40 protein-coding genes (2 of these 40 only partly in view) are annotated in these 57,671 nt (G+C 72.6%); 22 read left to right on the top strand and 18 right to left on the bottom strand.

Annotated elements, in window-relative coordinates:
- A protein-coding gene (locus ACWCQK_RS11615; RefSeq protein WP_451154467.1) for a hypothetical protein crosses the window boundary here: on the bottom strand, window positions 1–217 show its 5' end (the start). It extends 1,874 nt beyond the left edge of the window; 217 of the gene's 2,091 nt are visible here — the first part of the coding sequence; it begins with the start codon at window positions 215–217; its stop codon lies beyond the left edge, outside the window.
- 257 nt (window positions 218–474) lie between these two features.
- Window positions 475–942 carry a winged helix-turn-helix transcriptional regulator gene (locus tag ACWCQK_RS11610; protein ID WP_451154465.1) on the bottom strand — a complete coding sequence of 156 codons (468 nt, stop codon included), beginning with the start codon at window positions 940–942 and terminating at the stop codon, window positions 475–477.
- Window positions 943–1,035: 93 nt separating this feature from the next.
- Between ACWCQK_RS11610 and ACWCQK_RS11605 the strand changes: the two genes are divergently transcribed.
- On the top strand, window positions 1,036–1,536 hold the full coding sequence (locus ACWCQK_RS11605) for a PaaI family thioesterase (RefSeq protein WP_451154463.1): 501 nt from the start codon (window positions 1,036–1,038) through the stop codon (window positions 1,534–1,536).
- 154 nt (window positions 1,537–1,690) lie between these two features.
- The gene (locus ACWCQK_RS11600) at window positions 1,691–2,800 is read left to right on the top strand and encodes an NAD(+)/NADH kinase (RefSeq protein ID WP_451154461.1); all 1,110 of its coding nucleotides are present in this window, start codon (window positions 1,691–1,693) and stop codon (window positions 2,798–2,800) included.
- An 83-nt stretch (window positions 2,801–2,883) separates the two neighbouring features.
- On the opposite strand, the gene ACWCQK_RS11595 is transcribed toward ACWCQK_RS11600, so the two are convergent.
- Window positions 2,884–3,879 (bottom strand): pyridoxal-phosphate dependent enzyme, encoded by a 996-nt coding sequence (locus ACWCQK_RS11595; RefSeq protein ID WP_451154459.1) that lies wholly within the window; start codon window positions 3,877–3,879, stop codon window positions 2,884–2,886.
- Between the two features lie 263 nt (window positions 3,880–4,142).
- Between ACWCQK_RS11595 and ACWCQK_RS11590 the strand changes: the two genes are divergently transcribed.
- The 5 genes from ACWCQK_RS11590 to ACWCQK_RS11570 all read left to right on the top strand — a co-directional run bounded on the left by ACWCQK_RS11590 (window position 4,143) and on the right by ACWCQK_RS11570 (window position 7,125).
- A complete protein-coding gene (locus tag ACWCQK_RS11590) occupies window positions 4,143–4,595 on the top strand; it encodes a phospholipase (protein WP_451154457.1) in 453 nt (150 codons plus the stop codon).
- 335 nt (window positions 4,596–4,930) lie between these two features.
- A complete protein-coding gene (locus ACWCQK_RS11585) occupies window positions 4,931–5,284 on the top strand; it encodes a sortase-dependent protein (protein WP_451154455.1) in 354 nt (117 codons plus the stop codon).
- On the top strand, window positions 5,281–5,898 hold the full coding sequence (locus ACWCQK_RS11580; protein WP_451154453.1) for a class F sortase: 618 nt from the start codon (window positions 5,281–5,283) through the stop codon (window positions 5,896–5,898). Before ACWCQK_RS11585 ends, ACWCQK_RS11580 begins: the two co-directional genes overlap by 4 nt.
- A gap of 230 nt (window positions 5,899–6,128) precedes the next feature.
- Complete coding sequence (locus tag ACWCQK_RS11575; RefSeq protein WP_451154451.1) at window positions 6,129–6,620, top strand: RNA polymerase sigma factor; 492 nt, start codon at window positions 6,129–6,131, stop codon at window positions 6,618–6,620.
- Entirely contained in the window at window positions 6,604–7,125 is a 522-nt protein-coding gene (locus ACWCQK_RS11570; RefSeq protein ID WP_451154449.1) for a hypothetical protein, read from the top strand. The genes ACWCQK_RS11575 and ACWCQK_RS11570 overlap by 17 nt, the downstream gene beginning before the upstream one ends.
- Here ACWCQK_RS11570 and ACWCQK_RS11565 read toward each other — a convergent pair.
- On the bottom strand, window positions 7,118–9,193 hold the full coding sequence (locus ACWCQK_RS11565) for a SpoIIE family protein phosphatase (RefSeq protein ID WP_451154447.1): 2,076 nt from the start codon (window positions 9,191–9,193) through the stop codon (window positions 7,118–7,120). The two genes, ACWCQK_RS11570 and ACWCQK_RS11565, sit on opposite strands and share 8 nt — an antisense overlap.
- A 253-nt stretch (window positions 9,194–9,446) precedes the next feature.
- On the opposite strand from ACWCQK_RS11565, the gene ACWCQK_RS11560 reads away from it, so the two are divergent.
- Window positions 9,447–10,835: a diacylglycerol/lipid kinase family protein gene (locus ACWCQK_RS11560; RefSeq protein ID WP_451154445.1), complete on the top strand. Its 1,389-nt coding sequence runs from the start codon at window positions 9,447–9,449 to the stop codon at window positions 10,833–10,835.
- Window positions 10,836–10,875: 40 nt separating this feature from the next.
- On the opposite strand, the gene ACWCQK_RS11555 is transcribed toward ACWCQK_RS11560, so the two are convergent.
- Window positions 10,876–12,099 carry an acyltransferase family protein gene (locus tag ACWCQK_RS11555; RefSeq protein ID WP_451154443.1) on the bottom strand — a complete coding sequence of 408 codons (1,224 nt, stop codon included), beginning with the start codon at window positions 12,097–12,099 and terminating at the stop codon, window positions 10,876–10,878.
- Between the two features lie 456 nt (window positions 12,100–12,555).
- On the opposite strand from ACWCQK_RS11555, the gene ACWCQK_RS11550 reads away from it, so the two are divergent.
- Genes ACWCQK_RS11550 through sbnA form a run of 5 tightly spaced genes read left to right on the top strand, consistent with a single transcriptional unit; the run spans window position 12,556 to window position 21,638 of the window.
- On the top strand, window positions 12,556–15,162 hold the full coding sequence (locus ACWCQK_RS11550; RefSeq protein ID WP_451154441.1) for a Pls/PosA family non-ribosomal peptide synthetase: 2,607 nt from the start codon (window positions 12,556–12,558) through the stop codon (window positions 15,160–15,162).
- 13 nt (window positions 15,163–15,175) lie between these two features.
- Window positions 15,176–18,436, top strand: coding sequence for a non-ribosomal peptide synthetase (locus ACWCQK_RS11545; RefSeq protein ID WP_451154439.1), 3,261 nt, complete (start codon window positions 15,176–15,178; stop codon window positions 18,434–18,436).
- Between the two features lie 31 nt (window positions 18,437–18,467).
- Window positions 18,468–19,472: a TauD/TfdA family dioxygenase gene (locus ACWCQK_RS11540; RefSeq protein WP_451154437.1), complete on the top strand. Its 1,005-nt coding sequence runs from the start codon at window positions 18,468–18,470 to the stop codon at window positions 19,470–19,472.
- A complete protein-coding gene (gene sbnB, locus ACWCQK_RS11535) occupies window positions 19,469–20,548 on the top strand; it encodes a 2,3-diaminopropionate biosynthesis protein SbnB (RefSeq protein ID WP_451154435.1) in 1,080 nt (359 codons plus the stop codon). Before ACWCQK_RS11540 ends, sbnB begins: the two co-directional genes overlap by 4 nt.
- A gap of 37 nt (window positions 20,549–20,585) precedes the next feature.
- A complete protein-coding gene (gene sbnA / locus ACWCQK_RS11530; RefSeq protein WP_451154433.1) occupies window positions 20,586–21,638 on the top strand; it encodes a 2,3-diaminopropionate biosynthesis protein SbnA in 1,053 nt (350 codons plus the stop codon).
- 41 nt (window positions 21,639–21,679) lie between these two features.
- Here sbnA and ACWCQK_RS11525 read toward each other — a convergent pair whose 3' ends face one another.
- Together ACWCQK_RS11525 and ACWCQK_RS11520 are read right to left on the bottom strand one after the other, a co-directional pair.
- Entirely contained in the window at window positions 21,680–22,399 is a 720-nt protein-coding gene (locus ACWCQK_RS11525; protein ID WP_451154431.1) for an FAD binding domain-containing protein, read from the bottom strand.
- Between the two features lie 240 nt (window positions 22,400–22,639).
- Window positions 22,640–23,863 carry an aminotransferase class V-fold PLP-dependent enzyme gene (locus ACWCQK_RS11520; RefSeq protein WP_451154429.1) on the bottom strand — a complete coding sequence of 408 codons (1,224 nt, stop codon included), beginning with the start codon at window positions 23,861–23,863 and terminating at the stop codon, window positions 22,640–22,642.
- A gap of 299 nt (window positions 23,864–24,162) precedes the next feature.
- On the opposite strand from ACWCQK_RS11520, the gene ACWCQK_RS11515 reads away from it, so the two are divergent.
- Window positions 24,163–25,188 (top strand): alcohol dehydrogenase, encoded by a 1,026-nt coding sequence (locus ACWCQK_RS11515; RefSeq protein ID WP_451154427.1) that lies wholly within the window; start codon window positions 24,163–24,165, stop codon window positions 25,186–25,188.
- A gap of 191 nt (window positions 25,189–25,379) precedes the next feature.
- On the opposite strand, the gene ACWCQK_RS11510 is transcribed toward ACWCQK_RS11515, so the two are convergent.
- Together ACWCQK_RS11510 and ACWCQK_RS11505 are read right to left on the bottom strand one after the other, a co-directional pair.
- The gene (locus tag ACWCQK_RS11510) at window positions 25,380–26,498 is read right to left on the bottom strand and encodes a PP2C family protein-serine/threonine phosphatase (protein ID WP_451154425.1); all 1,119 of its coding nucleotides are present in this window, start codon (window positions 26,496–26,498) and stop codon (window positions 25,380–25,382) included.
- Window positions 26,499–26,582: 84 nt separating this feature from the next.
- The gene (locus ACWCQK_RS11505) at window positions 26,583–27,362 is read right to left on the bottom strand and encodes a histidine phosphatase family protein (protein WP_451154423.1); all 780 of its coding nucleotides are present in this window, start codon (window positions 27,360–27,362) and stop codon (window positions 26,583–26,585) included.
- A gap of 161 nt (window positions 27,363–27,523) precedes the next feature.
- Here ACWCQK_RS11505 and ACWCQK_RS11500 point away from each other — a divergent pair, with 161 nt between their 5' ends.
- The 4 genes from ACWCQK_RS11500 to ACWCQK_RS11485 all read left to right on the top strand — a co-directional run bounded on the left by ACWCQK_RS11500 (window position 27,524) and on the right by ACWCQK_RS11485 (window position 31,570).
- Window positions 27,524–28,186 carry a response regulator gene (locus ACWCQK_RS11500; RefSeq protein WP_451154421.1) on the top strand — a complete coding sequence of 221 codons (663 nt, stop codon included), beginning with the start codon at window positions 27,524–27,526 and terminating at the stop codon, window positions 28,184–28,186.
- A complete protein-coding gene (locus tag ACWCQK_RS11495; protein WP_451154419.1) occupies window positions 28,183–29,295 on the top strand; it encodes a sensor histidine kinase in 1,113 nt (370 codons plus the stop codon). Before ACWCQK_RS11500 ends, ACWCQK_RS11495 begins: the two co-directional genes overlap by 4 nt.
- A 49-nt stretch (window positions 29,296–29,344) precedes the next feature.
- Window positions 29,345–30,115, top strand: a complete 771-nt coding sequence (locus ACWCQK_RS11490) for a class I SAM-dependent DNA methyltransferase (protein ID WP_451154417.1) — start codon at window positions 29,345–29,347, stop codon at window positions 30,113–30,115.
- 357 nt (window positions 30,116–30,472) lie between these two features.
- On the top strand, window positions 30,473–31,570 hold the full coding sequence (locus tag ACWCQK_RS11485) for an acyltransferase family protein (RefSeq protein ID WP_451154415.1): 1,098 nt from the start codon (window positions 30,473–30,475) through the stop codon (window positions 31,568–31,570).
- A 49-nt stretch (window positions 31,571–31,619) separates the two neighbouring features.
- On the opposite strand, the gene ACWCQK_RS11480 is transcribed toward ACWCQK_RS11485, so the two are convergent.
- Complete coding sequence (locus ACWCQK_RS11480) at window positions 31,620–32,336, bottom strand: TetR family transcriptional regulator (RefSeq protein WP_451154413.1); 717 nt, start codon at window positions 32,334–32,336, stop codon at window positions 31,620–31,622.
- Window positions 32,337–32,438: 102 nt separating this feature from the next.
- On the opposite strand from ACWCQK_RS11480, the gene ACWCQK_RS11475 reads away from it, so the two are divergent.
- Complete coding sequence (locus tag ACWCQK_RS11475; RefSeq protein ID WP_451154411.1) at window positions 32,439–33,308, top strand: SDR family NAD(P)-dependent oxidoreductase; 870 nt, start codon at window positions 32,439–32,441, stop codon at window positions 33,306–33,308.
- Between the two features lie 72 nt (window positions 33,309–33,380).
- Here the strand turns inward: ACWCQK_RS11475 and ACWCQK_RS11470 are convergent, their stop codons facing one another.
- From ACWCQK_RS11470 to ACWCQK_RS11450, 5 genes are all read right to left on the bottom strand, one after another.
- Complete coding sequence (locus ACWCQK_RS11470) at window positions 33,381–35,798, bottom strand: SpoIIE family protein phosphatase (RefSeq protein ID WP_451154409.1); 2,418 nt, start codon at window positions 35,796–35,798, stop codon at window positions 33,381–33,383.
- Window positions 35,799–36,020: 222 nt separating this feature from the next.
- On the bottom strand, window positions 36,021–37,082 hold the full coding sequence (locus ACWCQK_RS11465) for an iron-siderophore ABC transporter substrate-binding protein (protein ID WP_451154407.1): 1,062 nt from the start codon (window positions 37,080–37,082) through the stop codon (window positions 36,021–36,023).
- Window positions 37,082–38,932: an ABC transporter ATP-binding protein gene (locus ACWCQK_RS11460; protein ID WP_451154405.1), complete on the bottom strand. Its 1,851-nt coding sequence runs from the start codon at window positions 38,930–38,932 to the stop codon at window positions 37,082–37,084. Before ACWCQK_RS11460 ends, ACWCQK_RS11465 begins: the two co-directional genes overlap by 1 nt.
- Window positions 38,929–40,623, bottom strand: coding sequence for an ABC transporter ATP-binding protein (locus tag ACWCQK_RS11455; RefSeq protein WP_451154403.1), 1,695 nt, complete (start codon window positions 40,621–40,623; stop codon window positions 38,929–38,931). The genes ACWCQK_RS11460 and ACWCQK_RS11455 overlap by 4 nt, the downstream gene beginning before the upstream one ends.
- A gap of 166 nt (window positions 40,624–40,789) precedes the next feature.
- Complete coding sequence (locus ACWCQK_RS11450) at window positions 40,790–42,139, bottom strand: lysine N(6)-hydroxylase/L-ornithine N(5)-oxygenase family protein (protein WP_451154401.1); 1,350 nt, start codon at window positions 42,137–42,139, stop codon at window positions 40,790–40,792.
- Between the two features lie 85 nt (window positions 42,140–42,224).
- Here ACWCQK_RS11450 and ACWCQK_RS11445 point away from each other — a divergent pair, with 85 nt between their 5' ends.
- A complete protein-coding gene (locus ACWCQK_RS11445) occupies window positions 42,225–43,172 on the top strand; it encodes a methionyl-tRNA formyltransferase (protein WP_451154636.1) in 948 nt (315 codons plus the stop codon).
- Complete coding sequence (argB, locus tag ACWCQK_RS11440; RefSeq protein ID WP_451154399.1) at window positions 43,169–44,038, top strand: acetylglutamate kinase; 870 nt, start codon at window positions 43,169–43,171, stop codon at window positions 44,036–44,038. The genes ACWCQK_RS11445 and argB overlap by 4 nt, the downstream gene beginning before the upstream one ends.
- 69 nt (window positions 44,039–44,107) lie before the next feature.
- Here argB and ACWCQK_RS11435 read toward each other — a convergent pair whose 3' ends face one another.
- From ACWCQK_RS11435 to ACWCQK_RS11425, 3 genes are all read right to left on the bottom strand, one after another.
- Window positions 44,108–45,058, bottom strand: a complete 951-nt coding sequence (locus ACWCQK_RS11435) for an ABC transporter ATP-binding protein (protein ID WP_451154397.1) — start codon at window positions 45,056–45,058, stop codon at window positions 44,108–44,110.
- A 4-nt stretch (window positions 45,059–45,062) separates the two neighbouring features.
- Window positions 45,063–46,109 carry a FecCD family ABC transporter permease gene (locus tag ACWCQK_RS11430; protein WP_451154634.1) on the bottom strand — a complete coding sequence of 349 codons (1,047 nt, stop codon included), beginning with the start codon at window positions 46,107–46,109 and terminating at the stop codon, window positions 45,063–45,065.
- A gap of 74 nt (window positions 46,110–46,183) precedes the next feature.
- Complete coding sequence (locus ACWCQK_RS11425; protein ID WP_451154632.1) at window positions 46,184–47,209, bottom strand: FecCD family ABC transporter permease; 1,026 nt, start codon at window positions 47,207–47,209, stop codon at window positions 46,184–46,186.
- A gap of 167 nt (window positions 47,210–47,376) precedes the next feature.
- Between ACWCQK_RS11425 and ACWCQK_RS11420 the strand changes: the two genes are divergently transcribed.
- On the top strand, window positions 47,377–57,671 hold the beginning of the coding sequence (locus ACWCQK_RS11420; RefSeq protein WP_451154395.1) for a non-ribosomal peptide synthase/polyketide synthase. It continues 11,755 nt past the right edge of the window; the window shows 10,295 of its 22,050 coding nt (coding positions 1–10,295); it begins with the start codon at window positions 47,377–47,379; its stop codon lies off the right edge, out of view.

Raw genomic sequence — 57,671 nt, 5'->3', positions numbered from 1 at the left:
CGAAGAGGGCGAACAGGTCGAGCTGGGCCCAGGTCTCCGGGCCGGCGTCCCACGCATCGGCGGCTGCGCCGGCCTTCGTCGGGGGTCCCGCGTGCGTGTGCCGGTCGAGGGCCGTGGCCAGTCCCAGCAGACCGGATCTGTGGATGGTGAGGGCGGGCAACCCGGCCGCGGCCCGCAGTTGCTCCCCGAGGCCTTCTGGCAGCCCGACGTGACGCACAGTGGTGTCCCCCCGTCAACGAGGCCGGTATGCGCCCTTTGACGCCTCGCTGAGTGACCAAGTGTGGAGGCTTGGTGGAGGATGTGGCAAGACATAGGCTGAAAAGCACGTTGAATGACCGCTGTTGGTCATTCGCCGGTTTCAACCTCGTACGTCTACCGCCCATTTGACGTCCGATCCCGACGACTCACGCGCGACGACTCACGCGCGACGACTCACGCGCGACGGCTGGCGCCGCGCGGCTCGCGCGTGGTGGCTCACGCCCGACGGCGGGCCGCCGGTCCCGGCTGGGCGGTGACCTCGGCGGGGGTCAGCGCGGCCCCCTCCGCGGAGCACTCGACGATCACCCGCACGGGAGCGCCGCAGTCGGTGTGGTGGATGTCCAGTACGGTGCCGTCCGGGTCAGCGGAGTGCGTCTCGCCCCACTGACGCAACGCGACCAGGACCGGCCACAGGTCCCAGCCCTTGCGGGTGAGGTGGTATTCGTTGCGGGAACGGCTGCCCGGTTCCTGGTAGGGGACGGGCTTCAGTACGCCTGCCGCGGTCAGCTTGCGCAGCCGATCGCTCAGCACCGCCTCCGACAGGCCCAGATGCCGGCGGAAGTCGTCGAAACGACGGACCCCGTTGGCGGCGTCCCGCAGGATCAGCAATGTCCACTTCTCCCCGACCACGTCGAGCGTGCGCTGGACGGGGCAGTTCTCCGTGCTCACCTCAAGCCACTCCATCCGTCCATGGTAAGCACCTGGCTTCACCATTGACAGTCAGATGACGACGGAGCTAGCTTTACCGTACGAAGCCAGATCGGGAGGCACCGCGCCGTGGGACGGACACGTACGTACGAATGGGAAGACCCCGCGGTCACGGCTGAGGCCGCGACGCGGAGTGCCGGTATCGACTTCCTGCGCGAGATGCAGGCGGGGCGTCTGCCGGGGCCGCCCATTCTCGCCACCCTGGACTTCTCGCTCGACGAGGTGGAGCCGGGCCGGGTGGTGTTCTCGTTCGCTCCGGGCGAGGAGCACTACAACCCGATCGGCAGCGTCCACGGCGGCGTCTACGCCACCCTGCTGGACTCCGCGGCGGGCTGCGCCGTCCAGTCCACGCTGCCGCTCGGCACGGCGTACACGTCCCTCGACCTGAGCGTGAAGTTCCTGCGGAAGATCACCGTGGACACCGGCAGGGTGCGCGCCGTCGGCACCGTCGTCCACGGCGGTCGCCGGACCGCGCTCGCCGAGGCCAAGCTGCTCGACGCGCGGGACCGCCTGCTCGCCCACGCCACCAGCAGCTGCATGATCTTCCCGGTGCCCGACGCCCGCACCTGAGCGGACCGGCGGCTCGGGGCATCGCACCGGCCCGTGGAGGGATGCCGAGCGGCGTGGCGTTGCGGGCGGGGCCCGTCGCACGATGAGGATGGCAGCCAGCAGGGTATGCGGATGCCTGCCATCCTCATCCGCGAGGCTCGGTCCGGAGGTAGCTGTGACGGTGCGTCGGGTCGGCCTGGTCGTGCACGGAGGACGTGAGGAAGCCCGTAACGCCGCTCAGTCCGTGCGTGACTGGTGCGCCGACAACGACGTGCAGTGCACCGACATCGACGTCTGGCGCGACGGCGGGCGCCACAGCGCCGAGGAGGAGGTCGAGTCCGCGGGGGACCCCGACCTCATCGTCACCCTCGGCGGTGACGGCACCTTCTTGCGGGGCGCCCGGCTGGCCGCCGAGCACGATGCGCTGGTGCTGGGCGTCGACCTGGGCAGGGTGGGTTTCCTGACCGAGGTGCCCGTCACCGTGGTGTGCGGGGCGCTGGACGCCGTGCGGGACGAACGGCTGACCGTCGAGAGCCGCATGCTGCTCACCCTGCGCGCCTCACGCACGCTGGAGGTTCCCTCCGACATGCGGGAACTGGTGCGGTACGGCCGCGGCCCGATGCTGCCACCACCGCGCGTCCGCGCCGAATGCGAGGCCGGCGACGACTGGGGCATCGCGCTGAACGTGGCGGCGCTCAACGACGTCGTCGTGGAGAAGCTGGCCCGGGACCGGCAGGTGTCGGTCGGCGTCTACATCGCGGGCCGCCTCCTGGCGTCCTACTCCGCCGACGCGCTGCTGGTCGCGACCCCGACGGGCTCGACGGCCTACAGCTTCGCGGCCGGCGGACCCGTCGTCTCCCCGCGTGCCGAGGGCCTCATCTTCACCCCCGTCGCCCCGCACATGGCGTTCAACCGCTCGGTGGTGGCCGCGCCCGACGAACCGATCGCGCTGCGCGTGCTCGAACGGTCGGGCCAGGCCGCCGTCAGCATCGACGGCCAGCTCCGGGGCGTACTCGACCCAGGGGACTGGATCGGTGTGTACGCGGCTCCGCGCCGGCTGCGAGCCGTCCGGCTGGGGCCGATGGACTTCTACGGCCGTCTGCGTGAGCGCATGAACCTGACCGACGCCCCCGCCGCGGTCGCCGACGGAACCCCCGCCCCGCTGTGGCCGGTCACGACCCCGCCGCCGGGGGACCTCGCGCACCTGGCGCTGCCACCGGGCCCCGGCGACGCGTCACTGGACCAACGCCTGGCCTGCCCCCCGACCGGCACCGAGGACCACTGATCACGAACTGCGGACCCGTGGTCATTGGCCAGTGATCACTGCTCACTGCTCACCGATCACTGCTCATGGTTCCGCTTCGAAGGTCAGAGACCGCTGATCACGCTGTTCTCCCCGTAGGCGACCGCGTCCGGATGCCCGAAAAGCCCCGGCAGCCCGCCCGTGTGGACGAACACGGTCGTCCGGCCGGGCCGGATGCCGCCGTCGCGTACGGCGGCCATCAGCCCCGCCATGGCACGGCCGGTGTACACGGGATCCAGGATGATCCCTTCCGTGCGGGCCGTGACGGTCAGCGCGGACTTGACCTCGTCCGTGAGGGTCCCGTACCCGGAGCCGACCTGGTTGCCGCGGATCCTCAGCCGCTCGGGCCGTACGGGTTCGGGCAGGAGGTCGGCGAGGAACGCGGCCACGGCGGGCGCGGGGTCGTCGAGGGCCCCCGTGTCGACCCCGATGACACGGTCCGGGCCGAGCGAGGCGACCAGCCCGGCCATGGTCGCCCCCGATCCCAGCGCCACGACCGCGGTGTCCAAGTCGGGTACCTGGTCGCTCAGTTCCTCTCCGCACCGCACGTACCCCAGTGCCCCCAGCGCGCTCGAACCGCCGAAGGGGATGAGGGCCGGGCGGGCACCCTCCTCCTCGAGGCGGGCGCACACCGCCGTGGCCGCCGCGTCCAGGGCCGCCCGGCCGGAGACACCGGACCACACGACGCGGGCGCCCAGCAGCCCGTCGAGCACCAGGTTGCCCGACCGCGACCCGCCGCCGGTCCCGGGGAAGACGAGGACGGAGCGCAGGCCCAGCCGGGCGGCCGCGGCGGCGGTGAGACGGGCGTGATTGCTCTGCGGAGCACCCGTGGTCACCAGTGTGTCCGCTCCGTCCGCGAGCGCGGCACCGACGGTCCACTCCAGTTTGCGTACCTTGTTGCCCCCTCCGCCCAGGCCGGTCAGGTCGTCCCGTTTGACCAGCAGATCGTGCTCGCCGAGCCCCAGCGCGGCCGCGAGCCGGGGCAGTGGCTCGACGGGCGTCGGCCAGGTGCCGAGCGGGACGGGGGAGGGGGAGCCGGGGGTGTCATCGGTGGTGTGCACAGGGGACAGCGTCGGCCATCGGCCGCCGGCGCGCGACAGCGGGCCGCTCTTCGGCCTCACTTCGGCGTGCGCCGGACGGGACCCGTTCACCATGAGGACCTGGCGTGTTTCCGCCGTCCTCGCGTCGCGTCGGCGCCCGCCCCGCATGTCTGACGCACCCTCAAAAGATAGGCGGAGCAGGGCTGTAGCCAAGGTCAGGCGGCATTCGTATTGTCATGAACCTGCGGTCCGACGGACGGGCCGCATTTTCGTGGAGGTGTGGGATGCGCCGAAGACTCGCCACTGGTCTCGCCGGCTCAACTCTGGCCCTGGTCGCCGTAGTCGCCACCGCAACGTCCGCCGACGCCGCTCCTGCCGACAAGCCCCAGGTCCTCGCGAGCTGGACGCAGACCAGCGCGTCGAGTTACAACCTGTGGGCCGCCGCCCGCTCGAACCAGGCGGCCTGGACCGCCTACGGATTCGACTGGTCCACCGACTACTGTTCCTCCTCGCCCGACAACCCGTTCGGCTTCCCCTTCTCCACGTCCTGCGCGCGCCACGACTTCGGGTACCGCAACTACAAGGCCGCGGGCAGCTTCAGCGCCAACAAGTCCCGCCTCGACAGCGCCCTCTACGAAGACCTCAAGCGGGTCTGCAACAACTACAGCGGTGCCACCAAGACCGCCTGCGACGGCACGGCATGGACCTACTACCAGGCCGTCAAGGCCTTCGGCTGAGCGAACGCCGGGTCTGACGGCCCGAGGCTGCGGGGCGCCGCCCGTTCGGCGCCCCGCGGCACGCCTGCCCGCACGGCGATCTCGGGCCGCCGGGCGGGGCGGCGGACGTATCCGCGCCTCTTTCGCGCCGACTTCGCGTCGACTCGGTGCCGTCTTCATGGCGTCCGACGGCCGACTGCGCGCCGGCGGGCTCCCGCGCGGGGCGCGGGGACCACCGCCGACGGCCTTTGCCAACCCTTTACAACCCGCCCTCTCGCTGTCTCGTCTCTCTGCGCGATCCGTAACCCGGCCCGCCGGTCTCCCCGGCCGGCGGGATCGACGAAAGAGAGCGATTCATGCGTCGAACTGTCCTCAGTTCCCTGGCACTCGCGGGCACCGCGGTGCTGGCGGCTGCGATGCCCGCGTTCGCCGACGGGACGAGCCCGAGCCCGGTCCCCGCGCGTACCGCGACCCCCTCCCCGTCCGTCGTCTCGGCCACGCCCAGCACGGCGCCGAGCGCCGCCCCCGCCCGTACGGCGGCCCCGAGCCAGGTCGGCCGGGTGCCCGCCGGAGCGCCGGACACCGGTGTGACGTCGCCGTCCGCGCGGTCCGGGAACGACGGTGCGCTGATCGGCGGCGGCGCGGCGGCAGTCGCCGTGGGTGGCGCGACGATCCTCGTCGTACGCCGCCGACGGGCGACCGGGGCATGACCTCGCTCTCCAGGCGCGCGTTCGTCACCGCGGCACTGGCCTTCGCGCTCGTGGGCTGCGACGCCCACGGAGCCGACCGGGTCACGACCGTGGGTCCGGGGGCCACGCCACCGCCTTCGCGGTCCGCCGCGCAGGCGGGCGCGGCGCGCCCCCTCGGACGTTCGGTCCCGGTCGGGCTGGAGATCCCGGCCATCGGGGTCGACACCCCGGTCATGCCGCTGGGGCTGGCCGCGGACGGCACCGTGCAGGTGCCCCCGATCACGGCGCACGACCGGGCGGGCTGGTACCGGTACTCACCGACGCCGGGCCAGGTCGGCCCCTCGGTGATCCTCGCCCACGTCACGGTCGGCGCCTACGGGGACGGGGTCTTCCGTCACCTGGCGGACCTGCACCGGGGCGACCGGATCGTGGCGCGCCTGGAGAACGGGAAGGCGGCGGTGTTCACCGTCGAGTCCGTACGGACGGTCGCCAAGGCGGACTTCCCGACGGACCAGGTCTACGGGGACGTGGACCGGCCGGAGTTGCGGCTCATCACGTGCGGCGGTGCCCGTACCGGTGACGGCTACCTCGACAACGTGATCGTCTTCGCCGCGCTGAGCTCCACGAGCCCCTGACCGACCCCGCAGCACGCGGACCGTACCGTCCGGATCCCGGACCGGTGGAACGTACGCCACCGGTTCGGGCTCCTCCTTCACGAGCGGAGCGGGACGACCGGAGCCGGACGACCGGAGCCGGACGGCCGGAGCCGGACGAACAGCTCCGCATGAGAAGGCGCCGCACGAGAAGCGCCGCACGAGCGGCCGCACCGGCGGAGCCGCACGAACAGTCACGACCATGGAGAGCGTTGAAACGGTCCCGCGAGAAGGCAGCGTCCGAGCTGTTCGCCGCCCTCTACCCACGCCTGGCCGGCTGGTGCCGCCGCCTGGTGGACGACGACGAGACGGCCCACGAGATCGCCTCGGAGGCCTTCACCCGCCTCTGGGCCCGCTGGACCTCCGTGGAGGAGCCCCGCGGCTTCCTCTACGTCACCGCGGCCAACCTGGTCCGGGACCACTGGCGCAAGGTGGAGCGCGAGCGCAGAGCCGTGCGCCGGGCCACCTCCGAAGCGGCCGTCCGCCCGTACACCGAGCAGGCCGACCCTTCCGTACGTCTGCTCGTGCAGTCGCTGCCGGAACGACTGCGCGTCCCGATCCTGCTGCACTACTACGCTGACATGCCGGTCCGGGAGGTGTCCGTGCTGACCGGGCGCAAGGAAGGGACCGTCAAGGCCGACCTGCACGCGGCCCGAGAACTGCTCCGCGCCCACCTGAGGAGAAGCCTTGATCACAGCCTCTGACGACGGTCCGGACTTCGACCCCGACGACCCGCTCGCCGTCATCCTGCGCCCCACCGCCGAACACCTCGGCCCGCCCCCCGGCCGGTACGAGGAGATCCGCCGCGGCGCCGCCCGCCGACGGCTGCTGCGCGCCGCGGCCGGAGCCGGTCTGACGGGTGCCGTCGCCGTGCTCGTCGTGCTCCCGTTCCAGCTGACGACCTCACCGACGCCCAGGTCCCCGACGGTCCCGCTGGCGCCGCCGCCGCCCGCGAGCAGCCCCGCGGTCGTGCCCGGCCCGTCGGTCGTGCCCGGCCCGTCGCGGTCCGCCGATCCCGTCAGGCCGCGGCCCTCGGCGAGCCCCTCGAACCCCCGGCCCGGGGTCTCCCGCACCACCCCCTCCACCGCCGACACCCGGACCGTGCCGACCCGCGCACGTCCGGCGACACAGCGGACGTCCCGCGCCGCGCCCCGGCAGGGCGCCGCCCCCATCGGTGACATCGCCGCGGGCGGTGCCACCGTCAGGTGAAGGGGCGTGCGCGGGCGATCAGCAGGGCGACGTCGTCGTGGTCGTAGGGGTGGCGCAGGTTCTCGAGCAGCCGGTTGCAGGACGCTTCCAAGGGCGAGTGGGGCGCGTCGAGCAGGGTCAGCAGGGTGTCGAGCCGCTCGTCGAGGGGTTCATGCCGGGTCTCGACCAGGCCGTCGGTGTACAGGATCAGCTGGTCGCCCGGCGCGAAGGCGACGGTGGTCGTCTCGAACGGGACACCGCCGACGCCCAGCGGGGTGCCCGTCGGCAGGTCGAGCAAACGGGGCTGTCCGCCGCCGCAGACCACCACCGGAGGCAGGTGGCCCGCGTTCGCGATGCGCAGCTCGGCGCGGTGGGGGTCGTAGACGGCGTACAGGCAGGTGGCGATGTACTGCTCCAGCCGTGACGTGATCGTGTCGAGGTGCTGGAGGACCTGCGCGGGGTCCAGGTCGACCTCGGCGAAGGCGGCGGTGGCGGTGCGCAGCCGGCCCATGGTGGCGGCCGCCTCGATGCCGCTGCCCATGACGTCCCCGACGACGAGCGCGGTCCGGTCGCGGGCCAGCGGCAGTACGTCGTACCAGTCGCCGCCCACCTCGAAGGCCGCCTGCGCGGGCAGGTAGCGGGAGGCGACCCGCAGGCCCGGAAGGCGCGGCGGGTGGTCGGGAAGCAGGCTGCGCTGGAGGGTCTCGGCCGCGTTGCGCACGCTCTGGTGCGTACGGGCGTTGTCGATGCAGACCGCGGCGCGGGAGGCCAGCTCGGTGGCGATGGCGAGGTCGTCCTCGTCGAAGGGCCGCGGATCACGGGCGCGGGTGAGGCCCAGGAAGCCGAGGATCGTGCCCCGGGCGGCGAGCGGGACGGCCATGTACGAATGCACCCCGGCACGGTCCAGCAGCCTTGCCGCGTCCTCGTCGCGGGCGATGCGGCTCAGGTCGTCCCGCTGAGCGTGGCGGACGAGCACGGGCCGGCCCGTGCGCACGCACCGGGTCGCCAGCCGGTCGACGTCGTAGGTGGCGATCCGGCCCGGCGGATCGGCGGCGTGGAAGGCCTCGGTGGGGTAGGCGGCCTTCACCGCGAGGGCCCGGAAGAGCGCGGGGCTGCCGTCGCGGGAGGCGGGCCGGTGGCTGTCCAGGACGGAGTCGAGCACGTCCACGGCGACGAGGTCGGCGAACTCGGGCACGGTGACGTCGGCCAGTTCCCGGGCCGTCTGCTCGACCTCCAGGGTGGTGCCGATCCGGGCGGAGCCGTTGGCGATCAAGGCGAGGCGCCGTCGTGTCTCGGCGGCCTCCAGCGCCGACTCGTAGCGCTGGGTGACGTCCACCACCAGTTCCGCCAGACCGAGGACGCGGCCGTGGGTGTCCTCCAGCCGGTACATCGAGATCGCCCACGCGTGCTGGCGCCCCGGGTCGGCCGGGGTGCGCCCGACGACGGTGGACTCCTCGATCATCGGGTCTCCGGTGCGCAGGACCTGCCACAGCGCGGCCTCGGTCTCCGCGAACTCCGCGCCCGACATGACATCCCGGTAGTAGCGGCCGAGGTGTTCCGGTGCCGACAGCCCGTGCATACGGGCCAGCGTCGGGTTCACCGCCACGTACCGCAGGGCGGGGTCGAAGATGGCCACTCCGATCGGCGACTGGGAGATCAGCCGGGTGGCGAGGGCGGCGTCCCGTTCCAGGTCGTGCAGGGTGGGCGAGTCGGTGCCGAGGCCGAGGGCGTAGTACTCGCCCTCCTCGTTCGTCAGCCGCATGTTGCGCAGCTCCACCAGCCGCGTCGCGCCGTTCTTGCACCGGATCGGGAACGACCCGGCCCAGCTCTGCCCGGTCTCCATGACCTCGGCGAACGTCTTGACCACCCAGTCCCAGTGTTCTTCGTGCACCAGCAGTTGCGCCGCGTACTGCCCGAGCGCGTCCTGTGACGTGTAGCCGTACAGCTCCTCGGCCTGTGGGCTCCACAGGACGATCCGGCCCTCGGAGTCCAGCAGGACCGCGGCGACACCGAGGACGTCCATCAGACCGCTGGCCCGGCCGGTGTCACCCCGGCCGGAGCCGACGGGAGGGCGCTCGGCTCCGCTCATCGCGGGCACTCCTTTCGACCGCCGGAGAGGTGTCGTCCCCTTTCCGGCCGGGAGCGCGGCCTGCCCGGGTGCGCAGGCGCTTGAGCTTCCATGGTCCCCCTGGAAGCACCGATCACACACTTTGTTCACGTTCACCCGCACGCGTCGGGGGCAGGTGGTGTGCGTACGGCGCCCCGTGAGATCTTGTCGGGCGTCCCCGCGCGCGGTGCGAGGGACGGCGTCCAGCGTCGGCGCACACCCCTGGAAGGGGCCCATGGCATCGACACAGAGCGAGCGACCGCACCGCCGGCAGGCGTGGGTGGCGAGGGGGGCGCTGGCCGCCGCGGCGGCCGCGGCGCTGCTGCCCCTCGTCTACGGCGGCCTGGGCGGCCTCCTGCTCCTGGCGGTCGGACTGGCCGGGCTCGCCCTCACGGCCGCCGCCCTCTGGTGGACGCTCTCCCGGCGCGGGGTGGTCCGCGCGGCCGCGGCCCTGCTGGCGGTCGTCACGCCCGTCGCCGTGGTCGCGCTGTTCGTCGCGCTGCGGCTGGTGTGGGTGATCGCGCTGTCCGTGGCCCTGTGGTGCGTGGCCGTGTGGGCGGGCCGGTACGCCCTGCGGAGCACGGGCCTGCGCCCCACCCGTATGAAGGAGCACCGGACGCCACCGCCGACGCGGCCCTTCCTGATCCTCAACCCGCGTTCCGGCGGCGGGAAGGTCGAGAAGTTCTCCCTCCGGGAGAAGGCGGAGAGCCTCGGCGCGCGCGTGGTCCTGCTCGACCCGGAGCGGGAACAGGACGTCACCGAGCTGGCCAGGTCGGCGGTGGCCGAGGGCGCGGACCTGCTCGGGGTCGCGGGCGGCGACGGCACCCAGGCCCTGGTCGCCGCCGTGGCCGTGGAACACGGTCTGCCGTTCCTCGTCATCTCGGCCGGTACCCGCAACCACTTCGCCATGGACCTCGGCCTCGACCGCGACGACCCGGCGACCTGCCTGGACGCGCTCACCGACGGCGTGGAGCTCCATGTCGACCTGGGCTTCGCCGCCGACCGTCCCTTCGTGAACAACGCCTCCTTCGGCGTCTACGGGGCCGTCGTGCAGAGTCCGGGCTACCGTGACGACAAGGTCGGCACCGCACTGGAGGTGCTGCCCGACCTGCTCTCCCGTCAGCGGGGTCCGCGGCTGACCGTCCGGGCCGGCGGCGTCGCGCTCGCCGACCCGCAGGCCGTGCTGGTGAGCAACAACGCCTACCGCACCGGCGATCCGTTCGGGTTCGGCCGCCGGGAGCGGCTGAACGCCGGACGGCTCGGGGTGCTCGCCGTCCGTGTCGACAGCGCCGTGGAGGCGGCCGAACTCCTGCTGGACCCGAACCGGGCCGGGCTGTCGGCGCTGACCGCCCACGAGGTGGTCGTCGAGTCCGACACGCCGGACCTGGAGGTCGGACTCGACGGTGAGGCACTGCTGCTGCCCGCGCCGGTCCGCTGCCGCATCGAGCGCCGCGCGCTGCGGGTCCGCGTCCCGCGTACACGCCCCGGTGTCCCCGACCCGCCGCCCCGGCTCGACTGGCGGCGGCTGCGCAAGCTCGCCGCCGCCGTGAGCCGGACGGCGGTGCCCGGACGGCCGGCCCGCGACGTGCCGCCCGTCCCGGACGGGGGCCGGGTGGCGCGGTGAACCGCGCGGGCCGTCGCCGCCGAGCGGGCGGCGGGCCGGCTCAGTCCCGGAGGGCGGCGTCCCGGTCGTCGCGGGTGGGCGAGTCGGGCGCGGTACGGGCCGCCGCGGCCGTCCTTCGCGGGCCGCGGGACGGCCGCTCGCGGAGCAGCAGCTTTCGCGCCGGGCGTTCCACGGCCTCGTACAGGACCCACGACAGCCCCAGTGACACCGCGAACACGGCGGCGGTGGCGGCCAGTCCCCCGGCCACACCGAAGCGCGGGGTGACGCCGATCAGGCTCCGGGCGGTGCGCAGCACCAGCAGGTGGACCATGTAGAAGGCGAACGAGAGCTCACCGAGCCGCACCAGCCACCGCCGCCGCCACAGTGACGGCAGGCCGCGCAGATCGGCGCAGGCCGCCGCCGGGATGAGCAGGGCGAAACCGATCAGGGTGCAGCCGGTGGCCGGGTATCCGGCGGTGACCTGGGGTACGAAAAAGTAGCCGACGACCGCGACGGCGAGCGAGGCCTCCAGGCCAGGTCCCCGCCACCGGCCCAGGAGCACCAGCCGGGCCACGGCGGCGCCCAGGACGAACTCGGGCAGCCGGGCCAGGGGCAGGGAGTACAGCTGCCGGCCCAGCTCGGTGTGGACGTCGCAGCGGGCCAGGAACAGCACGGACAGGACGGAAGCGGCGGCCAGGGCCGCCGACGCGCGAGGGCCCAGGCGGCGCAGGACGAACGCCAGCGGCGGGAACAGCGCGTAGAAGAAGGCCTCGCAGGCCAGCGACCAGCTGACCGGGTCGAGGGTCTGCCACCAGGGGTACCACCAGGAGTGCACGAGCAGCAGGTCGGCCAGGCCCTGGCGGAGGGTGGGTGTCGCCAGGACGCCGAGGGTCTGGGCGAGGAGCAGCGCGAGCGCGGCGGTGACCAGGTGCACGGGATACACGCGGGCCACCCGCCGTCTCCAGAAGGCGAGGGCGCGGTCGGCGGGACGGGCGGACCACATCAGTACGAAGCCGGACAGGATGAAGAAGAAGGACACCCCGCTGCCACCGGGCCCGAACGCCCACGTCATGATGCGGCCGCCGGTGCCGCCGAAGTATTTGGCGTTGCCCACGTGCAGTCCGAAGACGAGCAGCGCGGCCATCCAGCGCAGGCCCGTGAGGGACGGCAGCGCGGGCGGCGGACCGGGGGGAGGGGCGGCGGAGGCGGTGTGCGCGGACGTCCGGGCCGTGCCGGCCGCGGTTGTCCTGTTCTCACCTGTCACGGGGTGTCTGGTGCCGAGCATGAAAGGCAACCTTGCCGATCACGCGGCCTTCATCCGGTTCCGGCGCGAAACATCACACGGACGCCGACGCGTACGGGCGGTCATGCCTCCGTCCGCCGGTGCGAGCGGCCCTGCCGGACGGGCGGCATTTCAGGTGCCGCGATGAGCCCCGGTGCCTCGGATCTCCCGCCGCGCCCGGGCGGAGCGGGCGCCCATCCGGGTGATCTGTCGCCCGGCCCGGCGGTGCGGGAATCCAGGGAATACCGGCCCGCGAGCGTCATCGGTGATTCCTCGCGATCCGTTCGGAGTGGCAACCCGACGACGGACGGTCGAGACTGAAGCCACGGATTCGTGATCAGCATCAGCGCACGGCCTCGTGGCTTCGAATGGCTCGGTCGGGCCGTTCTTCGGCGTGCGAGGACACCGGACCGGTCGGCTGCGGCCATCGGTCATCGCACATGTCCTCCAGGGGGACAAATGGTAGATCAGTCTTCCGAGGTATTCATATCCGGATTCAATGAATCGGCCGTCGTCGGACGCAGTGGAACCGACTCGATGGCGAAAGACACCGAAGAGAGACTCGCGGAGGTACTGGCGGACGTCGTCCGCGTGGAAAGCGTTTCGGTCGACAGTAACTTCTTCGACGACCTCGGAGCCAACTCCCTGGTCATGGCGCAGTTCTGTGCGCGGGTCCGGAAGCAGCCGGATCTGCCGCCCGCGTCGATGAAGGACATCTATCGGCATCCCACGATCAGACGTCTGGCGGCCGCGCTCGCGGATTTCGAGCCCACTCCCCTCGACATGGCGCTCACGACGCCGCTGCCGATGGCGGATCAGGTGCCGGAGCCGGTGACGAGACCTTCCCGAGCCCCGCACTACGTGCTCTGCGGAATCATTCAGCTCCTTATTTTCTTGAGTTATTCCCTTGTTGCCGGATTCACCACCGCCAGAGGCTACGAATGGGTCGCCGACGGTACGGGCGTGCTCGACATCTATCTGCGCTCACTGGTGTTCGGCGGCGCCGGGTTCGTCTTCCTGTGCGTGTTCCCGATCGTGGGCAAGTGGATTCTCGTGGGCCGCTGGAAGCCGACGGAATTCCCCGTCTGGGGACTGTCGTACCTTCGGTTCTGGCTCGTCAAGGTACTGCTCCACGCCAATCCGATGGTGCTTTTCGTCGGAAATCCGTTGTACGTGCTGTACCTGCGGGCGCTCGGCGCGCGGATCGGCAAGGGGGTCACGATCCTCTCCCGCTCCATGCCGGTCTGCACCGATCTGCTCACGATCGGCGCCGGCACGATGGTCCGCAAGGACGCGTTCCTGCTCTGCTACCGGGCGCACGCCGGACGGATCCAGACCGGCCGGGTCACGCTCGGCCGGGACGTCTTCGTCGGCGAGAAGACCGTGCTCGACATCGACACCTCGATGGGCGACGGAGCACAGCTCGGCCACGCCTCCGCCCTGTACCGCGGCCAGGCGATACCGGCCGGCGAGCACCGGCACGGATCCCCGGCGGAACCCACGCAGATCGACTACGTGAGGGTCGGACCCGTGAAGTGCGGCACCCTGCGCCGGGCCTGGTACGGCCTCGCCACTCTGCTCCAGCTGCTGTTCCTGTACATACCGGCGACCGTCGGCGGAATGTACATGCTGTTCGTCGGGGTCCCGGCGCTCGGTGACCGGCTGGACTCCGACTCGCCCACCAGTTCGTGGCAGGACTTCCTGCTCGACTCGGTGCTGCTGTCCCTCGCCCTGTTCGTCGGCTTCGTCGTCCTCGGCATGGCCGTCCTGTTCACCGTTCCGCGGATCATGTGTCTCGCCGTCAAGCCCGACAAGACCTATCCGCTCTACGGCTTCCACTACACGGTGCACCGCGCGGCGGCCACCATGACGAACATCAAGTTCTTCGCCTGGCTCTTCGGCGACAGTTCCTACATCGTCCACTATCTGAAAGCCCTCGGATACGACCTGCAACACGTCGAGCAGACCGGGTCCAACTTCGGCTCCGAGGTGCAGCACGAGACCCCGTATCAGGTGCGCGTCGGCACCGGGACGATGATCGCGGACGGGCTCTCCATCATCAACGCGGACTACTCGAACACGTCGTTCCGGGTGTCCCGGGTGTCGATCGGGGCGCGGAACTTCCTCGGCAACAACATCGCCTATCCCGTCGGCGGCAGGACAGGGGAGAACTGCCTGCTCGCGACGAAGGTCATGGTCCCGCTCGACGGACCCGTCCGGGAAGGCGTGGGGCTGCTCGGCTCACCCTGCTTCGAGATTCCTCGCACGGTGGAGCGCGACGTCCAGTTCGACCACCTCAGGACCGGCCAGGAACTGCGCCGCAACCTCGGCGCGAAGAACCGCTACAACCTCCGCTCGATGGCGCTCTTCCTGTTCCTGCGCTGGCTGCACACCTTCGCGCTCACGGCCTTCGCGCTCGCCTCCGCCAGCCTGTACGGCGTACTCGGGCATGTCGTGATCGCGGGCTATCTGGCCATCACGCTGGCGTTCACCACCCTCTACTTCGTCCTGGTGGAACGCTGCATCACCCGGTTCGGCCCGCTGCGGCCGCGCCTGTGCTCCATCTACGACCCGTACTTCTGGTGGCACGAGCGCCTCTGGAAGGTGCCGGACCACTACCTGAACGTCTTCAACGGGACCCCCTTCAAGAACGTGGTCTGGCGGATGCTCGGCGTGCGGATCGGCCGCAGGGTCTTCGACGACGGCTGCTATCTGACGGAGCGGACGCTCGCCACCATCGGGGACGACTGCACGCTCGCCGCCGGGAGCAAGATCCAGTGCCACTCGCAGGAGGACGGCACCTTCAAGTCCGACTACACCACGGTCGGGGCCGGCAGCACCCTCGGTGTCAGCTCCCATGTGCACTACGGCGTGACGATGGGTGACGGCGCGGTCCTGGCGCCCGACTCGTTCCTGATGAAGGGCGAGGAGGTCCCCCCGAACGCGCGCTGGGGAGGAAACCCCGCCGTGGAGATGTCCGATGCCCGCGAGCGGCGCCAAGTCGTCGGCTCGGTCACGGGGACAGGGAGACGTTCGGTCAATGACGACGCGACTACGGCGAGTTGAGGAAGGCCAACCCATGGGAGCGCACAGGGAGGCGGACCGGCGGTACTGGGGCCGGATACTGGCCGCCGGTGGATCCACCGCGGTGCCGCGGTGGGTGCGAGAGCCGGTCACGGGAGTCGCCGAACACGCGACGGCGGTACCGGACGACGTGAGGGACGCGGTACGGGAACTGGCCCGGGCCTGGCAGGTGCCGGTGAGCTCGGTACTGCTGGCCGCGCACGCCAAGGTCCTCGCCGTGCTGTCGGGTGAGCAGGACGTGGTGACGGGCTATGCGGCGGGGACGGGCGATGGCCCGCTGCCGTGCCGGCTGACCGTCACCCCCGGGTCCTGGCGCGAACTCGCGCTGCACGCCCACCGCGTGGAGACCGAACTGCTGGCGCACCGGGACTTCCCCGTCGCCGAGCTGCGCAGGGAACTGGGGACGACGGGACCGTCGTACGAGATCGTGCTCGACCCGACGGACGCCGAGGACGGCCTCGCCGAGGACACGGTACTCGGTGTGGGCTGGCGCGACCGGGACACGGGACCGGAGCTGCGGCTGCGCTACCGCACCGAGGCGCTGGACGCCGGGTCCGCGGCCCGGATCGGTGGCTACCACCTCACCGCGCTGCGGCTGCTGGCGGCCGACGCGGACGCCGAGCACACCCGGCAGAGCCTGCTCGCGGACGAGGAGGTGCGGCACCAGCTCGACGGGCTGGCCGGCCCCAGCCGCGCCCTGCCGCAGGCCCGGATGCACGAGCTGTTCGAGCAGCGGGCGCACGCGCATCCGGACGCGGTGGCCGCCGTGCACGGCGACCTCCGGTGGACGTACCGGGAACTCAACGCCCGCGCGAACCGGCTGGCGCGGGCCCTGCTGGCGCGGGGACTCGGCCGGGAAGACGTGGTCGCGGTGGTCACCGAACGCCATCTCGACTGGCTGGCATCGGTGTTGGCGGTGTTCAAGGCCGGTGGCGTGTATCTGCCGATCGAGCCGCACTTCCCCGCGGGACGCATCGCGGCGACCCTGTCGCGCGCCGGATGCCGGATCGTGCTGACCGAGTCCGGCAGCACCGGCACGCTCGACGAGGCCCTCGGCACCCTCTCCGGCGTCGAGCGGCTGCCGATCGGGACGGCGTACACGGAACAGGACGACGACACCGACGTCCACGTGCCGGTCTCCGCCGACCAGTTGGCCTACATCTACTTCACCTCCGGCTCCACCGGCGAGCCGAAGGGAGCGATGTGCGAGCACGCGGGCATGCTCAACCACCTCTACGCCAAGATCGACGACCTGGGGATCGACGAGGGCCGGGTGGTGGCGCAGACCGCCCCCCAGTGCTTCGACATCTCGCTGTGGCAGCTGGTGGCCGCGCTCCTGGTGGGCGGACGGACCGTCCTGGTCGCGCAGGACGTCGTGGTGGACGTGGAGCGCTTCGTCGACACCCTCGTCCGTGACCGGGTGGCGGTGGCGCAGGTCGTGCCCTCCTACCTGGAGGTGGTGGCCTCCTACCTGGAGCGGCACCCCCGCGAACTGCCGGACCTGGCCTGTGTGTCGGTCACCGGCGAGGCGCTGAAGCGGGAACTGGTCCAGCGCTGGTTCACGATCCAGCCCGGGATCAAGCTCGTCAACGCGTACGGACTGACCGAGACCTCGGACGACACGAACCACGAGGTCATGGAAGAGGTGCCGGAACGCGTGCTGTTGGGGCGTCCCGTCAACAACGTGCGCGTCCACGTCGTCGACGAGGACCTGTCGCTGGTGCCGCTGGGCGCCCCCGGACTGATCGCGTTCTCCGGCGTCTGCGTGGGCCGCGGCTACGTCAACGACCCCGAACGCACCCGCGAGGCCTACCGCGACGATCCCTTCCGGCCCGGCGAACGGCTCTACCTGGGAGGCGACTGGGGTCGCTGGCACCCCGACGGCAAGCTGGAGTTCCTCGGCCGCCGGGACAACCAGGTCAAGATCCGTGGCTTCCGCATCGAGATCGGCGAGGTCGAGAACACCCTGCTGCGCGTGCCCGAAGTGCGGGACGGCGCGGTAGTGGTCGCCGAGTCGGCCGGCGGCAGCACGCACCTCATCGCCTTCTACAGCGGCCGCCGCCAGTCGGCGGACGTGCTGCGCGAGGCGCTGGGCGCCGTACTGCCCGCCTACATGGTCCCCTCCGCGTTCCACTGGCAGGAGAACCTCCCGCTGACCGCCAACGGGAAGATCGACAAGAAGGCCCTGACCGCGCTGGCCCAGCGGGCCGCCCCGGCCGCGGACGGCGCCACCGGGGAGCGTCGCGACGCCCCGCACACCCCGACCGAACGGAAACTGGCGGGCGCGTGGGCCGAGTTGCTGGGCGTTCCCGAGCCCCACATCGGCCGCAACGACCACTTCTTCGACTCCGGCGGCACCTCGCTGACGGCCGTGAAACTCACCCTCGCCCTCGACCGCGCGGTGTCCCTCAAAGACATCACCCGCCACCCGGTGCTCGCCGACCTCGCCGCGCTCCTCGACGGCGCGGCCCAGGAGCACCCGGGACTGCTCCAGCCTCTGACGGAGTCCGCCGGTACCCCGGAGTACGCCCTCGTGTGCTTCCCCTACGCGGGCGGCAACGCGGTCAACTTCCAGCCGATGGCCGGCGCCCTCGCGGGCAGCGGCCCCGCGGTCTACGCCGTCGATCTGCCCGGCCACGACCTGGCCGCCCGGCAGGAGCCCTTCGCCACGATGGCGCGGGTGGTGGAACAGGTCGTCGCCGAGATCACCGCGCGCGGCCTGACCAGGGTCATGCTCTGGGGTCACTCCTCGGGCGCCGCACCCGCCCTGGAGACGGCGCGAAGACTCCAGGACCGCGGGGTGGACGTCACGCGGGTGTTCCTGGGCGCCCAGCTGCCGGGCACCGCCGCCGACCGGCGCGCGGCCGTCACCGAACTGACGGCCCGCAGCAACGCCGAGATCGCCGCACGGCTGAGCGCCGACGGCGGCTACACCGAGCTCGACGAGCTGAACGCGCAGCACGCCGAGCACATCGGCGCCGCCTACCGCGACGACTGCGTGGCCGCGCACCGCTACTTCGCCGAGGCCCTGGAGAACCCGCCCACGGCGAGACTGTCCGCTCCGGTCACCGTCGTCGTGGCGGCCGACGACCCGCACACGGCGGACTTCACCGACCACTACCGCGAGTGGCAACTGCTGGCCGTACAGGTGGATCTGTACGAACTCGCCGACGGAGGCCACTACTTCCCGCGCACCCGACCGGCCGCCGCGGCCCAGGCGGTGCGCGACTCGGCCGAACCGACGGCCTCCCCCTGAGCCGCCCGAGCGGCAACCGAAAGGAACCCAGATGTCGTCCTCATCCCTGGCAGCCCTGCCCGAGGTGCAGCTGCGACCGGACACACCTCCGATCCTGCACGTCGACGCCCCCGCCGACGCGTCGCGGTGGGCGGCCCAGAACCGGGAGGCGCTGCGCGCCCGCGTCACCGAACACGGCGCGCTGCTCGTCCGGGGCCTGAAACTGCGGGACGCGGACCAGACCGCCGCCCTCTTCGCGGGCCTGGCCGGCGACCTGATGACGGAGCGGGAGGCCTTCGCCCCCCGGCAGTCCTACGGCTCCGGCGTGTACTCCTCCTCCACCTGGCCGACCAACCAGCCGATGTGCATGCACCACGAGCTGAGCTACCGGCTGGAGACCCCGGGCCTGATGCTGTTCGCCTGCCTGACCGCGCCCGGCCAGGGCGGAGCCACCGCGGTGGCCGACGCCGAACACGTGCTCCAGGCGCTGCCCACCGAGCTGAGCGAGCGCTTCGAGCGCGAGGGCTGGCTGCTCACCCGCAGCTACAACGACGAGATCGGGGCCTCCCTGGAGGAGTCGTTCGGCACCGACGACCACGACGCCGTCGAGCGCTACTGCCGTGCCCAGGGCATCGACTTCGCCTGGCAGCCCGACGGAGCGCTGCACACCCGGCAGCGCCGCAGCGCCGTGGTGCGCCACCCGCTCACCGGCAGGCGCTGCTGGTTCAACCAGATCGCCTTCCTCAACGAGTGGACGCTCGCTCCCGAGGTCCGCGAGTACCTCGTGGACGTCTACGGCGCGGACGGACTGCCGTTCAACACCCGCTACGGCGACGGCTCGCCGATCGGCGAGGACGTCGTCCGGGTCATCAACGCCACCTACGACGAGCACACCCGGCGCGAGCCCTGGCAGTCCGGCGACCTGATGCTCGTCGACAACGTACGCAGCGCACACAGCCGAGAGGCCTACACCGGCGAGCGCGAGGTGCTGGTCGGCATGGCCGAGCCCCAGCGGCTGACGGACTCCTGCCCGACCCCGGAGGCGAGCCAGCGATGACCACCCTGCCCTCCGCCACCACCCGGCCCACCACGCCCCGTTCCGCCCCGGTGCCCACCTTCGCGGTGATCTCCGGCGCACAGGTTCAGCAGGCCCTCGACGGCCGCGAACGACAAATCGTGGATCTCGTCGAGGCCACCTACCGGCTGCACGGCGCCGGGGACTCGGTCAACCCGCCGTCGTACTTCCTGCGCTTCCCCGACCGCCCCACCGCCCGGATCATCGCGCTGCCTGCCTCCATCGGCGGACCGCAGCGGGTGGACGGCCTGAAGTGGATCTCCAGCTTCCCGGCCAACGTGAACGCCGGGCTGCCCCGGGCCTCCGCGGTCCTGGTCCTCAACGACCACGACACCGGATATCCCTTCGCCTGCCTGGAGAGCTCCGTCATCAGCGCGACCAGGACCGCGGCGTCCGCCGCCCTGGCCGCCGACCGGCTCAGCCGGGACCGGCCCCGTCCGACTCGTATCGGGTTCGTCGGTACCGGCCTGATCGCCCGCTACATCCACACCTTCCTGGCCCGCACCGGCTGGACGTTCGACGCCGTGGGTGTGCACGACCTGTCCGCGGACAGCACCGCGGGCTTCTGCGGCTACCTCCGGCAGGACGGCGCCGCCGGCCCCGCCATCGAGGTCACGGTGCACGACAGCCCCGAGAAGCTGATCCGCGCCAGCGACCTGGTCGTCTTCGCGACCGTCGCCGGCTCCCCGCACGTCACCGACCCGGCCTGGTTCGCGCACAACCCGCTGGTCCTGCACGTGTCCCTGCGCGACCTCGCCCCCGAGATCCTGCTCGCCTCGGCCAACGTGGTCGACGACGTCGAACACTGCCTGAAGGCCGACACCTCACCCCACCTGGCCGAACAGCTCACCGGCAGCCGTGACTTCCTGGACGGCACGCTGGACGACGTCATGGCCGGACGGGTGACCCTGCCGACCGACCGGCCAGTGATCTTCTCGCCCTTCGGGCTCGGCGTTCTCGACCTCGCCGTCGGCAAGTTCGTCTACGACGAAGTGGCCCGGACGGGAGATCTCCGTCTGATCGACGACTTCTTCCACGACCTGCGCCGGTACGGCTGAAGCCACTTACCTCAGCTCTGCCAACTGGAGGCCCACCGTGCCCGTCATTTCCGCCCCCTACGCCTTCAACGAAAGCGGGCTCTACGTCGACCTTCAGTCGATCTTCGGCCACGCTCTGTACCTGAAGTGCGAGGGCTTCAACTTCGCGGGCTCGATCAAGCTGAAGGCCGCGAACGAGATGGTGAGGCTTGCCGAGCGTGACGGACTCCTGACGCCGGACTCGATTCTGGTCGAGTCCTCGTCCGGGAACCTGGGCGTGGCGCTCAGCATGATCGCCGCGAGCAAGGGATACCGGTTCCTCTGTGTCACGGACTCCCGCTGCAACCTGTCGACCAGACTGCTGATGGAGGCACTGGGCAGCGAGGTGCACGTGGTCTCGGAGGTCGACCCCAAGGCCGGCGCCCTCGGCGCGCGCATCGACTACGTCCGTGAGCTGTGCGCGTCCGACGAGCGGTACGTGTGGCTCAGCCAGTACACCAATCCAGGGAACTGGCAGGCCCACTACCAGACGACGGGGCCGGAGATCGCGGGCCACTTCCCACGCCTCGACGTGCTCTTCGTCGGGGCGGGCACCACCGGGACCCTGATGGGCTGCGCCCGCTACTTCCGCGAGCGCCGCCCATCGGTGCGGATCGTCGCCGTGGACGTCGTGGGCTCGGTGGCCTTCGGCGGCGAGCCCGGCCGCCGGATGATCCCCGGTCTGGGCATGAGCATGCGGCCGCCGCTGCTCGACGAGTCCTACGTGGACGAGGTCGTCAGGGTCGAGGAGGCGGACACCATCCGCACCTGTCACCGGCTGGCCAGACGCGGGTACCTGTTCGGCGGTTCCACCGGGACGGTGGTCAGCGGCGCCGTGGACTGGCTGAACCGGCACGACACCCCCGGCATCACCGCGGTGGGTATCGCCCCCGACCTCGGCGAGCGGTACCTCGACACCATGTACCAGACCAACTGGCTACGGGACCTGTACGGCGAACACATATTGGATTCCGAGCAGCAGACGACCGTCGGATCCCACGGCCCCAGCCCGCACCACGGGCGCACGCCCGACCTCGAGAGCCGTGGTCACCACTCCTCCGACAGACCTTAGGAACCCCGCCGCGGCGACACCGTGGCGGCCGTGTGCCGCCCTCAGCCGCCCGCACGGGACAGTACGTCGGTGACCTGCCGGCGGACCGCTTCCCTCGCCGTGGAGTCCAGACCGCCGAGAGCCGTACGCCCCAGGGTCCGCACGACCTGGTCGGCGTCGGCGTCGGCCGAGGCGCTCTCGGTGAGCACGTCGTACCCGTCGCGCACGGCGACCCGAAGGAGATGTCCTCCCTCGGCGTCGGCGTGCACGGCGGTGGCGACGACGAGGGGCGGCGGTCCGCCCGCTTCGCCGGACATCTTGAGATAGCCGCTGGCCACCGGCTCGCGCCAGTGGAGACTGAGCAGGAGGTGACGCTTCGCCACCACCTCGGCCAGATCGGTCTCGTAGGGCTGGTCCGGCTCCAGCACAGTGGCCCGTGCGTCGAGGACGAGCGCGGCGGGCAGCAGACAACGCAGCGTGCTGCCCACGAGGTTGCCGCCGACCGTCGCGGTCCGGCGGACGGCTCCGGTGCCCACCGTGGCGGCGGCCCGGCGCAGCACCTCCGGCACACGGTCGTCGATCTGGTGCAGCAGCACGGCGGCGCCGAGCACCTCGCGCCCCACGGCGTTGGCCTCGGGCACGTCGCGCAGGGACATCGCCTGTGCGGGGAAGCCGTCCCGCTGCCAGGTGGCCCAGACGAGGGTCGCCCCGCCTATCGGCACGGCCCCTTCGGCCATGCACTCCTGAGCCTCGGACACGGACGTGGGCAGACGCAACAGCACGGTGGCCGACCTGCCTTCCTGGGACGTCGGGGGACGGGCGCGGAACCCAGCCTCATGATCACTTGCCTTGCGCATCCTGCCCCGGCACACGGGGGCGCATACAAGCCCCACACTTTCGCCTCGGGCGCCCGCCGTCCATGGGGTGCGCAACGGGGTGTACGACTCCGCCGTCCTCCACACCATCCATGTCCCCGCGCGGCACGCGGGCCGCACCCGTGTCGCGTGAGCCGGGGTCACCGCTCAGGCGCGGGTGCGGGCCTCGCGGGCCCAGTCCTCGATGACGGGTACGCAGGTCTCGGCGAAGCGCTCGTAGTCGGCGGGGGTGTTGTAGACGTGGGCCGACAGACGGAGGTAGCCGATGCCGTCGAAGCTGGTGAAGGCGGCTTCCGCGGCCAGCTCGACGGTGGCGCGGTCGCGCAGCGCGTCCGCCGCGAGGCGGGTGGCGCCGAGTCCCTCGGGGAGCCGGACCAGGCGCATGCCCGGCACGGGCATACCGACGTCCACGCTCTCCACCGGGCTCGTGAACGCGTCGCCGATCACGCGGGCCCCGTAGTCGGCCAGCTCGTCCATGTACCGGCGGGCGGTCTCCCAGCCCCACGTGCTTGCGACGAAGTCCAGTGCCGTCGGCGCCGCCAGGGGACCGGTGGCGTCGATGGTGCCCTGCTGGTCGAAGCGGTGGGGGAAGGGTTCCGCCGCGCTCCAGGAGTCGATCAGCGGGTGGAGGTGTTCGCGCAGCGGCCCGCGGGCCACGAGAGCCGCCGTGCCGCGCGGTGCGCAGCCCCACTTGTGGAGGTTGCCGACCCAGGCGTCGCAGACCAGCCCCTCCAGCGGGGCGGGGAGGATGCCGGGGGCGTGCGCGCCGTCCACGAGCAGGGTGACGCCGCGCCGGGCGAGCTCGGCCCCGATCCGCTCCACCGGCAGTCCGCGGGCGGTGGCCGAGGTGATCTGGTCCAGCACCACGAGCGCGCACCGGTCGTCGACCTCGTCCATGACGGCCCGGTAGGCCCGGTCGGCGTCGGCCGCCAGCGGCACCCGGGCCGTACGCACCCGGCCGCCCCAGCGCCGGGCGAGGCGTTCGGCGCCCATGGTGACGGCGCCGTAGCCGTGGTCGGTGACCACGACGTCCCCGCCGGGGTGAGCGGACAGGGCCGCGTACACGACGCTGGCACCCGCGCTGGCGTTCGGCACCAGCGCCAGGTCCGCGGAGTCGACCCGCAGGTACGCGGCGATCTCGGCGCGGGTGGCGGCGAGCCGCTCGGGCAGCTGCGGGAACCAGACGACCGGGGCGCGCTCCATCTCGGCCCGCAGTTCGTTCTGCCGGTGCTGCGCGACCAGCGGGACGGCACCGAACGACCCGTGGTTGAGGTGGAGCATGCCGGGGTCCAGCGACCAGGCCGCGACGGCGGGCCGGCCGTCGCCCAGTGGCAGCGGGCGGGGCGCGGTGACGACCTCGGTCTCGCTCACGTGACTCCTCGTTCCTCGTAGCCCCTCGGGCCTGTGTGACGGCGGCCGGATCCAGCCGCCGCCCGGCGGCGCGGGATCATCGGATCGAGCACACGATACAGAGCACGGTCCGGGGCCCCGCCGCACGGTCTCGTCGCCGCCGGGACGGATCACGGGAGCCCCCGGCGGCGCGGCCGGATCCCGGACGGGGCCGCCCGGAGAGGGCCCTCGCGAGCCCTCCCGCTGGGCGCGCGTGATCGGGCCGGAGCTGGTTTGCTGGGGGGCGGGGGTCGCCGATTTCCGATCCCGGAGAGATGCACATGAGTAGCTATCGAGTCGCGCAGGTGGCCGCCGTCGGCGGGCCGTTCGAGATCGTCGAGCGCGAGGTGCAGCAACCCGGCCCACGCCATGTACGGATCGCGGTGGACGCCTGCGGGATCTGCCACAGCGACGCCTTCTTCGTGAACGCCGGCTTGCCCGGACTGCGTTTCCCGCTGGTTCCCGGACACGAGATCGCGGGGCGTGTCGAGGCGCTGGGCGAGGGCGCGCAGGACTACGGCTGGCAGGTGGGCGACCGGGTGACGGTCGGCTGGTTCGGGGGCAGTTGCGGCCACTGCAAGCCCTGCCGGCAGGGCGACTTCGTCGTGTGCGTGAATCTCAAGGTCCCCGGGGCCGCGTATGACGGGGGCTACGCCGAGCAGGTGATCGCGCCGGTCGACGCCCTGGCCCGGATCCCGGACGCCCTGACGGCCAGTGACGCGGGCCCCATGGCCTGCGCGGGCGTGACCGTGTTCAACGGACTGCGGCGCAGCGCCGCCGAGCCGGGCGACCTGGTCGCCGTCCTCGGTATCGGTGGCCTCGGTCACCTTGGGGTGCAGTACGCGGTCGCCATGGGCTTCGAGACGGTGGCGATCGCCCGCGGTCCGGGCAAGGCCGACCTGGCCAAGCGGCTCGGCGCCCATCACTACGTCGACAGCACGGCGGACACCACCGTCGCGGACGCCCTCGGGTCACTCGGCGGCGCCAAGGTCGTCCTCGCCACCGCCGGCAGCTCCGCCGCCATCGCGGCCACCGTGGAGGGGCTGTCGCCGCGCGGCGAACTGGTCGTCATCGGCGCGGACACCGAACCACTGGGGATCAACCCGCTCCAGCTGCTCCTGCCCGGGAAGGTCGTCCGCGGCCACCCGTCCGGCACCGCGCGGGACGTGCAGGACACCATGGAGTTCAGCGCGCTGCACGGGATCCGGCCGACGGTCGAGACGGCGCCGCTGAGCGAGGCCGACGCGGCGTATCAGAAGATGCTGTCCGGCGGCGCCCGCTTCCGGATGGTGCTCACCACCCGCTGACCGGCGCCCCCGCACGTCGCCGCGCCGACCCGCGCCTCCACCAAGGCCCGCCGACCCGCGCCCGCCGCACACAGCTGCATGTCCGTCCGACCCGCGCCCGCCACGTCGTTTCGACGGCGGGCGCTCGTACGCCCGGTCCAGCCGGCCCGCGTCCGGACGCCGTCCCCCGCACACCGTCGGCGAGGCGGCGTCTACGCGGGGCGTTCCCGGGGGGTGTGCGGGCTCTGTACCGCGAGCGCCGCGATGTCGTCGTCGAGTCGTCCGCCGCTGTGCTGGAGCAGCGCCCTGTGCAGCCGGTCGAGCAGTTCGCGCGGCGGTTCCGGCTCCTGCTGCCGCATCCACTCCGGCAGCGGGAAGAACCGTCCGCAGCGGTCCCGGGTCTCGGTCACGCCGTCGGTGTACAGCAACAGCTGGTCGCCCGGGGCGAAGGGGACGGTGTCGACGTAGTAGTGGGCCCCGATGAGCGTCGCGAGGTTGAGCGGCGGCGAGGGGAGGCTGGGATCCAGGACGCGGACCGTCCTGTGGTGCACGAGCAGGGGCGGGGGGTGCCCGCAGTTGAGGATCCTGATGTGGCCCCCGCCGGGCGGGACCTCGGCGATGAGCGCGGTGGCGAACCGCTCGGCCAGGTCCTGGGTGTGGAACGCGGCGATGTGGCGGGTGATGCTGCTCTCCAGCCGATGGGCGATGCCCCTGAGGTCGGGCTCCTCGTAGGCGGCCTCCCGGAAGCAGCTGACCACGGCCGAGGCCGCCCCCACCGCGGACAGTCCCTTGCCGCGTACGTCGCCGATGAGCAGGCGGACGCCGTACGGGGTGTTGGCCGCCTCGTAGAAGTCGCCGCCGATCTGTGCCTCCGCCTGGGCGGCCAGATACAGGGACGTGATCTCGATGCCCTCGATCCGGCGGGGCAGCGGGCGCAGCAGCACCTTCTGGGCCACGTCGGCGACGAGCCGGATCTGGAAGAGCGTCTCCTCCCGCTGGAGCCGGACGTGACTCGCGTACGCGGCCGCCAGGGTGACCGCGGCGATCGCGGCCAGCGTGTAGGGCGTCCCGAGGTCGCTGTAGACGAGGCTCAGGCCGACCATCACGAGCAGGCAGCACACCCCCAGCAGGATCGTCGGGATCACGGGCCACATCGCGGCGGCGAGGGCCGGCGCGGCCGGCAGCAGGCGGCTGAAGGCGAACTGCCGGGGCGTGGAGAACGCCAGGCCCGCGATGAGGAGGGTGAGGATCACCGGCGCCAGCTGTGCGGTGACCCGCCCGCCGCCGTGGGGAGGGCGGCGGCGGCGCCGTAGTCGCCCGGCTGGAATCATAGAGTAAGAATATCGGGACAAGTCGGGCGGTGATCGCTGATGAAGCAAGCAGCCCAAACGCGTTGCCCCGGACCCGCGGACCGGTCAGGCGACCGGGAAGGTGGCGTCGGTGCACACCCACCTGGTCCTCTGGTGTCCGACCGACCGCCGTACCGGCGTGCCCCACATGTCGTGGTGGCCCAGGTCGTGGTGGCCCGTCCGCAGGACGGCGCGCGGCGTGCTGTGGCCGAACCGGACGTCCCAGCTGCCGTCACGCAGGATCAGCGAGACCGAGGCCGGCAGGTCGAGGTGCCAGAAGGCCCGTACGGGTGCCGAGAGAGTGTGCACCAGCGCCGCGCGGATCACGGACGACTCGACGACGGCCACCGCGCGATGCGCGTCGGGCGGCAGGTGGCTCAGCCAGTGCGCGGTGCGCAGGCAGAGCTGGCGGATCGACTCCCCGCCGTGCGGCGTGGCATCCGGGTCGGTGAGCCAGGCCGAGTACCCGTGGGCGTCGTCGGCCACGACGTCGGCCACCGTACGGCCGTACCACCGTCCGAAGTCGACATCGCGCAGGGCGGGCTCGGCTGTGGCGTCGAGGCCCAGGGCGGCGGCGGTCCGGGCGCAGTGTGCGGACGGTCCCCGGACGGCGAGCGAGTAGGGCGGGAACCCCGGGCGGGGGGAACCCGTCGGCCGCAGGCCGGTCTCACGGGGGGACGGGTCGCCGAAGACCCTCGGGGTCTCCTCGGCGGTCGCACTCAGAAACGTCAGACACGTCGTCATGGTCCCGACCTCCTCTTGGCAGGCTCCGACGCCGCTCACCCCGCGGGTGTCGTCGGCCGCTCTCGCGGTCGGCGGCACGGTCGACGGTGTGACGTGCGTCATGTACTCCAGAGTCCGTGGCCGGTGCCGGTCGCGACCATCCGGCAGGTGTCCGGAACCACCCCCGCCGAGTGGCGGGCCGCGGCCTGCGGAAACGGCGCCGGGCGGAGCCCGCTGCGACGTGGTACGAATCGGACAGTGGTCCGATGGCGAGTGGAGCACGCGTGATCCGAGTACTGGTGGTCGACGACGAGGCTCTGATCCGTATGGGCTTCCAGCGCATCCTCGACACCGCCGACGGTATCGAGGTCGTCGCGGCGGTCTCCGGCGGTCAGGCACTGCGGACGGCGCGCGAGACAGCCCCCGACGTGGTGCTGCTGGACATCAGGATGCCGGACGTCGACGGACTCACCGTCCTGACCGAGCTCCGCGGCCTCGAGCACCCTCCGGTGGTGGCCATGCTCACCACGTTCGACATGGACGAATACGTGGCGACGGCGCTCCGCTCGGGCGCCGCGGGCTTCCTGCTGAAGGACACCGATCCCGAGGAGCTGCCGTTCCTGGTGCGCTCCCTGGCCGACGGCGGCACCGTGCTGTCGTCCAAGGTGACCCGGACCGTGGTCGACGGCTACCTGGACGCCGATCCGCGGGACCGTGACACCTGCGGACTCGAACGGCTCACCGGCCGTGAGCGTGACGTGCTCGTCCTCGTCGCCGAGGGCCTGTCCAACGCCGAGATCGCCACCCGGATGCACCTGAGCACCGGCACGGTCAAGGACCATGTCAGCGCCGTCCTCACCAAACTGGAGGTGGGCGGCCGGGTCCAGGCCGCCCTGCTCGCCCAGCGGGCCGGCCTCCTCAAGGAGGAGGGAGGCGCACTCGGATGACTCGTCGCCGTCTGTCCGCACGACTGCTGGACGTCGTGCTGCCCGTCGTGGTGTCGCTGTTCGACGTCTGGGTGCACTGGACCGCGCACGAGGAGCTGCGCATGGTCTGTGCCGTCGCCGCGGCCTTCGCTCTGCTCCTGCGCCACCGCCGGCCGCTGCTCACCTTCTTCCTCACCCTTCCGGCGGTCCTCCTCTCCGACGCGACCATCGCCACGCTGATCGCGCTGTACACGCTCGCCTCGATCAGCCGTCACCGGGCACTGCTGGCCGTCTGCGCGCTGGCCGTCACCCTGAGTGACATGACCTCATGGCCCGCTCCGGATCTCGATCTGACGCAGGCGACCACGCTGATCACGCTCGGCTACACCGCGGCGACGGCGGCCGCGCCCGTCTTCCTGGGCCAGCTCGTCCAGACGCGACGGGACCTGTCGCTGCGACTGGCCGAGATCTCCGAGGCCCGCGACCACGAGCAGCTGCTCACCGCCCAGGCGGTGCTGGCCAGGGAGCGGGCCCAGCTCGCCCGCGAGATGCACGACGTCGTCTCCCACCAGGTCAGCCTGATCGCGGTACGGGCCGGAGCGCTTCAGGTCGGCACCCGCGACCCGGAGGCCAAGGAGGCGGCCGGCACCATCCGGCGGCTCAGCGTCCAGACCCTCGACGAGCTGCGCCACATGGTCGGTGTCCTGCGCGCCTCCGGCGGGCGTCCCGCCGAGCTCACCCCGCAGCCCTCCCTGGCCGACCTCGAACAGCTGGTCGACGGCAGCGGCATCGAGGCCAAGCTGACGACGGACCTGCCCGAGGGCCTTCCCCCGGCCTTCCAGCGCGCCGTCTACCGCACGGTCCAGGAGGCGCTGACCAACACCCGCAAACACGCTCCCGGCGCCACCGCGACGGTGTGTGTCCACCACGAGGGCAGCGCCGTACGGGTCACCGTCACCAACACCGCCCCCACCCGGCCCGCCCTGCCCCTGCCCAGCGGGCACTACGGGCTGGTAGGCCTGCGCCAGCGCGCCGAGCTCCTCGGCGGCACCGTCACGTCCGGACCGACGGCCGACGGCGGCTACGAACTGCGCCTGGAGCTGCCCGCCGCCGGCACGGCCGCCGGATAGCGCGGAAAACGGCGCGCACCAGGCGGAGCCGGCACAGTACGGTCGCGCGATGGACCATGCGACGAGGGATGTGACGGACGTCGACGACGAGGACGGCTACTTCGGAGAGCGGGTGGCGGCGACCTACGACGAGTCGTCGGCGGACATGTTCGAGCCGAGTGTCGTGGACGCGACGGTCGACTTCCTGGCGGCGCTGGCCGGCGGGGGCCGGGCCCTGGAGCTGGGCATCGGGACGGGCCGTATCGCGCTGCCGCTGGCGGGCCGCGGGGTCCCCGTCCACGGCATCGACCTGTCCCGGGCGATGGTCGCGCGGCTTCGTGACAAGCCGGGCGGTGCCGGGATCGGTGTCACGATCGGTGACTTCGCCACGACGAGGGTGGAGGGGACGTTCTCCGTCGCGTACCTGCTCTTCAACACGATCATGAATCTGACGACGCAGGCCGCGCAGGTGGCCTGTTTCCGCAACGCGGCGGCCCACCTGGAACCGGGCGGCTGTTTCGCCGTCGAGGTGATGATCCCCGAGCTGCGCAGGCTCCCCGCCGGGCAGAACGTCGTGCCCTTCCACGTGAGCCCGACACGATGGGCCTTCGACGTCTACGACCCCGCCACCCAGGCGACGAGCTCGAACTACGTCGAGGTCGTCGACGGCCGCGGCACGTACAGGTCGATTCCCTTCCGGTACGTGTGGCCCTCCGAACTCGATCTGATGGCCCAGCTCGCGGGGCTGCGCCCGCGAGAGCGCTGGGCCGGGTGGACCCGTGAGACCTTCACCGGCGAGAGCCGCCGGCACGTCTCGGTCTGGGAGAAGCCCGCCGACTGACTCCCGGCCGCCCCGAGGCCCTGGGCCGGGCCCTGGGTCGGGGATTGGATCCGGACTTCGTCCGGCTTACAACCATCGGTAGATCGCGGGAGTCTCAAGGCGTGAGTCTTGAGGCGTCCGTTTCGCGTGGGCTTGGTGCGCTGTCCACGGGTCACATATCTGGTGGGGATTCACATGCGTATACGTCCGATGGCTGTGGGGGCAACGGCCGTGGCCCGAAGACCGCTGACGGAGGGACGGACGATCGTCGGCCTGGAGCTGCCGTCCTCTCCGCGGTCCTCTCAGCCGACCACTGCGCCTACCGGTGCGCCGACTGGTGCGCCGATCCCGGGCGTGCGGCCTCCGGGGTCGGCCGCGATGGCCGCGAAGCACGCGAGGGCCCGCGGTCGGCAGGGGGGCCGGCTGTACGCCATCGACGGGTTGCGTCTGCTGGCCGCGCTGATGGTCGCGGTCCATCACTACGCGGGCACCTGGCGGGTGAACCAGCCGGACAACCTGGTCTGGGACCGGCCGGTGTCCGACATCATGCCGACGGTGTTCCGGTTCGGCGCCTACGGGTGGATCGGGGTCGAGATCTTCTTCGTGATCAGCGGCTTCGTGATCTGCATGTCGTGCTGGGGCCGCACTCCACGGCAGTTCTTCGTCTCGCGGGTGATCCGGCTCTACCCGGCGTACTGGGCCGGCATCGCCCTCACCACGATCGTCGTGGTGGCGCTGCCCGGGGTGTGGGACCGGCAGCAGGCGCGTGAGATCCTGCTCAACTTCACGATGCTGCAGTCCGGATCGGGTGTGTCCAACATCGACGGCGTGTACTGGACGCTCTGGTCGGAACTCCGTTTCTATCTGCTGTTCCTGGTCGTCGTCGCCACGGGGCTGACCTACCGCAAAGTGGTGGTGTTCTGCTGCGTCTGGGGGGCCGCGGCGATGATCGCGCCGGCATCCGGTTTCCGCCTGCTGATCCTGGCGGCCAATCCGCAGGGGGCCTGGTACTTCATCGCGGGGCTGGCGCTCTATCTGATGCACCGGTTCGGCCAGGACTTGCTGTTGTGGGGCATTCTGGGCCTGGCGTGGCTGATGGGGCAGCTGGAACTGGGGAGCCGTATCGACCACGTCGAGCGCGTCTCCAGCTGGCGGGGAAGCGTGCTGGTCTTCAGCGTGTTCCTGCTGGTCATGGTCGCGATCTCGCTCGGCATGACCGACCGTGTCCGGGGGAGATGGCTGGTCACCGCGGGCGCCCTGACGTACCCGTTCTATCTGATGCATTACGCGGCCGGTACGACGGTGATCAACCGGCTGCGGGGCACCATGGACGCCCGGTTGCTGGTCGTGGCCGTGATCGCGGGCTTCCTGGTGCTGAGCTGGCTGGTGCACCGGATGGTGGAGCGGCCGGTGTCGCGGATGTTGAAGAGGGGGTTGGACACCTCGTTCGCGCGGTTGCGCAACGCCGGGAACTGAACGCGGTGGTGGGGGCCGTGCGGAGGGCGTCGGCGGTCACGGCGGGGCGTCAGGCGGGTGGGGTCGGGCGGTCGGGTGCGGCGGGCGGGGCCGGGGGGCCGGGCCGCAGGCTGGTCATCCCGGTGATCGTCGCGGTCAGGATCCGGGCGATGCGGGGTTCGACCTCCACGACGGCGTGGGCGAGGCGGGGGTCGCTGCGGTAGAGAGCGGCCACCTCCGCACCCGGATGCGCGATCTGCCACATCGCTCCGGCCAGCGCGACGGCGGTCGCGATCAGGTCGACGCTGTCGTCGTCGCTCAGTGCGGGCAGATGTTCGCGGGTGGCCTCGATGATCGGCCCGCGGGCCGCGAGCGTGGCGAGCTTGAAGTCGCGCACCGCGTCGAGCGAGACGTTGCGTTCGAGGTTGAGCGGCGCGTGGGCGAGCAGGTCGCAGAACATGCCGCGGGCGGCGAGTGTGGCGGCGAACGCCTGCGCCACGGCCGCCGGGCCCGGATCGGCGTCCGCGCTCTCCCGCAGCAGCGCGGACAGCGCCCGCGACCACTCCTGCCAGCCCTCCGCGGTCAGGCGCAGGAAGATCTCCTCGCGTGTCTCGAAGTACCGCAGCAGGGCCGACTTGTGCATCGCGACCGCGGTGGCGATGTCCGTCAGGGTGACGTTCCTGATGCCGTGCTCCCGCCCGAGCGTCCGGGCGGCCTCCAGGATCGCCGCCTCGCGCAGCCGCTTGGCCTCGGGGGAGCGGGCGCGCTGGAACTCGGAGGTGGTCACGCGTCCATGGTAGGGGAACAGCGTTCTGTTATTAGCGGAACGCCGTAGCGGTATTTACGGAACGGTGTTGCGTTATTAGTGCAACGGTGTTTCACTATTGCCATGCAGCAGACATGGTTCATCACAGGTTCCTCCCGCGGCTTCGGCCGCACCCTCGTTCGCGCGGCACTCGAAGCCGGCGACCTCGTGGCCGCCACCGCCCGCCGCCCCGAGCAACTGGACGACCTCGTCGAGCGGTTCGGCGACCGCGTCCGCCCGATCGCGCTCGACGTCACCGACCCCGAGGCGGCCCGCGCGGCCCTCGCCGAGGCTCAGGATCGCTTCGGCCGGATCGACGTCCTGGTGAACAACGCCGGGTACGCCAACGTCTCGCCGATCGAGGCCACCGAGGACGCCGACTTCCGCGCGCAGTTCGAGACGAACTTCTGGGGCGTGTACAACGTCACGAAGGCCGCGATACCGCTGCTGCGCGCGCAGAAGGGCGGCCTGGTCATGCAGTTCTCGTCGATGGGCGGCAGGGTCGGCGGCTCCCCGGGGATCGCCTCGTACCAGGCGGCCAAGTTCGCCATCGACGGTTTCAGCCGCGTGCTGCGCGCCGAGACCGCCCCGTTCGGGGTCCGGGTCCTGGTCGTCGAGCCCAGCGGATTCCGCACCGACTGGGCCGGCTCCTCGATGGTCGTCCACGACATCCCGGAGGCGTACGCCGAGACGGTCGGCGCCATCAACACGCGCCTGCGCCAGAGCGGCGAGGGACCGGCCGGCGATCCCGTCCGGGCCGCCGAGATCCTTGTCCAGGTCGCCAAGCGGCGCGACATCCCGCACAACCTGCCCCTGGGCGTCAACGCGGCCGAAGGGGCCGTCCTGCTGGACCGCCGGCTCCTCGAGGAGGACCTGAAGTGGCGCGAGGTCGCCCGCTCGGCCGACTTCGCCGAGCCCTACCCCGCCCCCTTCCCCGCCGACTCGCCCGCGTGACACCCGCCGCGCGCCGACACGGCCGGCCCGAAGCAGACGCACAGTGTGCCGGCCCCGTCGCGCCGGTCTCCGTCAGCGCAGGGCGGCCTGGTCCACGGCGGCGAGGCCGGGTGCCTCGTCCGGTTCGGTCAGGGGCTGTTCCGCCCAGATGGTCTTGCCGTGCTGCCCGTAGCGGCAGCCCCAGCGGGTGGTGAGCTGGGCCACGAGGAACAGCCCGCGTCCGCCCTCGTCGGTCATACGGGCGCGCCGCAGCCGGGGCTGGGTGTTGCTGGGGTCGGTCACCTCGCACACGAGCACGTCGTCGCAGATGAGGCGGAGGCGGACGGGCCCGCAGGCGTGGCGGACGGCGTTGGTGACCAGCTCACTGACCACGAGTTCGGTGCTGAAGGCGAGCTCGTCGACCCCCCAGGCGGCCAGTTGCCGGGTCGTCGCCTCCCGCGCGTCGGCCACCACGGCGGGGTCGGCGGGAAAGTCCCAGCGGGCCGTGTTCTCGGTCGGCACCGCCCGGGTGCGGGCCAGCAGCAGCGCGGTGTCGTCACGGGTCGGCTGGTCGCCGAGCCCCTTGAGGATGGCGCGGCCGGTGTCGCGCAGCGGATCACTGGGACGGCACCGCGAGGTGAGGGTGTCCATCAGGTTGCGCAGCCCGTTGTCGACGCCGTTCTCCCGGTTGATGAGGCCCTTGGTGTACAGAGTGAGCAGGCTGCCCGGCTCGATGTCGATCGACGTGTTCTCGAAGGGCAGGCCGCCCACCCCCAGCGGAGGGCCGGGCGAGAGCTGGACGATCCGTGTGGTGCCGTCGGATCGCGTCACCACGGGCGGCGGATGCCCGGCACTGGCCAGGACACAACGGCAGGTCACCGGGTCGTAGACGGCGTACAGGCAGGTGGCGCCGACCGTGTCCTGGGGCCCGCCGGGCGCCTCGGCCGTCAGGCGCTGGACCAGGTCGCCGAGCCGGGTGAGCAGCTCGTCGGGCTCCAGCTCCAGGTCGGCGAGGGTGTGGACGGCGGTGCGCAGGCGCCCCATGGTGGCGGTCGCCGCCAGGCCGTGTCCCGCCACGTCCCCGACGACCAGGGCGAGCCGCAGTGAGGGCAGGCGGATGGCGTCGAACCAGTCGCCGGCGATCTCCGCCCCGCCGCCCGCGGGCCGGTAGATGCCGGCGGTCTCCGCCGCCGGGGTGTCGGTCGTCGGCGGCGGCAGCATGCGCTGCTGGAGTGCCATGGCCGCGCGGTGCTCCCGTGTGTAGCGGCGGGCGTTGTCGACGGCCAGCGCCCCCCGCGAGGCGATCTCCCGCAGCAGGTCGGCCTCCTGCCGGGTGAACGGTTCGGACGACCCCACCCGCCATACCGACAGGTCGCCGAGCGTGTGGCCGCGCGCCGACAGCGACGTGGTCATCAGGCAGCACAGGTCCTCCGGGACGAGCAGCGCGACCAGGCCCGGATCGCCGAGCGCGCCGCAGAGCTCGTCGCGGCTCATGACGACCACCTCGCCGCGCTGGGCGCGGCGCAGGAACGGGTGGTCGGGGAGCGGGGGAAGGAGATCCCCCTGGCGCACGCGCGCCGGCCACCAGCCGGTGGCCGAGGCGACCGCCCGCAGATGGGGATTGCCGCCTCCCGCCCACTTCGGCGGCACCTCACCGCTGAGCACGGCCTCGGCGAGGTCGACGATCGCGTGGTCGCCGAGGACCGGGACGACCACCTCCGTCAGCTCCTGCGCGGTCCGTTCGACGTCCAGCGAACTGTCGATGCGGGCCGCGGCCTCGCGCAGCAGGTTCAGGTCCCGTCGGGCCCGCAGTTCCGCGGTGGTGTCGAGGAACACCACCGCGATCCCGGTCGGGGTCCCGTGCGCGTTCTCGAGCCGGAAGGCGGAGATCGACATGTCCCATTCCCGCCCGGGGACCTCGCACGACCTGATGCGCTGGTCCCGCAGGAGCTGCGGTGTGCCCGACTCCAGAACCCGCCGCAGCGCGGTCTCGACGGTGTCGGCGTCCTCCGCTCTGAGGATCTCGTGCAGCCGGCTGCCGGGCGGCAGCGGCGAGCCGCCGAACATCTCGACGGTGGCGTTGGTCCGTACGAGATTCAGATCCGTGTCGTGGATGGCCATGCCGATCCGGACCTGGGACAGCAGCGCGTGCAGCAGCGAGACGCCTTGTTCCTGCTCGGTCACCCACGTGGTGGGGGCCGCCAGGACGAGCAGTTCGGCGGTCTCCTCCAGCCGTGTCACCCTGAAGACGACATCGACCGTGCCGCCGTCCCGGTGCCGCAGCAGCGCCCGGCCGCCGGCGGGCGCCCGGCGATCGGCGTGGGGGAGGTCGGGGGTGCCGACGACCAGGTCCCGGACCGGGTGGCCGCAGACCTCCGCCGCCCTGTGTCCCAGGAGCCGCGCCGCCGCGGACGACCAGCGCAGCACGGTCCCCCGCTCGTCGAGCACGGCGGTGGCCAGGGCGTCCAGAACGGATGACCCGTCGTCGAGGCGAACGTTGGACGTGCTCATCTCGCTCCTCGCGCGATGAGGCACCCCGAGCATGTGCGGCACCGCCTCTTTCCAGCGTCTCACGAGGGGACGCCCTTCCGGAGACCGGACCATCACCGCTGGTCACCGGACGACAGCGGCCGGGGAACGGATGGTCCGTGTCCCCGGCCGCGCTCCATCGGGCGATCGGTCGGCGGTGTTCCGGTGTTCCGGGCCGCGGTGTGTCGGTTCGGCCGGCCGCGCTCAGGCCGCCGGGGCCGGCACCTTCGTGGCCGGGTCGCCGTCGACGGCCGCCGCCAGCTGCGGCACCAACCGGTCGAGCATGTACGGCAGGCTCAGCACCGTCACGAACGAGACCGAGTTGCCGTAGTCGCTGCTCTCCTTGAGGTAGACCTCACGGTTCTGCCGGGCCACCTTCAGGTCGCCGTACAGGGCGTCCTTGTGGAGCTTGGCCTCGTCCTTGGCCGGGTCGGCCGCGATCCACACGATGGCGTCGGTGTCCAGCAGGTCGGTGCGCTCCTTGCTGATGTTGGCACCGAACGTGTCACCGATGACCTTGTCCAGGTCGGTCGGCAGCGTGAACCCGAGATCGGTGAGGACGCGGGAGCGGGGGTCCTGGCTGCCGAAGACGAAAATGCCCTCGTACGGCGTCGCCACGACGCCGCTGGCCTTGGCGAACGCCGGGTTCTTCGCGGCCGCTTCCTTGAACTGGGTCTCGACGCCGCTCACCAGCGACGCGGCCTTCTGCTCCTGGCCGAGCGCCTTGCCGATGATCTCGGTCTGCTGCTGCCACGGCACCCCGAAGTCGTTGTACTCCTTCGGCTGGGCCACCACCGGGGCGAACTTCGACAGGGTGTCGTACTGCGCCTTGGTGAGGCCGCCGTAGACCGCGAGGATCAGGTCCGGGCGCAGCGCGGCGATCTTCTCGGTCTGCGGGCCGGTGCCGGTGTCCTTCAGCACGGTCGGCGTTGCCGCGCCGCCCAGCTCGTCGGTGGCCCAGGGGCCGATGGCGCCCTTGTAGCCGCCGAGCCACTCGGTGGTGCCGACGGGCACCTTGCCGAGGGCGAGCACGGCGTCCTGGTCGGTCAGGCCGACCGTGACGATCCGCTGGGGCTCGGACTTGACGGTGGTGCTGCCGTACTTGTGGGCGATGGTCACGGGGAAGGCCTTGCTCGCGGCGGCCGTGGTCTTCCCGGGGCCGGCCTCGGAACTCCCTGAGGAGCCGCAGGCCGCGACGGTGGCGAAGAGCATCAGTACGGAGGCGAGCGCCGCGGCGAGCCGTGTGCCTCTGAGAGAGCCGAGCATCAGTGGTCCTTCATGGTCGGGGCGGTGGCGGGGTGTGGGGGCTGGCCGGCTGTCGCGCGCGTGCCGGACCACGCCTGCCAGAGGGAGGCGTAGGTCCCGTCCGCCGCGCACAGCTCGTCGTGGGTGCCGCTCTCCACGATCCGGCCGTCCTCCATGACGACGATCCGGTCCGCGGCGGCGGCCTGGGTGAGGCGATGGGCGACGACGAGCGCCGTGCGGCCCTCGACGGCCCGGGCGGCGGCCTTCTCCAGCAGCCGGGCGCCCGTGCTGCCGGCCTCGGCCGTGGCCTCGTCGAGCACGGCCACCGGCGGATCCGCCAGCACCAGGCGCGCCAGGGCCAGTTGCTGGACCTGGGCGGGGGTCAGGCGGTGGCCCCCCTCGCCCACGACCGTGTCGAGCCCCTCGGGCAGCGCCTCGGCCCAGTCCAGCGCGTCGACCACGGCCAGCGCCGCGCGCAGCTCGTCCTCGGAGGCCGCGGCCCGGGCCAGGCGCAGATCCTCGGCGAGCGACCCGGCGAACACGTGCGTCTCCTGGGTGACCAGGGCCACCGGCAGGTCATGCCCGGACGGGCCGGGGCCGCCCAGCCGCACCGAGCCGGACGTCGGCCGGTGCACTCCGGCGATCAGCTTGGCGAGGGTGGTCTTGCCCGCGCCGCTCGGACCGACCAGCGCCACCCGTTCCCCGGGCCGGAGCGTGAGGTCGACCTCCCGCAGCACCGGCCTGCCGGGCTCGTACGCGTGGTGGACGCCGTCCACGCCGACCGTCCCGGGGGCCGCGTCGGGGTCGAGCGTTCGCGGACCGGCGGCCGGCCGCCGGTCCGCCCCGCCGACGGCCTGGTCGGCGACCCCGACCAGCCGGGCGAGCGCGGCCGTGGCCGACTGGGCGTCGTCGAGCAGCACCAGCGCGGAGTTCACCGGGGTGAACAGACTGTGGAAGTACAGGGCCGCGGCGGTCGCGGTGCCCAGGGACACCGATCCGCCGCGCACCAGCAGGAATCCGGTGACCAGCACGGCGGCGAGCCCCGTGTACTCCGCGACATGCAGCCGGTTGTAGAAGCGCAGCACCAGTTGCACCCCGCGCATCGTCAACTCGACCGCGGCCGAGGAACGTTCGGTGACCTGCGCGGTGTGCTGCTCCTCCAGCCGGAAGGCCCGTACGGTGCCGGCGCCGGCGATGGTGTCCAGCAGCTGTTGCTGCTGGTCGCCGGTGGCGATCCGCTGGCGGGCGTAGAGCGGCACGGCGTTGCGCACGTACCAGCGGGCGGTGTGCGCCTGGACGGGTACCGCGATCAGGGCGGCGAGCAGGAAGCGCCAGTCCAGTGCCGCCATCGCGATCAGGGTCAGCACGATGGCCAGCAGGGAGCGGGCGAGTTCGGGCAGCGCGGAGCGCACGGCCTCGCCGACCACCGAGACGTCCCGGGTGACGCGGGCGGTGAGATCTCCCGTGCCCGCCTTCTCGACCTGCTCCAGCGGCAGTCGAAGGGCCCGGTCCACGAACCGCTCGCGCAGCCGGGCGAGTACGGTCTCGCCGAGTCCGGAGGTCAGTGACAGGCCGAGCGCGGTGGTGCCGCCCTGGGCGACGGCGACCAGGACCAGCAGGACCACCGGAAGGGTGAGGTCCCCGGGCGGCCGCCGCTCGGCCACCAGGTCCACCAGATGTCCCAGCAGCGGCTGGACGAGCAGCCCGACGGCGGTTGCCGCGAGCATCGCCGCGAAGGCGCCGACGGCCAGTCCCCGGTGCGGGCGCACCAGTTCGCGGACCGCGGCGCGGGTCTCGGCCGGGGTCGCGGTGGGCAGCAGCTCGCGGGCGTCCATCGTCTCCTCGTTCGGCTTCGCCGAGGTGTCGCTCATGCCAGGACCGCCGAGCGGTAGATCTCGTGACGGCGTACCAGGTCGGCGTGCGAGGCCGTGTCGGTGACGCGTCCGGCGTGGATGAGCACCACCCGGTCGGTGACCGAGAGCAGTGCGGGGCTGGTCGTCACGAGTACCGTGGTGCGGCCCTTGCGGATCTCGCGGATGCCCGAGGCGATCAGGGCCTCGGTGACCGCGTCGACCGCGGTGGTCGGGTCGTGGACCACGAGTACGGGCCGGTCGGCCGCCAACGCGCGGGCCAGGGCGACCCGTTGGCGCTGCCCGCCGGACAGGGAGCGGCCGCGCTCGCTGACCGCCGTGCGGGCGCCGTCCGGCAGTGTCTCGGCGACCTGGGCCACTCCGGCCGCCGCCATCGCCGGTTCGGGGTCGCCGCCGGCGGGGGCGGCGGCCGTGACGTTGCCGTGGACGGTGCCCGCGAAGAGGTCCGCGTCGTGCTCGGCCACGAGCAGCGCCGTGCGGATCTCGGCGGGGTCCAGGTCCCGCAGGGGTACGCCGTCCAGTTCCACCGTGCCGGTGTCGGGGTCGGCCCGACGGGCCAGGCAGCGCAGCAGATCGGCGGCGTGCGCCGGGTCGGTCGCGACCACGCCGAGCAGCTCGCCGGGCTCGATGTCCAGGTCCACCTCGTGCAGTCCGCCGTGGCTGAGGCCGCTCAGCCGGACGGCCCCGCGCACCGGTCGCGGCAGCGGGCCGCCGCCCGCCGTGACGGCGGGCGGGACGGCCAGGACCTCCGCGATCCGGGCGGCCGAGGCCCGGCCCTGGGCCAGCTCGGCGTTGACCCAGGCGAGGACCTCCAGGGGGCCGATCAGGAACAGGGCGAGCCCGACCGCCGACACCAACTGGCCCAGGCTGATGCTGCCCTGAGCGGCCAGCCGGCCGCCCACCAGGGCGACGGCGGCGATCAGGCAGCCGGTCAGCGCGAGCACCATGCCGTTCTGGAAGGCCTGGGCCCGGGCCGCGCGCAGGGTCGCCCGCAGGGAGTCGCGGCTGGTGGTGCGGTAGCGGTCGATGGCGGTCGACTCGCCGCCGATGCCCTTGAGCACGCGGAGCCCGGTGACCAGGTCGGCGGCGACGGCCGCGGCGTGGGCCGCGCGCTCCTGCTCGGTCTCGCTGCGGGTCTCCAGCGGTTTGCTCAGCAGATGTCCGAGCCACATCAGCACCGGGGTGCCGAGCAGCACCACCAGGCCGAGGGTGACCGAGATGCGCAGCAGGACGACGGCACAGGTGGCGATGCCGACCAGGGCCGAGATCCCGGACATCAGGGCCATGTTGACGGCGCCGACCCGCTTGGCGTCCTCGGTGGCGACATTGGCCAGCGCTCCCGGCAGCCGGCCCTCCTCCGCGCCGCCGCCGGGGTGCAGCACCCGTCGTACGAGGGTGACGCGCAGGGTGTGTTCGGCCTGCACGGCGGCGAGTTCGCCGGCCCGGGCGCCGAAGCGGAAGCTCAGGGCAAGTCCCGTGTAGACCACGGCGAGGACCGCGAGCCACAGGACGAGGGCGCCGGTGTCGGACCGGGTGACGGCCCGGTCGATCACGACGCCGATCAGGGCCGGTACGAGGGCCTCGCCGATCTGGTGTCCGGAGCCGAGGAGGGCGCTGAGCGCGACGCGTCCGCGCTGGGACCCGACCGACTCGCGCAGGACGTCACGTCCCGATGGATATGAAGGACTCATCCACACCCCTCCGGGATCGGACGGCGGAAAACTTAGGCGAGGCTACCTTAAGTAGGAGTACTTGGCTCGGCGTGGGCGGAGAACGCGGAGCGACCGTGCGCGGCAGGACGGTACGCGGGTGCGCGCCGTCCTGCGCGGGGTCAACGGGCCTTGCCCGCCGCCCGGTTCAGGCGGAGCAACCGGTCGTCGTGGCGGCCGCGTCGCTCGCACGGTGGGTGAGCAGGGAGTCGAGGATCTCGCCGGAGCGCACGGCGGTGGTCGACAGCAGGGTGGAGGTGAGGCCGTGCGTGTGTTCGGTCGCGCCCTGCACATAGATGCCGGCCGTGACCTCGGACGAGAACTCCACCCGGTGGTCGCGGCCGACGAGCACGGCGTCCTTGTCGTCCCGCAGGCAGAGCTTCGACGCCCTGCCCAGCAGCGAGTCCAGGTCCCGGGGGCGATAGCCGGTCGCGTGGACGAGCAGGTCGGCGGAGACCACCTCCCGCTCGCCGGTGGGCAGGTACTCCACCGTGACGTCCAGTCGGTCCTCCAGGGCGCGCACGTCCCGGATGCGGGAGACGTTGCGCAGCAGCAGGCGCTCCTGGCCGAGGACCTTCTCGCGGTACATGGTGGCGTACAGCGACTCGATGAGATCCATGTCGACCACCGAGTAGTTGGTGCTGCGGTGGTAGTCGACCAGGGACTGCTTCACCTCCGGTGTCGAGCGGAAGTAGACGTCCACCGCCTCGGGATCGAAGATCCGGTTGGCGAAGGGGCTGTCGTCGGCGGGCGTGTACCCGTACTTGGCGAAGATCGCGACGATCTCCGACCCGGGGAAGGACCGGTGCAGATAGTCGACCGCCTCGGCGCCGCTCTGGCCCGCGCCGAGCACCAGGACGCGGTCGACCGGAGCGCCGGATTTGCCCAGCTCGGCGACCCGGGGGACGAGTTCGCTGTTGTGCCAGATGCGGTCCGACAGGACGGTGCCCGGCGGCAGATGGGGCTCCAGGCCGACGGCCACCGAGAGGTTGCGGGCCCGCCGGACGACGGTGCGCTGTGGGGCGCCGGGGACACGGCTGGTCACGTCGAACCAGCGGACCTCGCCGTCGTCCGTCAGGACCGGCTCGACGGAGACGACCTCGGCGTCGTACTCGACGAGGTGCGAGAGCCGGGCCGCCGCCCACGCGAAGTACTCGTGGAACTCGATCCGGAGAGGGAAGAGGGTCTTCGCGTTCAGGAAGTCCACCAGCCTGCCCCGTTCCCGCAGGAAGCACAGGAAGGTGAAGTCGCTGGTCGGGTCGCGCATCGTGACCAGGTCCTTGAGGAAGGAGACCTGCATCGTCGCGTCGTCGATCAGCATTCCGCGGTGCCATCCGAAGGAGGGCTGCCGTTCCAGGAATCCCGCGCTGATCCGGTCCTCGGGGGCGGCTCGGACGTTATGTTCCTCAACTGCTATGGCCAGTGCCAGATTTGACGGGCCGAAACCGATACCGAGCACATCGTGGATGGCGTCAGGTTCGTCGTGCAGTGCGTTCACCGCAACTTCCCTTCCCTTGGGCGCCCCTGATGGTAAATAAGGTTAGCCTTACCTTGCAATGGTGGTCTCGGTGAGAGGATCGACAATGCGGGTCGTCATGTTCGGCTATCAGACCTGGGGGCACCGCACGCTCCAGGCTCTGCTGGAGTCCGACCACGAGGTGGTTCTGGCGGTCACCCATCCCAAGAGCGAGCACGCGTACGAGAAGATCTGGGACGACTCCGTGGCCGACCTCGCCGAGAAGCACGGCATCCCGGTGCTGCTGCGCAACCGGCCCGACGACCCCGAACTCCTCGCCGCGCTGCGGGACGCGGCGCCGGACGTCATCGTCGCCAACAACTGGCGTACCGTCCTGCCGCCGGAGGTGTTCGACCTCCCCCCGCACGGCACGCTCAACGTCCACGACTCGCTGCTGCCGGCCTACGCGGGCTTCTCGCCCCTCATCTGGGCGCTGATCAACGGCGAGCGTGAGGTCGGCGTCACCGCGCACCGCATGAACGCCGAACTCGACGCGGGCGACATCCTGTTGCAGCGGGCGGTCCCGGTCGGCGCCACCGACACCGTCACCGACCTGTTCCACCGCACCGTCGACCTGATCACGCCGGTGGTGACGGAGTCCCTCGACCTGATCGCCTCCGGCCGGGCCCGCTGGATACCGCAGGACCGCAGCCGGGCGAGCTTCTTCCACAAGCGGTCCCTGGAGGACAGCCGGATCGACTGGACCTGGCCGGCCGAGGACCTGGAACGCCTGGTGCGTGCCCAGTGCGACCCGTACCCCAACGCCTTCACCCACCACCGCGGGCAGCGGATCCGCATCGTCGAGGCCTCGGTGTCGCAGGGCCGTTACGGGGGCACCCCGGGCCGGATCTTCATCCGCGAGGGCGACGGCATCGTCGTGGTCGCCGGTGCCCGGGCCAGGAGCGGCCGGCTGCCCGGACTGCTGGTCCGGCGGGTACGCACCGAGGACGGCGCGGAGTTCGCGGCGACCGACTACTTCCGCACCATGGGCGGCTACCTCACCGCCCGTCCGTGAGCGGCGCGCTCGGACTCACCGACCGGGTGACCTCACTGGCGCCCCTGCGCGGCCGTACGGTCGTCGTCAAGTACGGCGGCCACGCCATGACCGACGACGCGCTCCGGCGTGCCTTCGCCCGGGACGTGCTCGCCCTGCGCGAGGCCGGCGTCAGGACGGTCGTGGTGCACGGCGGCGGCCCGCAGATCGGCGCCCAGCTCGACCGGCTCGGACTGAGGTCCGTGTTCCTGAACGGACTGCGGGTCACCACGCCCGAGACCATGGACGTGGTGCGGATGGTGCTGTCCGGCAAGGTCCAGAAGGAGCTGGTCGGGCTGCTCAACGAGGACGGCGCGTACGCGGTGGGGCTCAGCGGCGAGGACGCGCGCACCCTCACCGCCGTCAAGCGCTACGCCGAAGTGGCCGGTGAGCGCGTGGACATCGGGCTGGTCGGTGACGTGGCCCGGGTGAACACCGCGGTCCTCGGCATCCTGCTGGAGCACGGCCACATCCCGGTGGTCTCCTCCGTGGGCCGGGGCGAGGACGGCGAGGTCTACAACGTCAACGCGGACACGGCGGCCGGGGCGGTGGCCGCCGCGCTGGCGGCGCACGCGCTGGTGGTCCTCACGGACGTGCCGGGGCTGTACGCGGACTGGCCGCGCAGCGAGCGGGTCGTCGACCGGATCGGCGCGGGCGAGCTGGCCGGAGTGCTGCCCCGGCTGGGCGGCGGCATGGTTCCCAAGATGGAGGCGTGTCTGCGGGCCGTGCGCGCCGGTGTGGGCGCGGTCCGGGTCCTCGACGGCCGCGTCCCGCACGCCCTCCTCGACGGTCTGTCCGGCGCGCCGGGGACCGGCACGACGATCCTGCCGGACGACGTGAGCGGCTAGCCGCCTTCGCCCGGGGGCGGTCGCGCGGGTGTCCGTGCGACCGCCCGGGACCCGGGACGCGCGGGGTGTTCAGTCGGCGGCCCGCGTGGCCGTCTCCAGGGAGGGAGCGGCGTGGTGCCGCCCTATCGGTATCACCAGCGGGGTGCCGCTGACCGGGTCCGTCGTGATCCGGCAGGTGAGGTCGAAGACGTCCTCCACCGTTTCGACGGTGATGACCTCGGCCGGGGTGCCCTGGGCCGCGATCCGTCCGGCCTTCATGGCGACTACGTGGTCGGCGTAGCGGCAGGCCTGGTTGAGGTCGTGCAGCACCATCACGACAGTGCGGTTCTCCCGCCGGTTGAGGTCGGTGATCAGGTCCAGCACGTCGATCTGGTGCGCCAGGTCGAGATACGTCGTCGGTTCGTCCAGGAGCAGCACCTCGGTGCCCTGCGCGACCGCCATGGCGATCCAGGCGCGCTGGCGCTGCCCGCCGGAGAGCTCGTCGACCGGCCGGTCCGCGAGGCCGGTCATCCCGGTGGCGGCCAAGGCCCGCCGCACGGCCTGCTCGTCGGCCCGCGACCACTGCCGCCACCAGGTCTGGTGCGGTGAGCGGCCGCGGTTGACCAGGTCGACGACGGTCAGTCCCTCGGGCGCGACCGGGCTCTGCGGCAGGATGCCCAGGCGCCGGGCGAGTTCCCTGGACGGCAGCGAGTGCAGCGCCCGGCCGTCCAGCCGGACGGAGCCGGCCCGGGGGGTGAGCAGCCGGGCCAGGGCGCGCAGCAGGGTCGACTTGCCGCACGCGTTGGCGCCGACGATCGCGGTGATCCGGCCCGGCGGGACGACCAGGTCCAGGCCGTCCACCACCAGCCGGCTGTCGTACGCCAGTCGCAGACCGCTCGCCCGCAGGTCCGGGCCGACCGCCGGGCCGCTGTCGGCCGGGTCGCCCGGGTCGCCGGGGCCGGTCGGTTCGGCCGGGTCTCCCGGGTCGCCCGACAGTGGGTCGGCCGTCAAGGGATCAGCCGACAGGGGATCAGCCGACATGGGATCAACCTCCTGAACCCGCGCGGTTGGCGCGGACGAGCAGCCAGAGCAGGATCGGCGCGCCGAGGACGCCGGTGACGATGCCGACCGGCAGTTCCGTGCCGGGGACGAGTGTGCGGGCGATGAGGTCGCCGCCCAGGACCACCACGGCCCCGGTGAACCCCGAGGCGACGGTGGGCGGCCAGGCGGTGCGCGCCAGCCGCTGGGCGATCTGGGGGGCGGCGAGCGCCACGAAGGCGACCGGACCGGCCGCCGCGGTGGCGAACGCGATGAGCCCGACGCCGGTGAGCAGGATGGCGAGCCGTACGGGCTGGACCCGGGTGCCGAGGCCGGTGGCGACATCGTCGCCCAGCTGGAGGACGCGCAGCAGCCGGCCGAACAGCAGCGCCGTCGGCAGCAGGACCAGCAGCGCGACGGCGAGGGGCCGGGTCTCGCCCCAGGTACGGCCGTTGAGGTTGCCCACCAGCCAGCCGAGGGCGGCCTGCGCCTCGAACCGTCCGCCCTTGGCCATCAGGTAGTCGGTGGCGCTGGCGCACATCCAGGACACCCCGATGCCCACCAGGATGATCCGGTAGCCGGTGGTGCCGTGCCGCCAGGCCAGGACGTAGACGAGCAGCGCCGAGGCCAGCGCGCCGAACAGGCCGAGGGTCTGGGTGCCCAGGCCCCCGTCCCAGCCGAGGACGAGCCCCGCGACCACGGCGGTGCCGGCTCCCTGGGTGAGGCCGATCATGTCCGGACTGGCCAGCGGATTGCGGGTCATGGTCTGGAACAGCGCGCCGGAGACACCGAAGGCGATCCCGGCCAGCAGTCCGACCAGGGCGCGCGGCAGCCGCAGGTCCTGCACAACCAGGACGGTGCCGGGGTCGCCGGCGCGGCCGAGGGCCCGTACGACGTCGGTGAACGAGATCGGGTAGTCGCCGATCGTCAGGCCCCAGCAGAACAGCAGGAAGGTGCCCGCGCCGAGCACCAGGCACAGCGCCACCAGCCGCGGCCGCAGCAGCCCGGAGACGGGCGGCACGGCCAGCCGGTAGGCGCGGAGGGAGGAGGACAGGGGCGATTCGGGCGAACCGGCGGTGTCCGCGGGCGACTTCGCCGTGTCCGTGGTGGCGGGGGAGTCGGACACGGCTACACCTCCGCCAGGCGCTGGCGGCGGACCAGCGCGATGAAGAACGGGCCGCCGATGAAGGCGACGATGACCCCCGCCTGGACCTCGGTGGGCCGGGCGACGACCCGGCCGACGATGTCCGCGGCGAGCAGCAGGCAGGGGGCGAGCGCGGCCGACAGCGGCAGCAGCCAGCGGTGGTCCGGGCCGATGCCCGCCGCCCGGGCCAGCACCCGGGCGATGTGCGGGACGACCAGCCCGATGAAGACGACCGGGCCGATGACCGCGACCGCCGCCCCGGTCAGCAGGGTGATCGCGGTGACGCCCTGGAGCCGGACCAGGCCCAGCCGCCGGCCGAGCGAGGCCGCCACGTCGTCGCCCAGGGCGAGGCTGTTGAGCGCGGGGGCGCAGGCCAGGGCCAGCACGGTGCCGACGGCGAGGAACGGCAGGATCCGCAGGACCGTGGCCCCGTCCTGGTCGGCCATCGAGCCCGCCGACCAGAAGCGGAAGCGGTCCAGCGCGTCCGGGTCGGTGAGCGCGATCGCGCTGGTGAGGGAGGACAGCATCGAGGTCACCGCGACGCCCGCGAGCGCCAGTTTGACCGGGGTCAGTCCGGAGCGCCCCAGCCTGCCGAGCAGGTAGACGAGCACGCTCGCCGCGAGGGCGCCCGCGAAGGCGAACCAGACGTATCCGTAGAAGGAGCCCAGTCCCAGCACGCCGACCGCCAGCACGATCGCGAACGAGGCGCCGGCGCTGACCCCGAGCACCCCGGGGTCGGCGAGCGGGTTGCGCGTCAGCGCCTGCATGAGCGCGCCCGACAGGCCGAGCGCCGCCCCGGCGGTGAGGCCCAGCGTGGTGCGGGGCACGCGCGCCGTCCAGACGATGTTCTCCACGAGCCTGCTCGGCGGACGGCCGAACAGCGCCCGTACCACCTGGTCCAGGGGGATCCCGGCCGCGCCCACCGCGATCGACAGCAGGCAGAGCCCGATCAGGGCGGCGCTCAGCAGCGCCACGAGAAGGACGGGGCGCAACCGCTCGCCCCCGGTCACCGTGCGGTCTCCAACAGCCAACTCCCTTAGGTTAGGCAGACCTTAATCGTAGTGGGCGAGATGGCGCGAGCCGAGACCAGGGGCTTTTGGTTAGGTAATCCTTACCTTAGTATGACCGCGGTCCTCCGGCTCAGCCGGTTCCGCGCACTCGGGAGGCACGGTCAGCTGTGTCCGGCATCGAAGAACGTGTATCCGGTCCCGACGAGGCCGCGGCGGTGGAGTACTGGCGCCGCCGGCTCGATCCGCTGCCCCAAGAGGCCACCCTGCCGGTCGACTTCCCGTATCCCGCCGGGCCGGCCGGAGAGCGGCGGACCCTGAGCCGCGCGCTGGACCGCACGGCCGACGAGGTGACCCTGCTGGCGGCGTACGTGGCGCTGCTGCACCGCTACGCGGGCACCCACGACATCACCGTCGGGTACGAGGGGCTGCCGATCCGGGTCGCGCTGGACGGCGGTACCGGATTCACGGAGCTGGTGCGCAGGGTCGCCGAGGCCGTCGCGGAGGCACGGGCCCACCGGGTCGGACCGGACGTGCTGGTGGCCCGGTTGCGCCCGGAGCCCACGCGCGGCGGCGGCCTCTTCTTCAACACGTCGCTGCACACCGGTTCCGAGTCCGGCACACAGGCCCCACTGGACCTGACGCTCGAAGTCGAAGCGTACGCAATACAAATGACGTACCGTCAGGATCTTTTCGGGACCGCGACCGTGCGACGCACCGCGGACCACTACGCCACCCTCCTGGCCGACGCCCTCGCCCGGCCGCACGCCCCCGTCGGCGAACTGGAGCTGCTCGGCGCCGAGGAACGCGACCGCATCCTGGACGAGTGGAACGACACCGACCACGCCGTCCCCCCGCGCACCTGGCCCGAGATGTTCGCCGAACAGGTGCGCCTGCGGCCGGAGTCCGTCGCGCTGGTCTTCGAGGACACGCGCCTGACGTACGCCGAACTCGACGAGCGCGCCAACCGTCTGGCCCACGCCCTGATCGCGCGGGGCGCCGGACCCGAACGGGTCGTGGCCCTCGCGGTGCCCCGCTCGGCCGAACTGATCGTCGCCGAGGTCGCCGTGCTGAAGTCGGGCGCCGCCTACCTCCCGGTCGACACCGACTACCCGGCCGACCGCATCTCCTACATGCTGGCCGACGCCGCCCCCGCCTGCCTGATCACCACGGCCGACGTGGCCGCCGACATCCCCCCGTGCGACGGCATGGACCTGCTGGTCCTGGACGAGCCCGGCACCGTGGGGGAGTTGGCGGCCCGCCCCGCCCACGACCCGGGCCCCGCCGACCGCGGCCCGCTGGCGGTCGCGGGCGCCGCCTACGTGATCTACACCTCCGGCTCCACCGGCCGCCCCAAGGGCGTGGTGCTCTCCCACGCCGGTGTCGCGGGACTGGTCGCCACCCAGACCGAGCGGTTCGGGATCGGACCGCACAGCAGGGTGCTCCAGTTCGCCTCGCCGAGCTTCGACGTCGCCTTCTGGGACCTGTGCCTCGGCCTGCTCTCCGGCGGCCGGCTCGTCGTCGTGCCCACCGAACTGCGCGTGCCCGGCGCCCCGCTCGCCGACTACGCCCACGCGCACGGCATCACCTTCATGATCCTCCCGCCGGCCCTGCTCGCCGCGATGCCCGAGGACGTCGAACTGCCCCCCGCCACGCTGCTGGCCGGCACCGAGCGGGTCTCGCCCGAACTGGTCGGCCGCTACGCCCGCGGCCGGATGATGTTCAACGCCTACGGCCCCACCGAGGCCACCACCAACTCCACCCTCGGTCTGTGCGACCCCGACACCCCCGCGGGCACCATCGTGCCCATCGGCGTCCCCGACCCCGGCACCCGCGCCTACGTCCTCGACGCCCGCCTGAAGCCCGTACCGGCGGGCGTGCCCGGCGAGTTGTACCTCGGCGGCGCCGGACTGGCCCGCGGCTACCTCGGGCGCCCCGACCTGACCGCCGAGCGCTTCGTCGCCGACCCGTTCGGCGAACCCGGCGAACGGCTCTACCGCACCGGGGACCTGGTGCGTTGGAAGGCCGACGGACGCCTGGAGTTCCTCGGCCGGGCCGACGCCCAGGTGAAGATCCGCGGATTCCGCATCGAGCCCGGCGAGATCGAGTCCGTCCTGCGCGGCCATCCCGCCGTCGACCAGGCCGCGGTCGTGATCCGCGAGGACCGCCCCGGCGACCGCAGGCTCGCCGCCTACGTCGTCCCCTCGCTGGAGACCGCGGCGGACCGGGACGCCACCGAGCAGGTCCAGGAGTGGAAGGACCTCCACGAACTGCTCTACGCCGCCGCGGGCGCCGAAGGCCGCCCGGAGGACTCCCGCGGCTTCGGGGAGAACTTCGCGGGCTGGAACAGCATGTACGACGGCCTGCCCATCCCCGTGCGGGAGATGCGGGAGTGGCGCGAGGCCACGATCGCCCGCATCGAGGAGCTCGCGCCCCGCCGGGTCCTGGAGATCGGCGTCGGCAGCGGCCTGATCCTCTCCCGCCTCGCACCCGGCTGTGAGACGTACTGGGGCACCGACCTCTCCGAGGAAGCGGTACGCGCGCTCCAGGCCCAGGTGGAGACCGTCGACGGGCTCGCCGACTGGGTCCGGCTCAGCGCCCGGCCCGCCCACGACACCACCGGCCTGCCCCGAGGTCACTTCGACACCGTCGTCCTCAACTCCGTCGCCCAGTACTTCCCCGGCGCCGACTACCTCGCCGAGGTGCTGCGCGCCGCCGGAGAGCTGCTCGCCCCCGGCGGCAGCCTGTTCGTCGGCGACGTGCGCAACGCCCGCCTGCTGCGCTGTCTGCGCACGGCCGTGGAGACCCGCCGGGCCACCGACCCCCAGGACAAGCAGGCCCTGCGCACCGCGGTGGAGCGCTCGGTGGCGTGGGAGGGCGAACTGCTCCTCGACCCCGACTTCTTCGCCACGCTGGACGGTTTCGACGCCGACGTCCGCGTCAAGCGCGGCACCCACCACAACGAACTGACCCGCTACCGCTACGACGTGGTGCTGCGCAAGCGGACCGACCGCGAGGCCCCGGCCCCGGACACCGCCGTACCGCACATCGTCCCCTGGACCGCGCTCGGCGGTCTCGACACCCTCGGCGCGCTGCTCGCCGACGGCCACGCCCCGCTGCGCGTCACGGCCGTGCCCAACGCCCGTCTGGCCGAGGACCTCGCCGCGCTGACGGCCCTCGACGACAGCAGCCGCACCCCGGCACCCGCCGACGCCCCGGACCCGGAGGCGTTCCACGCGCTCGGCGCCCGGCACGGGCACCGGGTGGCCGTCACCTGGAACGGCGCCGCCGACGACGGCGGCCTCGACGTGCTCTACACCCTCGGCGAGCCGCCGCACACCGGACTCTACGAGGCGAACGGAACCGTCCCGACGGCCAACCGCCCGGCCCCCTTCCGTGACGTGACCGCCCTGATGAAGTCCCTGCGCGCCCACGCGGCCGAGCGGCTCCCCGAGTACATGGTCCCCGCGGCCGTCGTGCCCCTCGACCGCCTCCCGGTCACCCCCAGCGGCAAGCTCGACACCGCCGCGCTGCCCGCACCGGACTACGCCGCCCTCAGCTCCGGCCGCCCGCCCCGCGACGCCCGCGAGGAACTGCTGTGCGCGGCCTACGCCGAAGTGCTGGGCCTGCGCTCCGCCACCATCGACGACGACTTCTTCGCGCTCGGCGGCGACAGCATCACCGCCATCCAACTCCTCGTCCGGGCCCGCAGGGCCGGACTGCGCCTCAGCTCCCGGGACGTGTTCCGGCACCGCACGGTCGCCGCGCTCGCCGAGGCCGCCGTCGAGACGACCGGGCCGTCCGCAGCCGAGGACGACACCCCGCTGCTGACGCTGACCGAGGCCGAACGCGCCGAACTCCAGGGCGGACACCCGCTCACCGTCGAGGACCTGACCCCCCTGAGCCCGCTCCAGGAAGGCTTCTACTTCCACTCCGTGGTGGACGGCGCGGACCACGACGCCTACGTCGTCCAGCAGGCACTGGAGCTGTCCGGGCCGGTCGACGCCGAGGTCCTGCGCCGCGCCGCCCAGCGCGTCCTGGACCGGCACGCCCCGCTGCGCTCCTGCTTCCGCCCGCTCTCCGACGGCCGGCCGGTACAGATCGTGGCCGCCGGAGTGGACCTGCCGTGGCGCGAGGTCGACCTGTCCGCCCAGGACACCGAGGTCGGGGCGCAGCTCGCCGACGCCGTGGCCGCCGACGAGCGCGCCCGCCGCTTCGACCTCGCCAGGCCGCCGCTGATGCGCTGCGCGCTCGTGCGTCTCCCCGGGAACCGCAGCCGGCTGCTGCTGACCTTTCATCACATCGTCGCTGACGGCTGGTCGCTGCCCGTGCTGCACCGCGAGCTGATGGCGTGCTACGGCGACACCCCGGCCGCCCTGCCCGAGGTCACGCCGTACCGCTCCTATCTGCGCGGCCTGGCCGCGGCCGACCGGGAGGCCGCCCGCGAGGCCTGGCGCGGCGCCCTGGCCGGACTGGAGGAACCGACCCGGCTGGTCGGGACGCCCGCCGACGGCACACCGATCGAGCCCGCGCAGGTCCGCGTCGAGCTGTCCGAGCGGACCACCGCCCGGCTGTCGGCCCGCGCCCGCGAACTGGGCGTCACCCTCGGCACGGTCGTGCAGAGCGCCTGGGGCCTGCTGCTCGGGCGGCTGACCGCCAGGCAGGACGTGGTGTTCGGCACCACGGTCTCCGGCCGGGACGCCGAGGTCGAGGGCATCGAGTCGATGATCGGCCTCTTCATCAACACCCTGCCCACCAGGTTCCGCTGGGAGCCCGCCGACACGCTCGGCGCGCTGCTCGGCCGGCTCCAGGACCAGCAGGCCCGGCTCTTGGACCACCAGCACCTCGGACTCGCCGAGCTCCAGCGCGTCGCCGGACTCGCGGGCAGCGGCGAACTCTTCGACACCCTCGTCGTCTTCGAGAACTACCCGGCCGCGACCGGCCTCGCCGACGCCTCCGGCACGGTCCGCCTCACCGGCCACGAGTTCCACGACGCCGTCCACTACCCGCTCGCGCTCATCGTGAAGCCCGGCCGCCGGCTGGATCTGCGCCTCAAGCACCACACTCAGCGCCTCGACGCCCCGGCCGTGCACCGGATCGCCGACCGGCTCACCCGCATCCTGAACGCCCTGGCGGCCGACCCCGGACAGACCGCCGCCGAGCTCGAACTGCTGTCGCCGGAGGAACTGGCCGACGCCCACCCGGCCGGCGCGCGGGTCGAGGTGCCGCGGACCACCCTCGCCGCCGCCATCGAGGCGCAGGTCGCCCGCACCCCCGACGCACTCGCGGTCGTCCACGAGGAGGAGACCCTCACCTACCGCGAACTCGACGTGCGAGCCGCCGAGGTGGCACATCGGCTGCGGTCCCGGGGCTGCGGCCCGGGCACGGTCGTCGCGGTCGCCGTCCCGCGCTCGGCCGGCCTCATGGTCGCCCTGCTCGGCGTGCTGAAGTCCGGCGCGGCCTACCTCCCCGTCGACCTGGACTACCCCGCCGACCGGGTCACCCACATGCTCACCGACTCCGGCGCGACGACGGTCGTCACCACCACCGCCACGGCTCCACGCCTGCCGTCGGTGCCGGGCCTCACCGCGCTCCTCGTGGACACCCCGTCCGACGCGGGGCCCGTCGGCCCGTCTGTCCCCGCCGACCCCGACGACCCGGCCTACCTGATCTACACCTCCGGCTCCACCGGCCGCCCCAAGGGTGTCGTCGTCACCCACCGCGCCATCGTCAACCGGCTCGCCTGGATGCAGGGCCAGTACGGGCTGACCGCCGACGACCGGGTGCTCCAGAAGACCCCGGCCGCCTTCGACGTCAGCGTCTGGGAGTTCTTCTGGGCCCTGTGCGAGGGCGCGGGCGTGGTGCTCGCCCGTCCCGACGGACACCGAGACCCCGCCTACCTGGCCGACCTGATCCGCGCGCGGCGGGTCACCACACTGCACTTCGTGCCCTCGATGCTGGAGGCCTTCCTCCAGGCCGAGGAGATCACCGGCGACCCCGCCTGGGCGGCGTCACTCCGCCGTGCCTTCAGCAGCGGCGAGGCGCTGCCCGCCGCGGCCGCGGCCCGCTGGCACGAGCTGACCGGCGTACCCCTGCACAACCTGTACGGCCCCACCGAGGCCGCGGTCGACGTCACCCACCATCCCTACGACGGCGCCCAGAGCACTGCCGGCGCCACCGTTCCCATCGGGCGCCCGGTCTGGAACACCGGCCTGCGCGTCCTCGACGCCTGCCTGCGTCCGGCCCCCGAAGGGGTCCCCGGCGAGCTGTACCTGACAGGGGTCCAGCTGGCCCGCGGCTACCACGCCCGCCCCGGCCTGAGCGCCGAACGGTTCGTCGCCGACCCCTACGGCGCCCCCGGCGCGCGCATGTACCGCACCGGCGACCTGGTGCTCCGCCGCGCCGACGGTGTCATCGAGTACCTGGGCCGCACCGACCGCCAGGTCAAGATCCGCGGCAACCGCGTCGAACTCGGCGAGATCGAGGCCGCCACGACCCGGCAGCCCGCCGTGGCCCAGGCCGCCGTCACCGTCACCGGCGGCGCCCTCGTCGCCTACGTCGTCCCCGCCCGCGGTGCCGCCCCGGAACCCGGCGAAGTCCTGGCCGCGCTGGCCGAGTCGCTGCCCGCGCCCATGGTGCCCGGTGCCTGTGTCGTCCTGGACGCCCTGCCGCTGACCCCCAACGGCAAGCTCGACCGGGCCGCGCTGCCCGCCCCGCGGACGGTACGGGCCGAGGCGCGCGCCCCGCGTGACGCGCGCGAGCGGACCCTCACCGAGATCTTCGCGGCGGTCCTCAGGCTCGACGAGGTCGGCATCGACGACGACTTCTTCATGCTCGGCGGCGACAGCATCACCTCCATCGGCGTCTCCAGCCGCGCCCGCCGGGCCGGCCTGGAACTGAACCCCCGCGACGTCTTCGCGCACCGCACCCCGGCAGCCCTCGCCGCCGCCGCCGTCAGCGCCGCGCCGGCCCGCCCGCTGACCTCGGCCTTCGCCCTCACCGCCGAGGAGACCGAGCGCGTCCACCGGCTCAGCCCCGGGCCCGTCGAGGACATCTGGCCGCTGGCCCCGCTCCAGGAAGGCCTGTTCTTCCACTCCACGTACGACGACAGCGCCCTGGACGTCTACACCGTCCACGAGTCCTTCGACTTCGCCACCCCGCTCGACGCGGACCGGCTGCGCGCGGCCACCCGGGTGCTGCTGGACCGCAACCCCAGCCTGCGCGCCGGGTTCACCAGCGACGGGCTGCGCCAGCCGGTCCAGTTCATCGTCAGCGACCCGCGGATCCCGATCGAAGAGGCCGACCTGTCGGCGCTGCCCGCCGCCGAACAGGACACACGGCTCGCCGAGTTGATGGACGCGGAACGCACCCGGCGCTTCGAGCTGACCCGCCCGCTGCTCTTCCGCATGCTGATCGTCCGGCTCGGCGCCGAGCGCGGCGACCGGCTGGTCGTCGGCCGCCATCTGCTGCTGTGGGACGGCTGGTCCGCCTGGACCTTCCTGGACCAGCTCTTCGCCCTGTACGAGTCCGGCGGCGACGCCGTCGCCCTGCCCGCGCCCGGCTCCTACCGGGACTACCTGACCTGGCTGGAGGCCCAGGACACCGAGGTCGCCACCGGCGCCTGGCGCACCGCCCTCGCGGGTCTGGAGGAGCCCACCCTCCTGGCCGCCGCCGACCAGGGCCTTGAACCGGACATCCCGGAGCGGCTCGACGCGACCCTCCCCGCGGCACTGGGCGAGCGGCTGCGCGACACGGCGCGACGGCACGGCCTGACCCTCAACTCGGTGCTCACCGCCGCCTGGGGCCTGACCCTGGCCGGCGCGACCGGCCGTACCGACGTCGTCTTCGGCACCACCGTCGCGGGCCGGCCGAGCGAGGTGCCCGACATCGAGCACGTCATCGGCATGTTCCTCAACACCGTCCCCGCCCGGATCGCCTACGACCCGGCCGAGCCGGTCCTCGACCTGCTGCGCCGGGTCCAGGACGAACGGCTCGCCGTGATGCCGTACGAGTACCTCGGTCTCGGTGTCCTCCAGGCCGAGACCGGCCACCGGCGGCTCTTCGACACGCTGTTCGTGCTGCGCAACAGCGACACCGAGGAGCGGCTCGCCGAACTCGCCGAACGGCACGGCGCCACCGCCGTCGCCAACGTCGACGCCACGCACTACCCGGTGAACCTCGTCGTCACCCCGGGGCAGCGCATCCAGGTCATGCTGGCCCACCGGCCCGACATCGTCGCCCGCCCGCGCGCCGAAGCCCTTCTCGACCGCTTCACCCTGCTGCTGGAACGCCTCGGCGACGACCTGACCGCCCCGGTGGGCCGTCTCGACCCGCTGCTGCCCGCCGAACGCGCCGAGCTGGCCCGCGAACGGGCCGCGAGCCGGGTCGCCGACCCCGTGGACACCATCGCCGACCTGCTCACCGGCCAGGCCGCGGCCACCCCCGACGCCACCGCGCTCGTCTTCGGCGACACCACCCTCACCTACGCCGAACTCGACACGCGGATCAACCGCGTGGCCAGGCTCCTGCTGGCCCGGGGAGCCGGGCCCGAGCGGATCGTCGCCCTCGGCCTGCCCCGCTCCCTGGACATGGTCGTCGCCCTGTTCGCCGTGCTGCGCACCGGCGCCGCCTATCTGCCGCTCGAACTGGACTACCCGGACGACCGGCTCGCGACGATGCTCGACGACGCCCGCCCGGCCCTGCTGCTCTCCACCCGCGCCGTCTCGGCACGCCTGAGCCGAGCCGCCGGCGCGACGCCCCGCGTCCTCCTCGACGATCCGGCCGTGGCGGCCGAACTCCTCGCGCTCCCCGCCGATCCGCCGCGCCGGACCTTCAGCCTGGAGCACCCGGCGTACGTCATCTACACCTCCGGCTCCACCGGCCGCCCCAAGGGCGTCGTCACGCCGTACCGCGGTCTGACGAACATGCAGCTCAACCACCAGAAGGAGATCTTCGCCCCGGCCATCGCCGCGGCCGGAGGACGGCGGCTGCGCATCGCGCACACCGTGTCCTTCGCCTTCGACATGTCGTGGGAGGAACTGCTCTGGCTGGTGGAGGGCCATGAGGTGCACATCTGCGACGAGGAGCTGCGGCGCGACGCCGAGGCCCTGGTCGCGTACTGCGAGACCCACCGCGTCGACGTCGTCAACGTGACCCCCACCTACGCCCATCTCCTCATGGAGCAGGGACTGTTGGAGGGCCACCGGCCGCCGCTGGTCCTGCTCGGCGGCGAGGCCGTCTCGGAGACGGTGTGGAACCGGCTGCGGGACACCGAGGGCACGTACGGCTACAACCTCTACGGCCCGACCGAGTACACCATCAACACCCTCGGCGGGGGCACCCTCGACAGCGCCACCCCGACCGTCGGCCGGCCGATCCGCGGCACCCGCGCCCACATCCTGGACGCGTGGCTGCGGCCGGTGCCCGAGGGAGTGCCGGGCGAGCTGTACATCGCCGGTGTCGGACTGGCCCGCGGCTACCTCGACCGGCCGGCCCTGACCGCCGAACGGTTCGTCGCCGACCCGTTCGGCGCCCCCGGCGAGCGCATGTACCGCACCGGCGACCTCGTGCGCCGCGGCCCCGACGGCAACCTCGACTTCCTCGGCCGCACCGACGACCAGGTCAAGGTCCGCGGCTACCGCGTCGAACCGGGCGAGATCGAGACCGCGCTCACCCAGCACCCTCGCGTCGCCCAGGCCGCCGTCATCGCCCGCGACGACCCCTCCGCCCCCGGCACCCAGCGCCTGATCGGCTATGTCGTCCCCGCCGAACGCTCCGGCGAGGAAGCGCGGTCGGTGGCCCGCGAGCACGTCGGCGAATGGCAGGACGTCTACTCCGACGAGTACGAGCGGATCAGCACCGCCCTGTTTACCGAGGACTACGCGGGCTGGGACAGCAGTTACGACGGACAGCCCATCCCCTTCGAGGAGATGAGCGAGTGGCGTGAGCGGACCGTCGCCCGCATCCGCGAACTGCGCCCGCGCCGCGTCCTGGAGATCGGCGTCGGCTCCGGCCTGCTGCTGTCGCGCCTCGCCCCGGAGACCGAGGCGTACTGGGCGACCGACTTCGCCGCACCCGTGATCCGCAAGCTAGGCGAGGACCTGCGCCAGGCCCCGGCGCTGGCCGCCAAGGTCGAGCTGCGCTGCCGGCCCGCCCACGACACCGACGGCCTGCCCGAGGACTACTTCGACACCGTCGTCATCAACTCCGTCATCCAGTACTTCCCCGGCATCGACTACCTCACCGAGGTCGTCCAGGGCGCCATGCGGCTGCTGAGGCCCGGCGGCGCGCTGTTCGTCGGCGACGTGCGCAACCTGCGGCTCGCCCGCACCTTCCACACTGCCGTCCAGCTCGCCCGGGCCACGGCGGACGCCGACCCGGAGGCCGTCCGCAAGGCGGCCGGGCGCGGACTGCGGCTGGAGAAGGAACTCCTCGTCGACCCCGACTACTTCACCACCCTCGGCCA

Source organism: Streptomyces sp. NPDC002306 (genome assembly GCF_053593435.1).
The sequence above is the reverse complement of the archived record's forward strand: the minus strand, read 5'-3'. Positions and strand labels throughout refer to the sequence as shown.

What these genes read in the sequence shown, in the direction of transcription:
- ACWCQK_RS11610 (WP_451154465.1), bottom strand. Translation starts at nt 942, where the DNA reads ATGGAGTGGCTTGAGGTGAGCACGGAGAACTGCCCCGTCCAGCGCACG.
- ACWCQK_RS11590 (WP_451154457.1), top strand. Translation starts at nt 4,143, where the DNA reads ATGCGCCGAAGACTCGCCACTGGTCTCGCCGGCTCAACTCTGGCCCTG.
- ACWCQK_RS11585 (WP_451154455.1), top strand. Translation starts at nt 4,931, where the DNA reads ATGCGTCGAACTGTCCTCAGTTCCCTGGCACTCGCGGGCACCGCGGTG.
- ACWCQK_RS11580 (WP_451154453.1), top strand. Translation starts at nt 5,281, where the DNA reads ATGACCTCGCTCTCCAGGCGCGCGTTCGTCACCGCGGCACTGGCCTTC.
- ACWCQK_RS11565 (WP_451154447.1), bottom strand. Translation starts at nt 9,193, where the DNA reads ATGAGCGGAGCCGAGCGCCCTCCCGTCGGCTCCGGCCGGGGTGACACC.
- ACWCQK_RS11560 (WP_451154445.1), top strand. Translation starts at nt 9,447, where the DNA reads ATGGCATCGACACAGAGCGAGCGACCGCACCGCCGGCAGGCGTGGGTG.
- ACWCQK_RS11555 (WP_451154443.1), bottom strand. Translation starts at nt 12,099, where the DNA reads ATGCTCGGCACCAGACACCCCGTGACAGGTGAGAACAGGACAACCGCG.
- ACWCQK_RS11550 (WP_451154441.1), top strand. Translation starts at nt 12,556, where the DNA reads ATGGTAGATCAGTCTTCCGAGGTATTCATATCCGGATTCAATGAATCG.
- ACWCQK_RS11545 (WP_451154439.1), top strand. Translation starts at nt 15,176, where the DNA reads ATGGGAGCGCACAGGGAGGCGGACCGGCGGTACTGGGGCCGGATACTG.
- ACWCQK_RS11540 (WP_451154437.1), top strand. Translation starts at nt 18,468, where the DNA reads ATGTCGTCCTCATCCCTGGCAGCCCTGCCCGAGGTGCAGCTGCGACCG.
- sbnB (WP_451154435.1), top strand. Translation starts at nt 19,469, where the DNA reads ATGACCACCCTGCCCTCCGCCACCACCCGGCCCACCACGCCCCGTTCC.
- ACWCQK_RS11515 (WP_451154427.1), top strand. Translation starts at nt 24,163, where the DNA reads ATGAGTAGCTATCGAGTCGCGCAGGTGGCCGCCGTCGGCGGGCCGTTC.
- ACWCQK_RS11510 (WP_451154425.1), bottom strand. Translation starts at nt 26,498, where the DNA reads ATGATTCCAGCCGGGCGACTACGGCGCCGCCGCCGCCCTCCCCACGGC.
- ACWCQK_RS11505 (WP_451154423.1), bottom strand. Translation starts at nt 27,362, where the DNA reads ATGACGCACGTCACACCGTCGACCGTGCCGCCGACCGCGAGAGCGGCC.
- ACWCQK_RS11495 (WP_451154419.1), top strand. Translation starts at nt 28,183, where the DNA reads ATGACTCGTCGCCGTCTGTCCGCACGACTGCTGGACGTCGTGCTGCCC.
- ACWCQK_RS11490 (WP_451154417.1), top strand. Translation starts at nt 29,345, where the DNA reads ATGGACCATGCGACGAGGGATGTGACGGACGTCGACGACGAGGACGGC.
- ACWCQK_RS11485 (WP_451154415.1), top strand. Translation starts at nt 30,473, where the DNA reads ATGGCCGCGAAGCACGCGAGGGCCCGCGGTCGGCAGGGGGGCCGGCTG.
- ACWCQK_RS11475 (WP_451154411.1), top strand. Translation starts at nt 32,439, where the DNA reads ATGCAGCAGACATGGTTCATCACAGGTTCCTCCCGCGGCTTCGGCCGC.
- ACWCQK_RS11470 (WP_451154409.1), bottom strand. Translation starts at nt 35,798, where the DNA reads ATGAGCACGTCCAACGTTCGCCTCGACGACGGGTCATCCGTTCTGGAC.
- ACWCQK_RS11465 (WP_451154407.1), bottom strand. Translation starts at nt 37,082, where the DNA reads ATGCTCGGCTCTCTCAGAGGCACACGGCTCGCCGCGGCGCTCGCCTCC.
- ACWCQK_RS11460 (WP_451154405.1), bottom strand. Translation starts at nt 38,932, where the DNA reads ATGAGCGACACCTCGGCGAAGCCGAACGAGGAGACGATGGACGCCCGC.
- ACWCQK_RS11455 (WP_451154403.1), bottom strand. Translation starts at nt 40,623, where the DNA reads ATGAGTCCTTCATATCCATCGGGACGTGACGTCCTGCGCGAGTCGGTC.
- ACWCQK_RS11445 (WP_451154636.1), top strand. Translation starts at nt 42,225, where the DNA reads ATGCGGGTCGTCATGTTCGGCTATCAGACCTGGGGGCACCGCACGCTC.
- ACWCQK_RS11435 (WP_451154397.1), bottom strand. Translation starts at nt 45,058, where the DNA reads ATGTCGGCTGATCCCCTGTCGGCTGATCCCTTGACGGCCGACCCACTG.